Annotated in this window: 52 protein-coding genes and 1 pseudogene (1 of these 53 cut by a window edge); 23 read left to right on the plus strand and 30 right to left on the minus strand. The window is 56.0% G+C overall.

The window, feature by feature from the left end:
* Positions 1–486 precede the first annotated feature (486 nt).
* The 7 genes from tsaD to N0M98_RS24150 form a co-directional block, all read right to left on the minus strand.
* Entirely contained in the window at positions 487–1,551 is a 1,065-nt protein-coding gene (tsaD, locus tag N0M98_RS24120) for a tRNA (adenosine(37)-N6)-threonylcarbamoyltransferase complex transferase subunit TsaD (RefSeq protein ID WP_259619419.1), read from the minus strand.
* Positions 1,552–1,554: 3 nt separating this feature from the next.
* On the minus strand, positions 1,555–2,070 hold the full coding sequence (rimI, locus tag N0M98_RS24125; RefSeq protein WP_249860887.1) for a ribosomal protein S18-alanine N-acetyltransferase: 516 nt from the start codon (positions 2,068–2,070) through the stop codon (positions 1,555–1,557).
* 12 nt (positions 2,071–2,082) lie between these two features.
* On the minus strand, positions 2,083–2,922 hold the full coding sequence (tsaB, locus tag N0M98_RS24130) for a tRNA (adenosine(37)-N6)-threonylcarbamoyltransferase complex dimerization subunit type 1 TsaB (protein ID WP_249860886.1): 840 nt from the start codon (positions 2,920–2,922) through the stop codon (positions 2,083–2,085).
* Positions 2,919–3,413, minus strand: coding sequence for a tRNA (adenosine(37)-N6)-threonylcarbamoyltransferase complex ATPase subunit type 1 TsaE (tsaE, locus tag N0M98_RS24135; RefSeq protein WP_249860885.1), 495 nt, complete (start codon positions 3,411–3,413; stop codon positions 2,919–2,921). Before tsaE ends, tsaB begins: the two co-directional genes overlap by 4 nt.
* A gap of 20 nt (positions 3,414–3,433) precedes the next feature.
* Positions 3,434–4,456: a thiamine-phosphate kinase gene (gene thiL / locus N0M98_RS24140; protein ID WP_259619420.1), complete on the minus strand. Its 1,023-nt coding sequence runs from the start codon at positions 4,454–4,456 to the stop codon at positions 3,434–3,436.
* A 232-nt stretch (positions 4,457–4,688) separates the two neighbouring features.
* Entirely contained in the window at positions 4,689–4,871 is a 183-nt protein-coding gene (locus tag N0M98_RS24145; RefSeq protein WP_249860883.1) for an H-type small acid-soluble spore protein, read from the minus strand.
* Positions 4,872–4,908: 37 nt separating this feature from the next.
* Positions 4,909–5,166: a hypothetical protein gene (locus N0M98_RS24150; RefSeq protein ID WP_249866540.1), complete on the minus strand. Its 258-nt coding sequence runs from the start codon at positions 5,164–5,166 to the stop codon at positions 4,909–4,911.
* Between the two features lie 156 nt (positions 5,167–5,322).
* On the opposite strand from N0M98_RS24150, the gene ku reads away from it, so the two are divergent.
* Positions 5,323–6,171 (plus strand): non-homologous end joining protein Ku, encoded by an 849-nt coding sequence (gene ku / locus N0M98_RS24155; RefSeq protein ID WP_259619421.1) that lies wholly within the window; start codon positions 5,323–5,325, stop codon positions 6,169–6,171.
* A gap of 293 nt (positions 6,172–6,464) precedes the next feature.
* On the opposite strand, the gene N0M98_RS24160 is transcribed toward ku, so the two are convergent.
* Together N0M98_RS24160 and N0M98_RS24165 are read right to left on the minus strand one after the other, a co-directional pair.
* The gene (locus N0M98_RS24160; RefSeq protein WP_249860881.1) at positions 6,465–7,400 is read right to left on the minus strand and encodes an ATP-dependent DNA ligase; all 936 of its coding nucleotides are present in this window, start codon (positions 7,398–7,400) and stop codon (positions 6,465–6,467) included.
* Positions 7,401–7,484: 84 nt separating this feature from the next.
* Positions 7,485–8,030 (minus strand): chromate transporter, encoded by a 546-nt coding sequence (locus N0M98_RS24165; RefSeq protein ID WP_249860880.1) that lies wholly within the window; start codon positions 8,028–8,030, stop codon positions 7,485–7,487.
* Between the two features lie 226 nt (positions 8,031–8,256).
* Between N0M98_RS24165 and ligD the strand changes: the two genes are divergently transcribed.
* Positions 8,257–9,162 (plus strand): non-homologous end-joining DNA ligase, encoded by a 906-nt coding sequence (ligD, locus tag N0M98_RS24170; protein WP_249860879.1) that lies wholly within the window; start codon positions 8,257–8,259, stop codon positions 9,160–9,162.
* A gap of 22 nt (positions 9,163–9,184) precedes the next feature.
* On the opposite strand, the gene cls is transcribed toward ligD, so the two are convergent.
* Positions 9,185–10,618 (minus strand): cardiolipin synthase, encoded by a 1,434-nt coding sequence (gene cls / locus N0M98_RS24175; RefSeq protein WP_259619422.1) that lies wholly within the window; start codon positions 10,616–10,618, stop codon positions 9,185–9,187.
* A gap of 183 nt (positions 10,619–10,801) precedes the next feature.
* Here cls and N0M98_RS24180 point away from each other — a divergent pair, with 183 nt between their 5' ends.
* The 4 genes from N0M98_RS24180 to N0M98_RS24195 are packed head-to-tail and all read left to right on the plus strand — an operon-like array spanning position 10,802 to position 15,310.
* The gene (locus N0M98_RS24180) at positions 10,802–12,430 is read left to right on the plus strand and encodes a spore germination protein (RefSeq protein WP_259619423.1); all 1,629 of its coding nucleotides are present in this window, start codon (positions 10,802–10,804) and stop codon (positions 12,428–12,430) included.
* Positions 12,427–13,608, plus strand: a complete 1,182-nt coding sequence (locus tag N0M98_RS24185; protein ID WP_259619424.1) for a Ger(x)C family spore germination protein — start codon at positions 12,427–12,429, stop codon at positions 13,606–13,608. The genes N0M98_RS24180 and N0M98_RS24185 overlap by 4 nt, the downstream gene beginning before the upstream one ends.
* Entirely contained in the window at positions 13,605–13,838 is a 234-nt protein-coding gene (locus N0M98_RS24190; RefSeq protein ID WP_259619425.1) for a hypothetical protein, read from the plus strand. The genes N0M98_RS24185 and N0M98_RS24190 overlap by 4 nt, the downstream gene beginning before the upstream one ends.
* 32 nt (positions 13,839–13,870) lie before the next feature.
* Positions 13,871–15,310: a GerAB/ArcD/ProY family transporter gene (locus N0M98_RS24195; protein ID WP_259619426.1), complete on the plus strand. Its 1,440-nt coding sequence runs from the start codon at positions 13,871–13,873 to the stop codon at positions 15,308–15,310.
* A gap of 40 nt (positions 15,311–15,350) precedes the next feature.
* Here N0M98_RS24195 and N0M98_RS24200 read toward each other — a convergent pair whose 3' ends face one another.
* Positions 15,351–15,737 carry a hypothetical protein gene (locus N0M98_RS24200; protein WP_249860873.1) on the minus strand — a complete coding sequence of 129 codons (387 nt, stop codon included), beginning with the start codon at positions 15,735–15,737 and terminating at the stop codon, positions 15,351–15,353.
* An 84-nt stretch (positions 15,738–15,821) separates the two neighbouring features.
* Between N0M98_RS24200 and N0M98_RS33780 the strand changes: the two genes are divergently transcribed.
* The 3 genes from N0M98_RS33780 (at position 15,822) to N0M98_RS24215 (ending at position 18,077) form a co-directional block, all read left to right on the plus strand.
* The gene (locus N0M98_RS33780) at positions 15,822–16,814 is read left to right on the plus strand and encodes a peptidoglycan DD-metalloendopeptidase family protein (RefSeq protein ID WP_310944390.1); all 993 of its coding nucleotides are present in this window, start codon (positions 15,822–15,824) and stop codon (positions 16,812–16,814) included.
* A 98-nt stretch (positions 16,815–16,912) separates the two neighbouring features.
* Positions 16,913–17,305, plus strand: a complete 393-nt coding sequence (locus tag N0M98_RS24210; protein ID WP_259619427.1) for a bactofilin family protein — start codon at positions 16,913–16,915, stop codon at positions 17,303–17,305.
* 28 nt (positions 17,306–17,333) lie between these two features.
* Positions 17,334–18,077: an HAD family hydrolase gene (locus N0M98_RS24215; protein ID WP_249860871.1), complete on the plus strand. Its 744-nt coding sequence runs from the start codon at positions 17,334–17,336 to the stop codon at positions 18,075–18,077.
* A gap of 93 nt (positions 18,078–18,170) precedes the next feature.
* On the opposite strand, the gene N0M98_RS24220 is transcribed toward N0M98_RS24215, so the two are convergent.
* Together N0M98_RS24220 and N0M98_RS24225 are read right to left on the minus strand one after the other, a co-directional pair.
* The gene (locus N0M98_RS24220) at positions 18,171–19,712 is read right to left on the minus strand and encodes a DUF4153 domain-containing protein (protein ID WP_259619428.1); all 1,542 of its coding nucleotides are present in this window, start codon (positions 19,710–19,712) and stop codon (positions 18,171–18,173) included.
* A gap of 48 nt (positions 19,713–19,760) precedes the next feature.
* A complete protein-coding gene (locus tag N0M98_RS24225) occupies positions 19,761–20,174 on the minus strand; it encodes a hypothetical protein (protein ID WP_249860869.1) in 414 nt (137 codons plus the stop codon).
* Between the two features lie 166 nt (positions 20,175–20,340).
* Here N0M98_RS24225 and N0M98_RS24230 point away from each other — a divergent pair, with 166 nt between their 5' ends.
* The 3 genes from N0M98_RS24230 to N0M98_RS24240 all read left to right on the plus strand — a co-directional run bounded on the left by N0M98_RS24230 (position 20,341) and on the right by N0M98_RS24240 (position 24,051).
* The gene (locus N0M98_RS24230) at positions 20,341–22,140 is read left to right on the plus strand and encodes an ABC transporter substrate-binding protein (RefSeq protein WP_249860868.1); all 1,800 of its coding nucleotides are present in this window, start codon (positions 20,341–20,343) and stop codon (positions 22,138–22,140) included.
* Between the two features lie 67 nt (positions 22,141–22,207).
* Positions 22,208–22,708, plus strand: coding sequence for a hypothetical protein (locus N0M98_RS24235; RefSeq protein WP_249860867.1), 501 nt, complete (start codon positions 22,208–22,210; stop codon positions 22,706–22,708).
* 371 nt (positions 22,709–23,079) lie between these two features.
* On the plus strand, positions 23,080–24,051 hold the full coding sequence (locus tag N0M98_RS24240) for a hypothetical protein (protein ID WP_249860866.1): 972 nt from the start codon (positions 23,080–23,082) through the stop codon (positions 24,049–24,051).
* A 55-nt stretch (positions 24,052–24,106) separates the two neighbouring features.
* Here N0M98_RS24240 and N0M98_RS24245 read toward each other — a convergent pair whose 3' ends face one another.
* Genes N0M98_RS24245 through N0M98_RS24265 form a run of 5 tightly spaced genes read right to left on the minus strand, consistent with a single transcriptional unit; the run spans position 24,107 to position 29,836 of the window.
* Positions 24,107–26,329 carry a hypothetical protein gene (locus tag N0M98_RS24245; RefSeq protein ID WP_249860865.1) on the minus strand — a complete coding sequence of 741 codons (2,223 nt, stop codon included), beginning with the start codon at positions 26,327–26,329 and terminating at the stop codon, positions 24,107–24,109.
* Between the two features lie 37 nt (positions 26,330–26,366).
* Positions 26,367–28,022, minus strand: a complete 1,656-nt coding sequence (locus N0M98_RS24250) for a hypothetical protein (protein WP_259619429.1) — start codon at positions 28,020–28,022, stop codon at positions 26,367–26,369.
* 34 nt (positions 28,023–28,056) lie between these two features.
* Positions 28,057–28,488 (minus strand): divergent PAP2 family protein, encoded by a 432-nt coding sequence (locus N0M98_RS24255; protein WP_249860863.1) that lies wholly within the window; start codon positions 28,486–28,488, stop codon positions 28,057–28,059.
* Positions 28,489–28,514: 26 nt separating this feature from the next.
* A complete protein-coding gene (locus tag N0M98_RS24260) occupies positions 28,515–28,865 on the minus strand; it encodes an EamA family transporter (RefSeq protein WP_249860862.1) in 351 nt (116 codons plus the stop codon).
* Between the two features lie 56 nt (positions 28,866–28,921).
* Positions 28,922–29,836 carry a decaprenyl-phosphate phosphoribosyltransferase gene (locus N0M98_RS24265; RefSeq protein WP_249860861.1) on the minus strand — a complete coding sequence of 305 codons (915 nt, stop codon included), beginning with the start codon at positions 29,834–29,836 and terminating at the stop codon, positions 28,922–28,924.
* 470 nt (positions 29,837–30,306) lie between these two features.
* Between N0M98_RS24265 and glmS the strand changes: the two genes are divergently transcribed.
* The 5 genes from glmS to N0M98_RS24290 all read left to right on the plus strand — a co-directional run bounded on the left by glmS (position 30,307) and on the right by N0M98_RS24290 (position 38,008).
* Positions 30,307–32,133, plus strand: a complete 1,827-nt coding sequence (gene glmS / locus N0M98_RS24270) for a glutamine--fructose-6-phosphate transaminase (isomerizing) (protein WP_259619430.1) — start codon at positions 30,307–30,309, stop codon at positions 32,131–32,133.
* Between the two features lie 31 nt (positions 32,134–32,164).
* Positions 32,165–33,355, plus strand: a complete 1,191-nt coding sequence (locus tag N0M98_RS24275; RefSeq protein ID WP_259619431.1) for a HEAT repeat domain-containing protein — start codon at positions 32,165–32,167, stop codon at positions 33,353–33,355.
* A gap of 14 nt (positions 33,356–33,369) precedes the next feature.
* The gene (locus tag N0M98_RS24280) at positions 33,370–34,875 is read left to right on the plus strand and encodes a glycosyltransferase family 2 protein (RefSeq protein WP_259619432.1); all 1,506 of its coding nucleotides are present in this window, start codon (positions 33,370–33,372) and stop codon (positions 34,873–34,875) included.
* 75 nt (positions 34,876–34,950) lie between these two features.
* Positions 34,951–35,766, plus strand: a complete 816-nt coding sequence (locus N0M98_RS24285) for a response regulator transcription factor (protein ID WP_259619433.1) — start codon at positions 34,951–34,953, stop codon at positions 35,764–35,766.
* 31 nt (positions 35,767–35,797) lie between these two features.
* Entirely contained in the window at positions 35,798–38,008 is a 2,211-nt protein-coding gene (locus tag N0M98_RS24290) for a hypothetical protein (RefSeq protein ID WP_259619434.1), read from the plus strand.
* 149 nt (positions 38,009–38,157) lie between these two features.
* On the opposite strand, the gene N0M98_RS24295 is transcribed toward N0M98_RS24290, so the two are convergent.
* From N0M98_RS24295 to N0M98_RS24305, 3 genes are all read right to left on the minus strand, one after another.
* Positions 38,158–38,484 (minus strand): helix-turn-helix domain-containing protein, encoded by a 327-nt coding sequence (locus N0M98_RS24295; RefSeq protein WP_249860854.1) that lies wholly within the window; start codon positions 38,482–38,484, stop codon positions 38,158–38,160.
* A 136-nt stretch (positions 38,485–38,620) separates the two neighbouring features.
* Complete coding sequence (locus N0M98_RS24300; protein WP_249860853.1) at positions 38,621–38,797, minus strand: anti-repressor SinI family protein; 177 nt, start codon at positions 38,795–38,797, stop codon at positions 38,621–38,623.
* Between the two features lie 265 nt (positions 38,798–39,062).
* Entirely contained in the window at positions 39,063–39,386 is a 324-nt protein-coding gene (locus tag N0M98_RS24305; RefSeq protein WP_249860852.1) for a DUF4870 domain-containing protein, read from the minus strand.
* A 484-nt stretch (positions 39,387–39,870) separates the two neighbouring features.
* On the opposite strand from N0M98_RS24305, the gene N0M98_RS24310 reads away from it, so the two are divergent.
* The 3 genes from N0M98_RS24310 (at position 39,871) to N0M98_RS24320 (ending at position 43,103) form a co-directional block, all read left to right on the plus strand.
* Positions 39,871–41,706, plus strand: a complete 1,836-nt coding sequence (locus N0M98_RS24310) for a PAS domain S-box protein (protein ID WP_259619435.1) — start codon at positions 39,871–39,873, stop codon at positions 41,704–41,706.
* Positions 41,707–41,801: 95 nt separating this feature from the next.
* Entirely contained in the window at positions 41,802–42,383 is a 582-nt protein-coding gene (locus tag N0M98_RS24315; RefSeq protein WP_249860850.1) for a thymidine kinase, read from the plus strand.
* A 204-nt stretch (positions 42,384–42,587) separates the two neighbouring features.
* Entirely contained in the window at positions 42,588–43,103 is a 516-nt protein-coding gene (locus N0M98_RS24320) for a hypothetical protein (RefSeq protein ID WP_259619436.1), read from the plus strand.
* A 12-nt stretch (positions 43,104–43,115) separates the two neighbouring features.
* Here N0M98_RS24320 and N0M98_RS24325 read toward each other — a convergent pair whose 3' ends face one another.
* Positions 43,116–45,164, minus strand: a complete 2,049-nt coding sequence (locus tag N0M98_RS24325; RefSeq protein WP_259619437.1) for an ABC transporter substrate-binding protein — start codon at positions 45,162–45,164, stop codon at positions 43,116–43,118.
* A gap of 167 nt (positions 45,165–45,331) precedes the next feature.
* On the opposite strand from N0M98_RS24325, the gene N0M98_RS24330 reads away from it, so the two are divergent.
* Positions 45,332–46,645: an MFS transporter gene (locus tag N0M98_RS24330; protein ID WP_259619438.1), complete on the plus strand. Its 1,314-nt coding sequence runs from the start codon at positions 45,332–45,334 to the stop codon at positions 46,643–46,645.
* Between the two features lie 198 nt (positions 46,646–46,843).
* Here the strand turns inward: N0M98_RS24330 and N0M98_RS24335 are convergent, their stop codons facing one another.
* The 6 genes and pseudogenes from N0M98_RS24335 to N0M98_RS24360 all read right to left on the minus strand — a co-directional run bounded on the left by N0M98_RS24335 (position 46,844) and on the right by N0M98_RS24360 (position 51,157).
* On the minus strand, positions 46,844–48,385 hold the full coding sequence (locus N0M98_RS24335; protein WP_259619439.1) for a DUF4179 domain-containing protein: 1,542 nt from the start codon (positions 48,383–48,385) through the stop codon (positions 46,844–46,846).
* Positions 48,382–48,951, minus strand: coding sequence for an RNA polymerase sigma factor (locus tag N0M98_RS24340; protein ID WP_259619440.1), 570 nt, complete (start codon positions 48,949–48,951; stop codon positions 48,382–48,384). Before N0M98_RS24340 ends, N0M98_RS24335 begins: the two co-directional genes overlap by 4 nt.
* 57 nt (positions 48,952–49,008) lie before the next feature.
* Complete coding sequence (locus N0M98_RS24345; RefSeq protein WP_259619441.1) at positions 49,009–49,893, minus strand: polysaccharide deacetylase family protein; 885 nt, start codon at positions 49,891–49,893, stop codon at positions 49,009–49,011.
* Positions 49,894–50,227: 334 nt separating this feature from the next.
* A complete protein-coding gene (locus N0M98_RS24350) occupies positions 50,228–50,431 on the minus strand; it encodes a winged helix-turn-helix transcriptional regulator (protein ID WP_249860843.1) in 204 nt (67 codons plus the stop codon).
* Between the two features lie 107 nt (positions 50,432–50,538).
* Positions 50,539–50,754: pseudogene (locus N0M98_RS24355) on the minus strand (helix-turn-helix domain-containing protein); the annotation flags it as partial.
* A 13-nt stretch (positions 50,755–50,767) separates the two neighbouring features.
* Entirely contained in the window at positions 50,768–51,157 is a 390-nt protein-coding gene (locus tag N0M98_RS24360) for a metal-sensitive transcriptional regulator (RefSeq protein ID WP_259619442.1), read from the minus strand.
* Between the two features lie 276 nt (positions 51,158–51,433).
* Between N0M98_RS24360 and N0M98_RS24365 the strand changes: the two genes are divergently transcribed.
* Positions 51,434–53,455 carry a putative bifunctional diguanylate cyclase/phosphodiesterase gene (locus tag N0M98_RS24365; RefSeq protein ID WP_259619443.1) on the plus strand — a complete coding sequence of 674 codons (2,022 nt, stop codon included), beginning with the start codon at positions 51,434–51,436 and terminating at the stop codon, positions 53,453–53,455.
* A 173-nt stretch (positions 53,456–53,628) separates the two neighbouring features.
* On the opposite strand, the gene N0M98_RS24370 is transcribed toward N0M98_RS24365, so the two are convergent.
* Positions 53,629–54,651, minus strand: coding sequence for a Gfo/Idh/MocA family protein (locus N0M98_RS24370; protein ID WP_249860840.1), 1,023 nt, complete (start codon positions 54,649–54,651; stop codon positions 53,629–53,631).
* Between the two features lie 380 nt (positions 54,652–55,031).
* Between N0M98_RS24370 and N0M98_RS24375 the strand changes: the two genes are divergently transcribed.
* Positions 55,032–56,669 (plus strand): hydroxysqualene dehydroxylase, encoded by a 1,638-nt coding sequence (locus tag N0M98_RS24375; RefSeq protein ID WP_249860839.1) that lies wholly within the window; start codon positions 55,032–55,034, stop codon positions 56,667–56,669.
* A 198-nt stretch (positions 56,670–56,867) separates the two neighbouring features.
* Here N0M98_RS24375 and N0M98_RS24380 read toward each other — a convergent pair whose 3' ends face one another.
* Positions 56,868–56,953, minus strand: the 3' end of a protein-coding gene (locus N0M98_RS24380; protein WP_249860838.1) for a YfiT family bacillithiol transferase. 439 nt of this gene lie beyond the right edge of the window; 86 of the gene's 525 nt are visible here — the last part of the coding sequence; its start codon lies off the right edge, out of view; its stop codon occupies positions 56,868–56,870.

A 56,953-nucleotide genomic window follows, 5' to 3' on the forward strand; every position in this document is an offset into this window, starting at 1 on the left:
CACCTTTCGTTATAACAGAGCTTGTCTTAAGCTCAAAATTCAATGCTAGCGAGAATTTGCATTCTCTATTTAACACTCACTCGTTGTTCAGTTTTCAAAGGACAATCTTCGTTCGTTTTCGACATCCGTCGAAAGCGACCTGACTAATATATCATATTCGCCTATCTCTTTGCAAGCTTTTTTTTCGAAGATTTCATTTGCTTCTTCTTAAAACTTGCCCGCCGCCGAAGCGACAAGTAGTAATGTACCAAATTCGAGCAACGATTGCAAGCTTTATTTTAATATTTTTTTCAAACCAAGATTTCGCAGCGGCTGCAGCTTCTCTATTGAGCGTGGCGAAGGCTTCGCCGCGATGCCTATTTCGATTCTTCAATCGCTGGTGCAAACAGATTCTTAGACAGCGGCCTTGCAGCTAATTGCGCACCGTTCGACATGTCCCGGCGCAACGAAGCGGCCCGGCCGATTTCGGCCGGGCCGCTTCGTTGTTTACACAGACCATTCTTCCAGCTTGAGCGATGGCTCGGCCTTTATATCCAAGGCCGAGAACTGGCTGCGCCGCCATTTTAGAAAGGCTGCGGCGGCAATCATCGCGGCATTGTCGGTGCAGAGACTAAGAGGAGGCGCAAGCAGCGGCAAGCCGATTTCTGAGCAGCGCGCGGCAAGCCGCTCGCGCAATCCTTTATTGGCGGCGACCCCGCCCGCCAGCACAAGCTGCTTCGCGCCACAAGCAGCGACGGCGCGTAACGCCTTCTCCACCAGCACGTCGAGCACCGAGTCCTGGAAGCCCTTGGCTACAGCTTGCGCCGCAAGCTGCTGCCCTTTCATGTTCGCCTGGTTCAAGACGGAGAGCACCGCCGATTTCAGCCCGCTAAAGCTGAAATCGTATGATTCCGGCTCCAGCCATGCGCGCGGCAGAGGCACCCCTTCCTCCGCCTCATGAGCGAGCCGGTCGATATGCGGACCGCCGGGATAGGGCAGCTTGAGCGCACGGGCTACTTTGTCGTAGGCTTCGCCGACGGCATCGTCGCGCGTCTGCCCGATAATCCGGAATCGGCCTTCCGACTCCACGTATACCAGCTCGGTATGTCCGCCGGACACAACCAGCGATACGAATGGATACTGCAGCTCATGCACGAGCTGGTTGGAGTAAATATGCCCCGCGATATGATGCACTCCGATCAGCGGCAGATCCAGCGCACATGCCAGCGTTTTTGCCGCTACCAGCCCGACCAACAATGCGCCTACAAGCCCCGGTCCTTGCGTAACGGCAATGGCGGATAGCTCGGACGGCTGAATCCCCGCTTTGCCGATCGCCTCCTCGATAATCCAGGTGATCGTCTCCACATGCTGCCGCGAAGCGACTTCAGGCACGACGCCTCCGAAACGCCGGTGGGTTTCGATTTGGCTCGATACCACATTGGACAAAATCGTCGCGCCATCCGCTACAATCGCAACGGAAGTTTCGTCGCAGCTCGTTTCAATTGCCAGTATATACGTCGGTTTATCAGGATGAAGCCCGCTTGCCGTCTCCATCGAATCGGTTGTTTTCATAGATTAATCCCCTGTTAATTCGTTCAATGTATTATGTTGATATTTGGGCAGATCGGCCCACATAATAATAGCGTCTTCCCGGTTGTCGGTATAATAGCCGCGGCGGACGCCGACCGAATAGAACCCTAGCTTTTCGTACAGGTTTTTGGCCACCAAATTGGAAGGCCGCACCTCCAGCGTCATACGAACCGCGCCGAAAAAGCTCGCCGTCTTCTGCAGCTCGCGCATAAGGCGCTCGCCTAGCTTTTTGCCGCGATATTTTTCCTTAACCGCTACATTCGTCACATGGGCTTCCTCCATGATCAGCCACATGCCTCCGTATCCGGCCACTTCGCCGTCGCATTCCATAACCATATACCGCGCGAATTGGTTGTTCGTCAATTCATTTTGAAATGCCCCTGCCGTCCAAGGCGTCGTAAACGCCTCCTGCTCGATTTCGCAAATAGCCGGAATATCTTCCGTCGTCATGGAGCGAAATTCCAGAGGGCTTAGGGCTTCCATACTCTCGCCGAGTTCCATGAAGAAGCCTCCTTATGATTTATGCGCCAGCAGCTTAGCCTCCGCTTCCGGCAGCTGCGTGTAATTGGGCACTAGAGTATGAGGCTGCGCCAGCAGTCCTTGCTTCAGACGCAGCACCCCGAGCTCCGCCAAATGGCGGGCGCGAATCTCGTGAGGCACTTCGGACGCGCCGGCGCCCCATGCCGCAAAGAAACGTTGAAGCACCTCTCCGTGCAGCGCCGTCTCTCCGGTAAAAATAATCCGGTCCGGATGCTTGCCGTCCGGCTTTTCCGCCTCGGCAAGCAGTTGCTCCGTCCATGAAGACATCAGCCTAATGCCGTCCGGAACAAGACAGCTCCATTCGCGGCCGGCGGCCTGATACAGGGCGGTAAAAGCCTGTCCCCGGCGCGCCTCGATCATCGGTACGATCCAGGTCGTCGTCTCCGGCTGAGCACACACCGTATTCAGCGCAGACAGGCTGCGGGCATCGCCGGTTTCCGCACTGCGCACGCCTTGGTGCAGCAAGTAGGCTTCCAAGCCGCCCAGCGCCATCGTCTCCAAACTCGATACGGCCACCAAAGACATGCTGTGAGCCCATGCGAATGTCTTGGCTACGGTAACCCCAATGCGCACGCCGGTATAAGATCCGGGGCCTACGCCAACGGCAAATGCGTCCAATTCGCGGGGATGCAGGCCGTTCTCGTTTAACAGCTCCATAATTTGAGGAAGCAGGTGTATGGAATGATTTCGCTCGGCTTGGGAGCTCATTTCACCGATTAATGCTCCTCCCCTTGCCAATGCGATGGACATGGAGCTTGTTGAAGTATCGATAGCAAGCAGATGTCCGTCAAATGTTTTTATCTCAGTAGTCATTGTAAAATACCGTTCTCCTTCAGTTGTTCACACCATTCCTTATAAGGGTTGCCGTGTGGAGTCAATGTAAACATGCGTCCCTCCGGATTCCCGTCCTCCGTATGACGAATGGCGATAGCCAGCCGGTCTTCGGGCAGCAATTCGGTAATCAGAGAGGACCATTCTACCAGCGTAATGCCTTCTCCGAAAAAATATTCATCCAGGCCCAGCTCGTCCGCCTCATCCTGAGAAAGCCGATATACATCCATATGATAGAAGGGAAACCGCTCTCCTTCGTATTCTTTAATAATGGTGAACGTAGGACTGTTCACGACATCGCTCACCCCGATCGCCCGCGCTACCGCCTTCGAGAAGGCAGTCTTGCCCGCTCCCAGATCCCCGTCCAGAGTAATGACGGTTCCGGGGCGGAAATAGGGGGCGAGCCGCGCCGCCAGTGAAACGGTGTGCTCCGGATTCTCGGCTTTATACAAATAAGAGGTCGATTCGACCATTTCAGGTTCCACCTCTTCCGTTAAAAATGATTGTATCCTTTTTTCTCCAGGGACACGACTTTCCCGCCGCTTTGCACCAGTCTTACGCCGCGCGGCTGCGTTTGGACATATCCTATGATATGGAGCGCAAGGCCCGCTTCGCGAAATTTGGCTTGCATCGCTGCGGCGTGCTCCTCCCGCATAGTTCCGACCAGCTGATAATCTTCGCCGCCGTACAGAATAAAGTCGAGAGCGTCCAATTCTCGCTGCTGCGCATAGACCAGAAGCTCGCCCGCAACCGGAATGCGTTCCTCAATCAAATCGATCCCTACGCCGGAAGCTTCGGCGATTTCCCACGCTTCGCTCGCCAGGCCGTCGCTGACATCATTCAAAGCATGGCAAATGCCGGAACGCTGCAGCAATTGTCCGGCTTCGATCTGCGGATCGGGGCGGCAATGGGCGCGCACTAAAGCGGAATGCGCTTCGGTTACGGAATGCTCGTCCCATTCGCCGGATGGGATGCCGCGGTCCAGCAAATACTGCAGCCCGGCCGCTGACAGTCCCAGAAAGCCCGTAGCGAACAGCACGTCCCCCGGCTTCGCTACGGAACGAAGCAGCGCCTTCCCCCGTTCGACCTCGCCGATAATCGTTACGGCTACGGTGATCCCTTGAACGGCGGAAGTCGTATCCCCGCCGGCAATGACAACCCTAAAGCGATCGGCGCATTCGTACAGCCCCTTATAAATACTTTCGATCTTATCCAACGCCGTTCCTTTAGGAAAGCTGAGCGAGATCAGCGCGTATCTCGGAATCGCTCCCATCGCCGCAATATCGCTAACCGCCGCCGCCATCGCCTTGTATCCGATATCCGTGTCGCGCATCGTGATCTTCTTAAAGTGAATCTCTTCGGTCATCGTATCGCATGTCATGACCAACTGACAGCCAGAGGTCAGATTCGCTACCGCCGCGTCGTCGCCGATCCCGGTCACGATCCCGCGTTCCTTCTGGAAAGCAGGCGTTTGCCTTCCTTCCGTTAACCTGCGAATGATTGCAAATTCATCCATAGAACTTCAAAACCCGCCTCCGCATCCGTATTCTCCCTATTATAGCCCGCTCCACCTAGCGCCGCAATAACCTTCTCCGAGGGACGAATCTTCGAAAAGCTGCGTCTGCCCGAAAGCGGCGGCATCTTGTTTCAATCGCATGAACGAAAGACCGCACCGGAATCCGCAAGCCTTTCCGAACAAAAAAAGCCCCGCCCTTCAAGCATTTAAGCTGCATGGGGCAGGGCTTCGGTTATTGAACTTCCTGAAGCTGCTCGACCGCTACGATTCTTGCATCGGCCGGCCGGTCTTCTACGTGAATTTTGGCTGTCGCTTGATCCGCATCCACACTGTCGATCCATACGGCTACGCCGTTGAGCTCCACTTCGATTTTTGCATCAGACTGCAATATTTCCTGAGCTCGGTACACTTTCATTCGTATCCCTCCGCATAATGGCTCCCGCACCTTTTATTCAATCATGAGTGCTTTCATTCAGTACCGATTCCGGATGATCCATCGTATCGGTTGTCGATTCTCCGATATGACCGTTGTTCGCCGACACATATCCTCCGCCCAACCCTTCATTAACCATACGATCGATATCCATAAAATAATCTTCCCGGCCCTGGTGCGTAGTGTCGTTCGTCAAGCCGGCGGCTTCTGTCGTCTCATTTGCCGTTTCATTACGGGCACCGGCAGATTTGCCGTTTTGCGAATTGTTGTTGTCCATCGAAAGGGAAATCCTCCTTATATCGGCAGCTTAAAGGCCGTTAGGCCACGCCGGTCGTTAATTGTAGGATGTCCCTCTCCTCGGCCGATTCATTCATACACATTTACCTAAAAGGGGATACTGTATGTAATTCGCAACGATGAAGGAGGAACTCTCATGCATACGGTCTGGAAAGGCGCGATCAGCTTCGGGTTGGTACATGTCCCGGTCAAAATGTTCTCCGCAACCGAGGATAAGGATATATCGATGCGTTACATCCACAAGGAGTGCATTACCCCTTTGAACTTCGTTCGCAAATGCTTGACCTGCGAGCGGGAGGTCGAATGGGGAGAAATCGCCAGAGGCTATGAATATGAGCCGGGAGCTTTCGTTCTTTTCGAGAAGGAGGAGCTGGAGAAGCTGAGCGGCGAGGTAACGAAGGAAATCAAAATTTTGGATTTCGTTCAACTGACGGATATCGATCCGATTTATTTTCAAAAAACGTATTATCTGGCCCCTAACGAAACCGGAGCGAACGCTTATTCGCTGCTGCTGGAGGCTATGAAGCAAACGGGTAAAATCGGCATAGCCAAAGTATCGATCCGCTCCAAAAGCAGCTTGGCCGCCGTCCGCGTAATCGATAATTGCATCGCTATGGAGACGATCTTTTATCCCGATGAAATCCGCGCCGTCGATCAGGTTCCGAATCTGCCCGAGCAAAGCAAAGTAAACGACAAAGAGCTCGAAATGGCCAAAATGCTTATCGAGCAGCTGACGACTCCTTTCGAGCCGGAAAAGTACAAGGACGACTACCGGGAAGCCGTGCTTCACGCCATCGAGCAAAAAGTAAGCGGCCAGCAGGTGAGCGTCGCTCCCGAGCCGCATAAAACGAACATCATCGACCTGATGTCCGCGCTGCAAGCCAGCCTGGACTCCATGAAGCCGATACCGGAAACCGACGCTCCGAAAGCGGCCAAAGGCAAAAAAAGCAAAGCCAAGGAGAAAGTAAAGGAAACCGTGTCCTGACATGGTCCCCGACCCGAAGAACAAATCCCCCAAAAGTGACGTGATGCTCTGAAGCTTATTCCGTTCGCTTCCAGCCTAGGCTGGATCGGCGTCTAACCATTCCTCTGGGATCGTTCTATGGGTAGACATTCCTTTCGGGGGAGCCCACGGATATCCACAGGATATGGCTGCGCATCATTTCCTAAACAAAAATAAACAGCCGGCAGCTGTTCAAGCAGCTTGCCGGCTTATAACGTCTTGAGAGCTCGGTGAAAATACGACAACTGCGTAACTGCGTATTCGGGCAAATGCTTTCAGAAACGGCAGCTTGCGGGAAGAACGTCGACAAACGCTTGGATGCTCGGCTGGCGCAGCGTCCGGTTATGAGTCCAATTCATAAACTGAACTTTCACCGTCATGACAGGCTCGATCCATACCGCATCCTTGCTCCGCTCCGGCATATCGACGAACGGCTTGTCCGCACGCCGCAGGCTGCGCGTCTTGGCCGTCAACGCTTTCCAGTCGTCCTGGGTCAGCTTGCCTGTGCCGGCATGACCTATGTACCACAATCTTCCTTGATCGTCGTACAATCCAAGCAGCAGCGCATTGACCGTACCGTCGCGATGCGTAACCCCGCCAACTACGGCGATCAAATCCTGATACCATTTCTTCTTCATCCAGCGCCTGTCTTTGCCGTGCACTGCATATGTGCTGGTCGAGTCCTTGCAGACGATGCCTTCCAGCCGATGCTGCTTGGCGACTTCGAACAGACCCGCCAGCTCTTTGTAACTGGGTACGAGCTGAACGTAAGGTACCGGCTGAACGACTTGCTCCAGCACGATCTGCCGCTCGGACAAAGGCTTGTCCGTCAGCCACTCGCCATCGGCATACAAGATATCGAATACCATATAAACGATCGGTATTAGCTTTCGCACCGCCTCCACCCGCTGAACGCTGCGCAGCCCGTCGCGCTTCATTACCTGATGAAAAGACGGCTTCCCTTCTTCCAGCGCGATAATCTCCCCGTCGAGAATGACCGAATCGGCCTTACAGTAAACGCGCGGATCGGCAAGCTCGGGATACTGCATAGTCCGATCGTTCAGCTTGCGGTTCACCAGCCGAGCGGCGGCGCCGTCATAGTAAGTCAGCATGCGGACTCCGTCCCATTTCAGCTGAGCGATCCATTCGCTTCCTTCCGGAAGCTTGTCGGTTGACACCGGTTCAAACGGTACGATGGGCTCCAGATGCATGATCTTCCTCCGAAAAACAACAGGTTATTTCCCAAGTATGGTCAATCCGGGGCCGGATCATTCCGCGGGAGCCGGCGAATCTCTTTATCGGCTGAAGAAGATGGCTCCGATAATAAGTGACGCTACAATTCCCCATGCGGCGTTAATGTTCAAATACTGTACCATAATGAAGTAACCCGCTCCGAGCAAAAACGGCATAAAGCTAATAATGCCTTCGCTCGGCTTGAAGGCGTATTTGGCAAAATCGTAAGCGAGCATCGCCATCATGACGAAAATAACGGGCTGAACGCCCTTGATCATGCCGCGGATGACGGCATTGTTTTGCAGCTTCACCATAACTCCCACGAGGGCGATCATCAAGAGGGCGGTCGGCATGACGACCGCGGCGAGCGCGACGCAAGCCCCCGCCCATCCGGCGATTTTGAATCCGATATAAGCGGCCAGCTTGGTGGCGATCGGTCCCGGAAGCGCATTGCCGAAAGCTAACGCATTGCCGAATTCTTCCGGGCTCATCCAGCCCATCCGCACGACTTCGTTTTGATACAGCGGAATGATGGAGGGTCCCCCTCCATACCCAAGCATCGTAGCTCTTCCGAAAGCGATAAATAAATTCCATAATGTCATCCACATCGTTGACTTTTCCCCATTCCTCTATTGCTTCATACTCTTCCGGCTCTTGTATCGCTCGATCAGCGTTTGACAATTCCGCGCTGACGATTTCTTATTATATCTATCGCTATTCAAGACGTAAACCATAAGGTTTGGATTGGCCCGCTCAAGACCATAATGAGGATAATAAGCGCCGCACAGACGGGATTACCGCTACTACCGTTCTTAGAAGGAGATCATGCGACTTATGGCGACAGCATCCAAGCACAATAAAGGCACGGTCATTATAGAAGGACAGGAAATCGTAATTACGAATCCGAACAAGCTGCTTTGGCCCGAGCTCGGCATCAGCAAAATCACGTATTTGGAGAAACTGCTGCAGCTTGCTCCGTATTTGCTCGAATACTGCCGCAACCGTTATTTGACGACGATCCGCTTCCCTAACGGCTATGCGGGCAAATCGTTTTATCAAAAAAACGCCCCCGAGCCGACCCCCGATTTTGTAAAAACGGCGGTGCTCGAAGGCATCCAATATGTGCATCTCGATTCCGTGCCGACGCTGCTTTGGCTCGGCAATCTGGCCTGCCTGGAATTTCATCCGTCCTTTCACCGGATCGGCGAGCAGCTTCCCGAAGAATGGCTGATCGATATCGATCCGAGCCGGGACCCGGAGCCGCGCATTATGGAAGCGGCCGAAGCGATCGGCGAAGCTTTGGATAAAATGGGCATCCGTTCCGTACCCAAAACCTCGGGGGCGACCGGCGTGCAAATTTATGTTCCGATCGAACACGGCTATACGTTCGAGCAGCTGCGCTCAATCGGGTTGTTCGTAGCTCGGTACGCCGTGCAAAAGCATCCGAAGCTGTTTACGATCGAACGGCTGAAAAAAGACCGCGGCTCGCTCATCTATATCGATTACCTGCAGCATTGGTACGGCAAAACGCTGTCCGCCCCCTATACGCCGCGCGCCCGCAAGGACGCCACGGTTTCCACTCCGCTGCTTTGGGAGGAAGTCGCCCGCCGCTGCGATATCCGGGAGTTTTCGCTGCTGACGATCGAAAGCCGCCTTAGCGAGCAGGGCGATCTGATCAAGCGGGTTCCGCCGCAAAATTTGGACAAAGTGCTGGCCTTCGTTCAATCGGCTGCGCCCTGAACATGGTTCATCGGACAGACTCTTAGAATAGAGGGGAGAGAAGGCGGGCCACGACTTCCTTCCCTTTTTGCAGCCGCGACCTTTTCTCGAACGCTTCAAGCTTCAGCTCCTTGCAATCTTTCAAATCCTGAAGAAAGTCCGCCTCCAGCCGCTGGATCGTCTCCTTGTCGAACAGCACCGCGTTCAATTCGAAATTGCTGAAAAAGCTCCGCATATCCATGTTGGCCGTCCCGACGGAAGCCAGCACATCATCAATGATCAGCACCTTGGCATGCATGAAGCCTTTTTCATAGGAATAAAACCGGACCCCTACCTGCATCAGCTCCTCGAAATAAGACATAGAAGCGTAATTCACGACTTTGGAATCGGGTCTCGACGGATAGATTACCCTGACGTCCACCCCGCTGATTGCGGCGGTCTTCAGCCCCATGCTAATGCTCGGATCGGGCACAAAATAAGGCGTCGTGATGAAAATCCGCTTTTTTGCCGCCGTAATCGCCCCGAAGTACATCTCCAATATCGCGTCCCAGTGCGCATCGGGACCGCTGCTAATGATCTGCACCCGCTTCCTGCCGGCATTATCGTGCTCGGGAAACAATATTGAATCGGTCAGCCGCTGGTTGCTGACGAATTGCCAATCGGCCAGAAACGTGTACTGCAGCGAATATACCGAGTCGCCGATGAGCTCCAGATGCGTATCCCGCCAAAAACCGAGATTCGGATTTCCTCCCAAATACTCATCGCCGACGTTGATGCCGCCCAAATACCCTTTGACGCCGTCCACGACCACGATTTTGCGGTGGTTGCGGTAATTCATCCTTTTGTCGAAAAAGGCGATCAACGGAGGCAGAAACACATGCGCTTCGACTCCGGCGTCGCGCAGCTCGTTCAAGAAACGGTTATCGAGCTTATAGCTTCCGACCCCGTCGAAGATGCAGCGCACTCGCACGCCTTCGCGCGCCTTGCGAATAAGCAGCTGCTGAAAGACGGTGCCGATCCGGTCATGGCGAATCGTGTAAAACTCAAAATGAATATAGCATTTCGCTTGCTCAATCGCTTCCATCATCGCTTGATACGCTTTATCCGCGTTTGTGAGCACATTCACTTCGTTTTGCTGCGTTACCGATGAGCTCGGAATATTGTTCAACAGCGCATACAACCTCGGCTCCACCCGCGACCTGTCCGGCTCGGCATCCTCTCCGTCTCTCGGCTGCGATGCCGCGTATCTCCGGCCTTCATGCTTGGAATCAGGCACGTAGCGAAGCGCTCTGCGGCGCACCTTTTTGCGGTGCGTGTATTCTTTGGCCAAAAAATAATACATAATAAATCCAATAATTGGAAAAATAAACAAAATGACGAGCCATGCCACCGTTTTGGACGGATGTCGAAATTCGTGAAACAAGATCGTAATGATCTGAAAAATAAACAGCAGCAGCGCGCCTACAAGCCATATCACCGCCCAAATCCCCCCTATTCACAGGCTGCTGCCCAAAATGATCCAATACCGTATATTGTAGTCTTTTTGCAGCGGCAGTATTCAGGGGGACGAAGCGATGCCGGCAAACTTTCCTATAGCATAAATAAAAATTCCTTTTTTGAGAAAAATATACGGAACCGAACGCATTTCAAGGAGGCTGCCATGCAGCGATTGAGATTTCGCAAAGAAAAAGCCAAGGATACTAAAAATCAGGCGCTGCAAAATTTCGACTACCGCTTTATCGACGAATTAAAATCGGTGCCGATTCATTCATCATTGGAAGAAAATAAAAAATATTTGAATGCGTTATTCAAAGATTGCTCCGATTTCGTCATCCGCGAATTTAATATTGAAGACAGCGTCAAGGCGATCATGTTCTTCGTCGACGGCATGGTGAACACCGAATTCGCCAACGACGCCATGAAAGCCCTGATGATATTGGAAGGAGGCGAGCAGCTTCTCGACCGGATCATCGAAACGACGCTGCCGGTTACGCAAGTTCAGAAATCGGGCAACTATTCGGATCTGCTGCTGTCCGTGCTCGGAGGCGATGCCGGGCTGATCGTGGATGGAAACACCCAGGCGCTGATGATGGGCATACGCGGTATGGAGAAGCGTTCCATTCAAGAGCCGGAGACGGAATCCGTTATCCGCGGCCCGCGCGAAGGCTTCGTCGAAAACCTGCGGACGAACACCTCCATGATTCGCCGAAAGCTGAAGACGCCGCGGCTCAAAATGAAGCCGATGACAATAGGCCGGGAGAGCAACACAAGCATTGTCATTACTTATCTCGACGACATCGCAGACCCCGCCATCGTCGAAGAGGTAGAAAAGCGTCTGGGTAAAATCAATATCGACGCCGTGCTGGAAACCGGTTATTTGGAGGAATTCATTCAAGATTCCGCTTACTCTCCGTTCCCGCAAGTACAGTATACCGAGAGACCGGACACTGTCGCAGCCTCGCTGCTGCAGGGCCGTGTCGCCATTATTGTCGACGGCACGCCGTTCGTGCTGATCGTCCCCTTCGTCTTCGCCGAAGCCCTGCAGGCGTCGGAGGACTATTACGAGCGGTTCCAGATTTCCACTCTGATCCGCTGGCTGCGCTTCGTACTGCTTATTTTGTCCTTGCTGACGCCGGGACTGTACGTCGCATTCACGACGTTCCATCAAGATTTGCTGCCTACATCGCTGCTGCTTTCGGTAGCCGCCTCGCGCGAAGCGATTCCCTTCCCGGCCGTGGTGGAAGCGTTAATTATGGAGACGACATTCGAGGCGCTGCGGGAAGCCGGTATCCGCCTGCCCAAAACGATCGGGGCTGCGGTTTCCATCCTCGGCGCTTTGGTCATAGGCCAGGCCGCCGTACAAGCGGGAATCGTCTCCGCGCCGATGGTTATCGTCGTTTCCTTAACCGGGATTGCGTCCTTCACAATTCCGCGGTTTAACGAAGCGATCGCGATCCGGATTCTTCGCTTCCCTATCATGATTGTAGCCGCTATCTTCGGTCTGTACGGGGTTCTGATTTGCATTATGCTCCTGCTCGGCCATTTGGCCAACCTGCGCTCCTTCGGCATTCCCTATTTGTCGCCGTTCGGACCGCTGTCCTCTTCCGACTTGAAGGATGCGTTGTTCCGCTCTCCATGGTGGAGCATGCGCAATCGGCCAGCTTATATGCCTTTGAAGGATACGGTGCGCATGGGGGACGAAGCCAGCGATGAGATCAGGGAGCAGGGCGGCCAACGGGGAATGAACATCGAGCATAACCATGATGAAGAAAGAGGCGATGTCAAATGAATCGACGCTTCGCCCGTTTCGTACTTCTCGCCTGCTGTCTGCTGCCTCTCGCAGGATGCTGGGACAGGACGGAAATTAACGACGTCGCTTTCGTCGTCTCTTCGGGGGTCGATTTGGAAAAGGACGGACGTATCCGCATTACCGTCATGGTCCCGCTCCCCGGACAAATGGGCGGAGCTACCGGCGGCGGCGGCGGAACCAGCGGCAGCGGGAAGAGCTATTATCTCGACTCCGAAGTCGGCAAGACCTTTCGCGAAGCGCAGGCCAGACTGCAGGAGCGCATGTCCCGGCGAATGTTCTTCGGGCATCGCCGGACGATGGTCATCGGGGAAGATGTCGCCAAGGCGGGAATCAGCGACTTGTTCGATTCCTCTCCGCGCAACTCGGAGAACCGGATGTCCTCCTACATTATTGCGACAACAGGCAAAGCGTATGAGCTGCTGCAAGCGACGCCCAAATTCGAGCGCTTCCCGTCGGAGGTCATTCGAGAGCTTGCCAAAGCCCATTACGTCATCGATATGAACATGAAGGATATCGGAGTAGCTCTGAATGCGCCCGGGAGCGATCCGGTTATGGTTTATATGGACCCGGTCGATTCGCAGAAAAGCGAAAACAAATCAAAGGAAATCACCGTTAAGGGCTATATGCAGTTCAAAGGCGACAAGCTGGTGGATAAGCTGGAAAACGAGCAGGCCCAAGGCTATGCGTGGCTGCGCAACGAATCGATCAAAACGACCGTAACTCTGGACGATCTTTCCGGAAAACCGACCGGAATAGGCCTAAGAGTGCGGCGGATCAAAACGAGCATAAAGCCGGAGCTTCTCGATCAGCGGCTCAAGTTCCGCATTAGCGTGCAGGCTAAGGCCGTACTGCTCGAGGATGACCGCAACATGGATCTGAGCCAGCCGAAAAACGTCGAAAAAATCGAAAGAATGCTGAACGAATATATCAAAAAGGCGATAATCGAAGTTATAGAAAAATGCAAAAAAAACAACGCCGATTCCGTTCAATTCGGCACGTTCGTATGGCGCAGCTATCCCGATGAATGGAAAAAAAAATTTGCGGCTTCATGGCCTGAAGGATTAAAGGAAGCGGAGTATGATGTCGATGTCAGCAGCATGCTGATAGAAACCGGCTTGATCTATGAAAATGTGACGAAAGGACACCGGCTCAAATGAACAATATTTTCTTAACGTCCTTTTTCTTGCTGATGGTCGTCTCTCTGCTGTTCGATCTGCGTAAGCTGCGGAGTCAAAACACAATGCTGAAGGGCTTGTATTACACTATTTATACCGCATCGGCCTGCATATATATATGCTACTTGTTGGGATATCCCATTCCGATGCCTACCAGCCTCTTCATTCATAAAGTATCGCCATGGGTGTTCTCGCTCATTAGCCGCAATTAGCCACTACTCTTCTTAGCGAAGCAGGTGAAGCAATGGATTCGAAGCAAATTATCAATTACCGGCAGTTCGCCTGGCTGACCGCTTCCTTATTGACGGGAGGCGGATTGGTCAACATTCAGCACGATCTCGTCAGGGTCGCGCGCATGGACGCATGGTTCACCTATATTATTCCGTCGATATACGGGATCGCCATAGGTTTCATGTTCTATAAGCTATCGCAGCGCTTCCCCGGCAAAAATCTGTTCGATATTACCAAAATTACTCTAGGCAAAGGATTCGGCACTTTGTGCAATCTGCTGCTTATCTTCCATCTGTGGCTGCTGCTCATCCGGGACGTAAGGTCGTTTACCAAGTTCATGGGGACAATTCTGCTTCCCAACACGCCCGAAGAGATCGCCTTGATGATGCTGATTCTCTTGATTATGTATTTCGGACGGACCAGTATCGAGGTCATCGCCAGGGTGAACGATATTTTCTTTCCTTTCTTCGCCTTGACGATCATCTTCCTGCCGCTCATGCTGTCCAACGAGTTGGACAAGTCGCTGGTGGAGCCGGTTCTGGCGGGCGATATGATCTCCGTCTGGTACGGGAATTTACTCACCCTCGGGTGGTATGGCGACGTTCTGATCATGGGCGCCTTCCTGCATACGCTGGGGCAGCTCCGTCTGGTCCGTTCGGCCATCCGGCACGGCGTCATATTGTCCTCGCTGTTCCTCGGCATTTTTCTGCTGATGGAGGTTCTCGTGTTCGGACCGGTCATTACGGACAACCTGATCTACCCGAACTACAATCTGGTGCAGCAGATTCATATCACCGACTTTCTGGACCGGATGGATTTGCTCATTCTCAGCATTTGGGCGCCGATCTTGTTCTGTAAAGACATTCTGATCTATATGGCCCTGCTGACAGGTATCGCCAGTCTGGTAAAGCAGCGCGATTACAGCACGATTAACACGCCGGTCGGTCTTTTCGTTCTGATGACGAGCTTGCTGGCTTTTAAAAATACGACCGAGGTATTCAGCTTCAGCAACTATAGCTCTACCGTCATCGTGCTCTGCTACCAGCCCCTGCTTCTCATTCTACTGGTGTTGTTTGCCCGCAGATTCCCTAAGCTTCAGCAGGCCGCAGGGGAACAGCAAAAAGCAGGCCCGGCAAACGGAGGCGCCGATCCGCCCGAAGGCGGGCAAAGCAAAGGCAAGGCCGCGGAAGATTCGGGCGGCTCGGGAGCGGCTAACCAGACTAAACATAGCAGCGGAGGCAGCGGAAGTCGCGGCAGCCAGCGGTCCTATCACGGCTGGTCGCGGACGAGCAATCTTCTGCTGCTAATCGGCCTGATTGCCGTAGGCACAGGCTTATGGGGAAGCGAGTACCATTCCATGATTGGCGTCGGCTGCAGTTTCGTCTACGGAGCGTGCATGATTTTGGCCGTCATCAGCTCTTACATGGAACTGGTGCAGGCAAGACAGCAGTAGCATTTGTACCGGTACCGGGAAGGGCACGCGGCGATCCGGCTTATTCCCTGCTCTCGATACCGATGACCTTGTTGAGCGGAATCAGAATGTTCAGTTCCTCCTCCTCGTCTTCCCTGGCGACGATAACTTCGATGAAATCCGTCCCGTTGCGAACAAGCGCTGCGGGAAAAACGCCCCAGTAAACGGTGCGAATATTGACGAGCTCGCTCCGGTCCGATTGAGCTTTGCCGTTCGGTTGGAGCAGCACGATTTCTTGAAGAACGGAAGGAACGTAATAATGGCCGTTCACCCGAATGAAACGCTTGCCGACTTTTTGCAGCTCTCCCGGACCGCTGGTAAATCCTTCCGCCTGCAGGGCCACATCTTGCTTCAAATGCTTGGCTAGGCGCTCCATGAGATTGATCCGGCTCGTTTTTAACAAGGACAAGGCAAATTCCTCCTCGCGGCATTCTTCGAGTTTTTTTACCCATTGTATGCCCGGGACGTTTGTAACATACCGAAAGGAGTTATCATGAGGTTCAAATGGTTTCAAAACAAGCTGACATTCGTCATTATTCCCGAGGCGAATGAAAGCGTCATGCGTCTAAAGCTATCCCGCGCCTCCGTTTGCGCAGCCGCTCTGTCCTTCCTGATTTTGCTGGGAACGGCAGTTTGCATTTATGTCACCCATGTCCGTGCCGTGGTGACGACTCAAATGACGGAATCCAGGCAGCAAGCGCATACCAGCCGTCTGGAGCAGGATTTGAACAACAAAAATAAGGCCATCGAGCAGCTCCAGAAGGAGATTTTCCAGCTCTCAAGGCAAGCGGTGGAGGTGCGGAGCAAAGTCGAAGAAATGAAAAAGCTGGAGCGCGAACTGAAAAAGCTTTCTTCCATGAATGACGGGCCGTCATCCGAAGCCGCCGCCGTCTCTGCCGACTGGCCGGCGATGGACCTTGTTCAAGGCGGCATGGGCGGTCCTGCCCATCCGGTCACGGCTCAGCAGGTAAGAGCGCTGGCCCGTGAAACTCATGCCAGCTACGACAGCCTGCGGCAGGAGATCACCGAGCTTAAGGACCGCTGGGTGCAATCTAAGCAGACCATATTGGAGCAGCGGGAACAAGCCCAAAGACGTCCCGGATTATGGCCTACCGGCTCCCGCACCGTAACCTCGCCGTTCGGCTACCGTAAAGATCCGTTCACCGACAAGCTGAGCTTTCACCGCGGCATCGATATAGCCGGCAAACTGAATGAGCCTGTGCTGGCCGCCGCAAAAGGAACCGCCGTGACCGTCGGCTACGATAAGTTTCACGGCCACAACGTGGTGGTCGAGCATGGCAACGGCCTGCGGACGTGGTATATGCATCTGAACGAAGCTCTCGTCAAACAGGGCGACGGCGTCGAACGCGGTCAGGAGATCGGCAAGATCGGCTCTACCGGCCGCAGCACCGGTCCTCATCTGCATTACGAAATATTGCATAACGGCAAAAGCATTGATCCCAAGCCTTACTTGCCCGGCTCCTAGCTCTTCAGTCCCGGTGAAAAGAAGGCAAGCGAGGAACAATCTGCAGCAATGGCAGCGTTCGCGCGAAAATCATACCGAAAAGGTGGAATCACTAAACAATGGTAATGTTGAATAAGGCGAAATTGCAGCGCCGGACGGCCGGCACCGATACTTTGATCGGCGAAGGGACTTTATGGGAAGGCAGCTGCTCGTCCGAAGCGGATATCCGGATCGAAGGCGAAGTGATTGGCGATTTGCGTACCTCGGGAGAGGTCGTCATCGGCGAGAAAGGCGTCGTCCGTTCGGAGATCACCGCGAAGGATGTGACCATCGCCGGCCGGATGGAAGGTACCGTGAAGGCCGACGGCATCGTCCGTATTACGGCTACGGGGCGGCTGATCGGAACCGTGCAGGCCCCCTCCCTCATTATCGAGAAAGGCGCCGTCTTTCAAGGCACGAGCCAAATGGCGGACAGCCAGGAAGATAGGATTTTCCCCTGTGCCGTGGTATAATGGTTGGAAAAAAATACGGAGACCGCCTATGCACAAACAAACGATTCTTTTCGATATGGACGATACCTTACTCTATTGCAACAAATTTTTCGATATGGTGGTCGACCAGTTTGCCGATTTGATGGAAATGTGGTTCCATTCGTACCACATTCCCGTTGCCGAGATCAAGAAAAAGCAGATGGAGATCGACCTGCAGCGGGTTGAGCGTTCCGGTTTCGCTCCGGATCATTTCCCGCAGTCGTTCCTGGATGCTTACGAATACTTCACGTTTCTGACGGGAAGGCCGAACAACGAAGATGAAACGCGGCGGCTGCAGGAGCTCGGACGCTCCGTGTACGGTCATGATATCGAGCCTTATCCGCATATGTACGAAACGCTGCAGCAGTTGACCGAAGAAGGACATGAACTGCATCTGTATACGGGCGGCGAGCTGCAGGTACAAATGCGCAAAGTAACCGAAGCCGGTCTGGAGCGTTTTTTTGACAAGCGCATCCATGTGACCCGTCATAAAACGGCGGAGTTTTTGGAGTCGTTGATCCAAAAATACGAGCTTGACCGCAAGTCCACCTGGATGATCGGCAATTCGCTGCGCACCGACGTCATTCCCGCCCTCAAGACGGGGATTCACGCTATTTTTATGCCTGCCGAAAAGGAGTGGGCCTTCAATAATGTCAAGGTTGACGTTGAACCGCAAGGCGCTTTTCTCACGTTATCCTCTCTCTCCCTTATTCCGGAAGCGATCCGCACGTATACGGAGGCTCAAGCCGGATAGAAATAAGGCTCCCGTTCCGTAAACGCGAGCCTTATTTTCGCTATTCCCCGACCCGGGGCCGCCCGGCCGATTGTATCCGCCGAGATACTGCAGTCAACGGGAGCCGAGCGCCCGGGACGCTTTCCATTTGGACCAGTTGAATTCCGTCCATGAGGGGGACGATTCCCGAGTCAACCGTTCCTCGACCCTATCCAACGCTTCCGCTGCCTCCCGCATATTCGGATCGCGCCGTTCCAATTCGACTAAATAAGGTACGGCTTCATAGCTGAGCGTTCCCAAATAAGCCGCATCGATCGAGCCCGTCTTCTCGTAACGTTCCAAATTGCTTGAGGCCACGACGGCATCCACCTGAATATAATTGATTAGCACGTAAGCCGCTATCGATACGATCGCATACGGGCGAAACAAGCGGAACCTCTCGTTCCACACCTTGTATAACGCCAGCGCGAACAATACGACCAGAAACAGCATGAAGGCGTGCACGAGAATCCTCGTAATCGAATAACCATAGGCCATCTCGTACAGAGACAGGCGGAAGTAAGCCGAGCACAGCATCACCCCGGTGCAGCCGATCAGCATGGCCGCAAGCACTCGCAGAGATCGGTTCATCATGCGGCTCGTACGCTCGACGCCGTGCAAAGTCAACATCAGCAGAGCGAAGTTGATAAGCGTCACAATAACCAGCTCGGCAAACCCGCGCCGGGCATATTCCGCGTAGGTTACGCCCTCCGGAAGCGCCGCCGCACCGCCGCCGAAAAAGTAGGAAAATTGCAGCACCGCAAACAGCATATACACTGCATTCAGCACCAGCAGCAGCGTAGCGGTGATCGTCGGGTCCATGCGGACCGGCTCGGCAGGCCCGGATACCGCTGCCCCAGGCTCCCAGCCTCCCTCCTCATGACGGAGCGCAAGCGCCGTCCGTCCCTCTTCAGCCGGCGGCTTCTCCTTCGGATACAGCAGCCCCCATACGTAAACGAACATGGCGCCGCCTGCGACGACGACCCACCCCGTTCGTATGACGGCCTCGCCGACCGGGATGCCGCTGAGCAGCCTAGGCAGCCCCGAAATCGTGCGGTCGAACATCGTATCCGCAGAAGCGAGCAGCGCCCCGACCAATAGCAAAATCGGCAGCGAGATAACAAGTCCGGCCAATACTTTCCACAGCTGCCGGTAACGTTCCGCTCTCAACCTGCCGGCGATAAGACGACTTGCCAGCTTTCCCGGAAGCGGCGCATACCGCAGACTATGTACGAACAGCTGCTCCAGCAAGGATAGGATGACCGCACCCGCATTCATTGTGCTCATCTCGCGCCCGCGCACCGTCCATGTCGTATGCACGATGAGAAGGCAGGGTATCGCCAGCGCATTCAAAATCATAAACAGCAAGTTGGTAAACAGCGCGTAAGTAAGCGACAGCAATACGACCGGCGCCAAGAGCAGCAGCGAGCTATTCAACCGAAACCGCTCCCGCTCCCGGATCGCCCAATAATAGAATAAATAGAAGCAAAGCGTAAACAGTGGATAGGACAAGCCCCAATCCCTGCCGTAGAACAGGCCCTGATGGATGACGCCCAGCAGTATAGCGGCCCCGAGCACCGTCGTTTCCCGCCGGTATGATGGTTTGTCCGATGCCATAAGTTTATATCCAGCCTCCGTTCGATCGGGTTCGTCTTCCTACATTATTTAATGAAACCATTCGGCAAAATGGTATTCCGCCAATTTTCGCACGTAGACGACGAACGACACGGCCTGAGCCCGCAATGCCTTCACTTCCTCCGCCTCCAGCTCCAGGTCGACCGGCAAGGTCGAAATCAGTAAACATAACTGCAGCATGCTATGATAGGTTTGCGGGAGCGTGCGAACGGCCCGGGTTACGACCTCTTCCTCGGACAAAAGCCAAGGCCCTTTCTCCCCGGCGGGAAGCGGCGCGTACAGCTGCGTCTCCAGATCGAGATACAAACCCGCGTAGAAAAGCACTGTCTGCGCCGCTTCGGCAATGCTCTCCCGTTCGATCGTCCATTCCGATTCCCGGATGAATTGCTCGGTCCATGGCGTCTGCAGCGGTCCGTATGCGGCAATCGATATGTAAGTGTTCATATAATCGATATCCTCCTTATCAAACGCTTTTGAGCTTTTGCTTTCTTTTTTTATTGTAGACGGTAAAATAGGAATAAAAAGCGCAAGTTTACATTTGGAAATTTCCTATTTTTCATTCCAAAAAACGGATATGCTTGGACTATGAAAGAGGATGAGGTGAATCACGATGAAGCTGGCCAGCCATTATATCCGGCTCCGCGAAAAGCTGCCGCATGTCGGCGAACAGCAGGAGCAAGATATTTTGCTCGACGATATTGCCGCGATTCTCGACTGCAGCCATCGCAATGCGGCGATGATTCTCAAGAAGATGGACGGCGAAGGCTGGCTGCGGTGGATGCCGAAGCGCGGCCGGGGCAACCGTTCGACGCTGCTGTTTGTAACTCCGTCCGAGGATGTGATCCTGCTCCTGGCCAAAGAGCTCGTGGAGCGCAAAGATTTGCGCGGAGCGCTGGAGCAAATGAACGTCTCCACCATTCCCGATTCGCTGAAGGATCATTTTCACAGCTGGCTGAACGGCCATTTCGGCTACAGCAGCGAGCTGCAGGGCAGCAAGCGGTTCGATACGCTCCGCTTCCCGCTGACGCAAGCGGTACAGACGCTCGATCCGGCGTTCACGAATTTTGCCGCCGAAGGCCATTTGGTCAACCAGGTGTTCGACAGTCTGGTCCGCTACAACCGTTTGACGCAGACGATCGAACCGCATCTGGCCCACGCATGGGAGCCGAGCGCCAAACGGACGGCCTGGACCTTCTATTTGCGCAAAGGCGTTCTGTTCCACCACGGGAAGGAGCTGTCCGCCGAAGATATCCGCTTTACGCTGGAGCGGCTGAAACATTCGGAGGCGCGCTCCCTGTACCGCTGGGTGTACCGGCAGATCGAACGCATCGATATCGTCGATCCGCTGACGTTAACCGTTCATTTGACCGAGCCGAACGAGCTGTTTCTTCAATTCATGAGCACGAACCGCTCCGCCATTATCCCGAGCGACGCTTACGATCGGCATGAAACCGAAGCGGCCGGCAAAGAAGCGTTCTCCAAGGCCCCGCTGGGAACCGGGCCGTTCAAGCTGACTTATCTCGACGATGCGATGTGCGTGCTGGATGCCTTTCCCGCCTATTTCCAAGGACGGGCTCATCTCGACCGGGTGGAGCTGTGGCATGTTCCGGATATGCAGCAGCAGGAGCAAAACCGGGCGCTGGAGAGCTTCCAGATTATTCATAATTATCGGGTGCCGGACGAAGCCGAGAGCGCCTGGCAGCAAATTCAGCAGCAGGGGACAACCTGCCGCTTCGTCACGTTCAATCTGCTGAAACAGGGTCCGCTGAAGGACCCCGTCATCCGCGAAGCGGTCTATGAGGCGCTTGACCAGCGCCGCATGCTGGAGCGGCTGAACGGCGACGCGCTCTATGCGGCGGAGAGCTTCATCCGCCCGGCGGCGATCGAGCCGCCGCTCTCCGTCGATCCCGCGCTGCTTAAGCGGCGCATCAAGCAGGCCGGCTACGAAGGCGAGCGCATCGTGCTGTGCACGATTACGCATTATGAGCGGGACGCGCTGCTCGTCCAGGCGCTGCTGCGCGAAGCCGGTCTCGCCGTCGAGCTGTCGCTGCTGCCCGTCGAGGAGTTCAAGGGAGAGCGGCGGCTGCAGGCCGACATGCTGCTCTTCTCGATCATGCTGGACAACGACGCGGAGCTGAGGCTGATCGACCTGTACAAAAGCATGCAGCATCATTTGGAACCGGCCTGCAAAGCGGCCGTGGAGCTATTTCTGTCCGCTGCGCTGCGCGAGCCTCATCGCGAAGGGCGGGCAGGACTGCTGCAAAGCATCGAACGGCGGCTGCGCGACGACCATGTGCTGCAATGGCTCTACTTCAAACGGCTCAAAACGATGTATCGCTCCTCCGTCAAAGGCATCTCGCTCGACTCGCTGGATTGGGTGCAGTTCAAAAACATTTGGTATAAGCCATAATTGCGCGCAGCCGTGAATACAGTGAAAGGAGGAGAAACGCACTCGCGAGAAAGGAGACTGAGCCCAAGTGAAGAAGCAAAGCCGCATCCTGTACCGGGACAGCCGCTACGGCTTTACGCTGTCGATCCCCCGATGGTGGAGCAGCTATATCGTCGTCCGAAGGGATAAAGGAGAGCTGAATTCGGAATACGGCGTGCATTTCAGATTCAAATATAAAGGCAAGCTGTACGAGGATGTCATGACCGTCGTCGTCCTGCCCCTCACGTATAAGCAGTGGGTCGAGCAGGGCTACGAGGACTCCCCGCTCGTTTTCATAGCCGAGCATTGCGGGAAGGTATTCGCCTACTATACCCCGGAGGAGCTGCCGGATGCGTTCATCGATCCGAAGACGCAGGAATACGACTTCAAGAAGTATGCGATACCCATCAAACTGCTAAAACGAATGGTCAACGAAGATGCGCCCCGAATCGCTCGATCGATACGGTTCCGGGCACCCGTGCGCACCTTCCGCTCCGTACCGCTCCGCTCCAAGAAAGTGTGGCCGTGCAGGTGCAAGCGCAGGAAATGAGCCGCGAGGCGGGATGCGATTTCATATCGAAAAACGAACAAATCCCCTAAAAGTGACGTGATGCTCTGAAGCTTATTCCGTCCGCATCCAGCCTAAGCTGGATCGGCGTCTAACCATTCCTCTGGGATCGTTCTATGGGTAATGGGTAGACATTCCTTTCGGGGGAGCCCACGGATATCCACAGGAAATTGATGCGCATCATTTCCTAAACAACAAAAAAGACGCTTCCATCCCGCTGATCTGGCGGATTTGGAGGCGTCTTCTCTTGGATAAGCGGAATTTGGCGGTCCGAAGCAGCTGCGGTTCGCGTTCAGCCCGTCCCGAAGCTATAATAAACATAGCAGCTTGAAGGAAAGGCGGGTGCTTACGCTATGCCATCGAATAACCGCATACACCGCGCCGGCGGCCGGATGAGAGTCGTCAATCCGCTGCTGGTCGTCGTTTTGCTGTTCAGTCTCCTGGGGCCGAAGAGCGGTTCCGCCGGAGCTCCGCTTGCATCGGGCAAGCTGAAAGCAACCTGGCTGTGGGATACGGCGCTGATCGCAACGCAAGAAGGAAGAAATACGATTCTCGGTTTTGCCCGCGAGCAAGCGGTCGGCCGCATTTATTTGCAGGTCGACCGCGGCGTCGCCGCCGAAACCTACGGTCTTTTTATAGAAGCCGCTTCTCAATCGGGAATCCAGGTGCATGCCTTGGACGGCGCGCCGGATTGGGTGCTGCCCGCGCAAAGCGATCGCGTCGCCGGCCTGGTGCGTTGGGTTGCGGACTACAACCGGCTCGCCGAGCCGTCCCGCCGCTTCGGAGGTGTCCAGATCGATGTCGAGCCTTACTTGCTGCCGCAGTGGAATACCGATCGCGAGCGGATTGCCGCCGAATGGCTCGATACCGTCACGCGGTTCGCCGAAGAGGCGAGGCGGCAGAGCGAGCCTTTGACGATCGGCGCTGCGCTGCCGTTCTGGCTCGATGAAATCGAGCTGCCCGAGCTGCCGCACGGCGAAGAAGGGGGCGAGAGCAAAAGTCATGGCGAAGGGCGCGGTACTCTGCTGGAGCCGATGATGAAGCAGCTCGACGAAATGACGCTGATGTCCTACCGCGATCAAGCCGAAGCGATCATCGACATGACCGCCGCCGAGCTGCTGCTTGGAGACCTGCTCGGCAAGAAGGTATTCGTCGGCGTCGAAACGAATCCGGACGCGGCGGCTCCTTATATTACGTTTCACGGCAAAGGCCGCAAAGAGATGGAGCGCCAGCTTCTGATCCTCGACGCCATGCTGAGCGCCCATTCCTCGTACGCGGGCATTGCCGTTCACGATTATTCCGGCTGGAGCAAGCTGACGGAGTAGACGGCTGCCGCCCGCAAGTTCCGGCGGCAGGCGGTACCATGCTTAGGACGGCCGCTCACGGCTTCAGCGGCTTAGGCTCCTCGAAGACCCGCTTCAGGATGTCGTAGCTCTGCTTCAGCCGCTCGTGATACTGCGGCTCCTCCCATTTGCTCCACTTGTAATTCAGCGGTACGGCCGCTCCCTGCTGCTCCCCTTCCCGCGTCTGCAGATGCGGCTCGATCCGAATGCCCTTCGCTTCGGTCGGTTTGATGGCGCCTGCCGCATACGGATACTGCCACACCTTGGAAGTGCTCGGGTCCATAAAGCCGAGCAGCATCCACGGAATGCGGATTTCCATGACGGAGCCAGCCGCATACCAATCCGCCAAACTGTTGAACTCGCTGCTGTCGGGATCGGTGACGCCCTTCCTGAGCAGTCCTACCTCTACGTCCTCGAACGGTATCTGCTTCTTGCTTTGCGGCAAATACAGCACCTTGCTCGTCGGCAGCTTCCAGGGCAGGAATAAGCCGCTGCCGTCCTGCGCCAGCTTCTCCTCCCACGGCATCATCTTCTGGACGGAGCCGTACAGCCACGAATGCTGATCATAAGCGCTGTTGACGTAGATGGCCGAATCCTGCTCTCCCTTCATTCGCAGCACGAACTCCTGCCCCTTGCTGAAGGCGATGCCGGGGGCTTTATCCGCCGTCGCGCTTCCGCCCTCAATCGTATCAAAGCCGATGCTGAGCGTCTCCTGCCCCGGCTGCCAGACGCCGTCCTTTTTCTTCAATAATAAATACATATACGCTTCGTCATGGCTCGTCGTCAGACTGAAGCCGTCATAATCGCGGCTTACCGTATCCTTGCGCCGGTCCCAATCATCGGTCTTGCCGTCGAGCTTGATCGTATCGTCCTTCGACTTGCCCGCCTCCAGCGCGACGACGCCGAAATGCTCCTCGTTCGTCAGCATATTGCGCCAGAACGGACGACGGTCCGCAGGAGCATCGAGATCCATCGTGTTCCACGTAATTTTGAACCATTCGTCCTGCCAGGAGAACAGCACGGCACCGTCATAGTTCTCATCATAGATGCTGTTATACAGCTCCGCGTCGATTTTGCCTTGTTCCTCCTCCGTATGCATCCCTTGGTTGCGGCCTTCGGGCCCGTAATGGGCCATCCCCCGGGAGCTCGGCACGCCGTACTCGGCGACGATGAGCGGAATGCCTTGATGGTGCTCTCTCAGCTCGTGCAAGTAGCCCGCGTACGGATTGACCTGTCCCCGGCTGTCCTTGTAGGTTTGGTACTTCTCCTCGAAACGCAGAAAATCGGGGTAATAAGGATATACGTGATAAGAGGCGAAATAGCCGCCCGTCCAGCTCTCCGTCGGCATCACATGCATCGGATCGACCGATACCAGATCCTCGTTATCTGCCGGCTCGTTCGGGTGCTGCAGCGGATCGGTGGTCACCCAGTTGGCGAACGAGACGGGATGCTGCCAACCGTATTTCATCTCTTCCTGCGCTGCGGTTTCCAGCATTTGCGCAAGCCAGCTTTCGAACGGCGTCGCTCCGTCGGAAGCCCGGAAATACGTTCCCGCAAAAGGCTCCATGCCGGGATGGGCGTCATCCGCCGTTTGCACCACATAAGGGTCCCATTCGGTGCCGACAATCCAGCCGAGCAAATACGGGGACACATCGGCGGTAAATTTGCCGGAGGCATGACCGGGAACCGCCTTGAGGTTAAGACGGCCGTGAACCGCCTGCACCGCATGGCGGATTTCTTCCTGAAACTGCTCCGTAATATCCGCCGCCAAGGCGTCCTGAGGCTTGCCTCCCTCCCCCGTCAAAGCTTCCTCGGGCGACCAAATGCCGTGGAGCAAGTATAGCGGATCTGTCCTGCCCGCATTGAATTCGGCCAGCGCCTCGTAGAAGTACGGCGGCAAAATCGTATAAATGCGCAGCACGTTGACATTCATCTCTTTCATCTGGGCGAACCAGCGCAAATACTGCTCCTTGCTCGGGCTGAGCTCCCCGGGAGCGTGTCCGGGCGTCGTGGCCCCCAGGTTGACGCCCGTCCAAAACTGCGGCTTCCATTCCGTGCCGTCGAAGACGGCCAAGCGGCCGTCCTGCACTGAAGCGATGCGTTTGACGCCGTGCTCCTCCTGAATCGGCTGAGCCGTCTTCGGCGCGGAGGCCGGAGCGCCGAGAGGACTATGCGGGACGCCGAATTGCCATGCGGCAATGCAAAGTACAATCAGGACGGCAAGGCCGATCCCGATGGGCATCGTTTTATTCTTTTTCATCCGGGTAAGGTCTCCTCCTCTATCTCTATCTATATCGTTACCTCGGCATGCATACCGACGTTCCGGATTTGGTTAATGTCAGCTTGTCGTCGCAAGACAGCTCCTGCTGTTCCTGAAAAGCGATGCCCCATTCCTCAAACCGTTCCCGGTTCGACCAGCTGTAGGTGAATTCCGCCGGAACGGGCTTCTCTTCCGAAGCGCCCTTCACCTCGGCCAGCTGCGCGCGCAGCTTCTGATTCCAATCCCATTGGTGGTATGCGTAGGTCCCCGTCACCATTGCGGTATTGACCAGCATGACGGTGGCAAGCAGCCAGCTGGCCGCAGGCAGCAGACGGCGGCCCTGAAGACTGAAGCCGAGCCAGAGGCAAATGACCGGCACCAGCCACAGCTGCGGCACATAACGCGCCCACCAAGCGGCAGGATTAACGAGCACCGAAACGGCGAGCACGGCCATCACCCCGATGGCGGCCATTGCCGCACCCGGCGATTTGCGGAACGCCAGCGCCAGAACGACCAGCGAGAGCAGCAGCATACCGCTGAACCACGGGCCGAAGCCGGAGACGGCGACGTCCGGGTCGCCCAGCGCGGTCAATTCGCCCGGCTGCACCGTGAACGGGAGCTTGGTTTGCGTCGGCAGCTTCTCCGAGCTGTTGCCCGTCGTCACGGCGAAATAAGAAGCGGCGATCGTCTCCAGCCGGTTCATTCTCTCCAAATTGCGCGGAGTGAAGTTTTTGACGACGTCGATCGCATCTTGGCCGGCCAGCGGATAGAACGGATGCCCCTTCGTAATCGTATTGGTCACATACGGGTTATAGCCAACGAGCAGTACGGCGGCAAGCCCCCCTGCCGCCGCGATCTTAAACAGCTGCTTGAGCCGTCCGAACTGCTCGCTCATATAGAGCGCGACGAGCAGGCCGATCGTGATCACGCCTGCGTAAGCAAGCGCCGTGAACTTAATATTGACGGCGAAGACCATCGCCGACGTGTAGGCCGTAAGCAGCAGCCAGCCGGGCCTGGCGAATATAAGGCAGCCGAGGGCGATCATGCAGACGAGCATCGACGAAAGCAGACCGTCCACATAATAGCTGAACGCCTGATAGACGCTGACCGGGTTCATAGCGAGCAGCAAGGCGGCTACGCCCGCCTTGACCGCGTGTCCCGGCTTCAAGGTGAGCAGCGCCGCCAAGCTCAGCAGGAACGAAGCGGCAATCGCCAGTAAATTGATCGCCTTGCTGTGCTCGATCAAGCCGGTTGCCTTGAACAAAACGGCCGCCGCCAACTCCGAAGCGCGCGCGTAATGATTCATCCAGATGGAATGCCCCGTCGGCACGTTCAACGGCTCGTCATAGACGGGGTTCCAGCCGTCCGCCAAATGCAGAATCGTTTCTTGATGATACGCCTGCCCGTCGTAGGACAGATCGTAGAAGACGCCGCTTAAGAAGAAGCAGGCCGCGAAGAAGACGCACGAGGCGCCGACCGCCCAGGCGAACAACCGGGCAGGCCGCTCGACCTGTACGGTTCGAGCCGCGAGCCCGGCTGTCCAGACCGCTGCGGCGGCGGCCAGCCACACATGGAGCGGCAGAAGCGGAATATTTAGCAAAAAAAGCAGCGACGGTATGATCATCGCCCCTGTAGTAAACATCAGCAAGGTTAGACCGGTAACAATACTGAAAGCAGCCAGTCGGTTTCTCATAAGCCTCTCCCCTATGCAAATTATCTGTGCCTTGCTACATCACGGCGGATGCCGCCCAAGCGAGCAGTGTGCCGACGGCCAGACCGCCGAGCACCTCCAGGCGGGTGTGGCCTTGCTTCTCCCGCAGCCCGGATCGGCGTTCCTCCCCCTTCTCTTCGGTAAGCGAGTTGATCCACCGGGCATGATTGCCGACCGCCCGGCGAATCCCTGTCGCATCGATCATTACGATATACGTGCAGGCGCAAGCAAGGCCGAACAAAGGGGTGCCGAAGCCGTGTTCGAAACCGGTCAGCATCGTAATGGACGACATCACGGACGTATGCGTGCTCGGAAATCCCCCGTTGCCGATATGCCGGCTGGCATCGGCGCCGAACCGGAGCCGGTTGATTGCATATTTCATCGTACCGGAGCAGAGCCACGCAGCGAACGGAATCGCAGGGTACAACAACTGCGCGCTTAACATCATATTCCCTCCTTTCTGACGCGCCGGGACTATGCCCGGGCAATGATCAGAACGCCGGCCGTAATGAAGGCGGCGCCGAACCACTTTTGCATCGAGAGCGTTTCCTGGAACAAGACATAACCCATGATCATAACGAGAATATAGCTTAAGCTGACCATCGGATAAGCCGTACTGAGCGGAAATCGTCTCAGCGCCAGCAGCCAGAACAGCGAACTGATGCCGTAGCTGGCCAACCCGGCGATAATCGGCCCTATACCGGTCCACGAGAACCCGGCCGCAGCGGCGTTTCCCGCCGACTTAAGCGATTCGATTCCCCACTTCATCAGCACCTGCCCCAATGCGCCGAGAAGAATTGAAGCTATTAGCCATATGTATTTCATACTCTCCGCTCACTCCGCCCTCCTATTTTAGTTATCGCTTCGGTTTATACTCCATTTCATTTGTCCAAATACAGCAAAATAAAGGCGACGGAGAACGCGTACAGCACCACCGTCATCAAAATATGCTTGTCCTCCAGCAGCAGCTTCTCCGGCCGGCCTCCCTTACCCTCGATATGAATCAGATAAAGGTAACGGAATATGCCGTACAGCACCAGAATCAGCGTCCACATCAATTGCGGGGTGTGGCCGGATGTAAAAGTAAACAACGCATAGCTCATAATCGTCGCCGTCGTGACAATGGCATTCATCTGATTGAGCAGCTCGAGCGAATAATGCTCCAGCACCTTCCTGTGCGCTCCCTTGTCCGCCTGCAGCAAATACAGCTCATGCCTGCGTTTGCCTATGGCCAAAAACAAGGCGAGCAGCAGCGTGCAGATCAGAAACCACGGTGTAAGGGGGACGCCGATGACCAGGCCGCCGCCGATTGCCCGCAGCACAAAGCCGGAAGCGACGATCAGAAGATCGATGATCACGACATGCTTAAGCCGCAGCGAATACATGACATTGAGGCAAAAATAAAGCAGCAGCACAAAACCGAATACAAGCTGCAGCCGAAACGCCAGCAGCAGACATACCGCCAATAGAACGATGCCGAACGCCAAGGCGATAGGTGCCGAAATGGCGCCTGAAGCGAGGGGACGCCGCTTTTTCTCGGGGTGCATGCGGTCCCTCTCCCGGTCGACATAATCGTTCAAAATGTACACGCAGCTAGAGACGAGGCAAAACAGCGCGAAGCCGGCCGCCGCTGACAGCAGCATGCCCATGGTCGCCGATCGGATCGAAAAAATCAGCGCAGCGAACACAAGCAAATTTTTGGTCCATTGTCTCGGACGCATCAGGATGAAGAACATGATTGGGGCCGACCCTCCGGCTCCTTCCTTAAGCTCGACATCCGTTTTGGTTGGTACCATAGCCGACTCTCCTTCGTTGTGGGATAAGCAGATGGGTGCCTTCCATTGCACGGTTCATTATAACGAATGATTTTTCTTCTATAAAGAACGAGGAAAGGGTGTTTCATGGAGTATTTTGGAGGATAATCAAGGATTTTGTTCGTTAAAACGAAATAACTCCGTTTTAAACATTTTTATTTTGTTGAAAAATGCGGTATACTTCAAAATGTCATTCGCTATAACGAATATTCCGTATTCTACAAAAAACATTATCCGTTTATGGGCTTAAAGAGTGGTGAACAAGTGGCCGGAAAGTCGATAGAAAGTTGGAACAGCGTGAGCGTTCGCCTTTGTAGACGGATTTCCTCCGCTTCAGCGGTTCAAAATGGAAAAGTCGTGCTGCAACAGCGAGTGGAAGCTTCTATCGGCCGCAGGACATGACTCATTCGCCACCTTTGTAAGCCATGACGGGAAAGAGGAGGAGTACACCGATGTGCGGTATTGTCGGGTATATCGGCAGCCGGGATTCGCAGCCGATTTTATTGGAAGGATTAAAGAAATTGGAGTACCGGGGCTATGATTCCGCCGGGGTGGCAGTACATACTACGCAAGGCCTCCATATACGCAAAACGAAAGGACGCATCCGCGAGCTGGAAGCGCGTCTTGAGCATCAGCCTCTGCAGGGCTTCGCCGGCATCGGCCACACCCGCTGGGCGACTCACGGGAAACCGTCGGACGAGAATTCGCATCCCCATGCCGATACGACGATGAAAATATCGGTGGTGCATAACGGCATTATCGAAAATCATCAGCAATTGAAGGAAGAGCTGGAGCAGCTCGGTCACCGCTTCCTCTCCGAAACCGATACCGAAGTGATCAGCCATCTGATCGCTCAGTATTATGAGAACGATCTGGTGAAAGCCGTTCAACAGGCCGTCGGCCGTATCCGGGGCGCCTACGCGATTGTCGTGTTGTCCGAGCATGAGCCCGACAAGCTGATTGCCGTCCGCTGGGCGAGCCCTTTAATTATCGGCGTCGGCGAGGGAGAGAATTTCATCGGCTCCGACATTCCCGCGATTTTGGAATATACCCGGGACGTCTACATCTTAAGCGACGGAGAGATGGCGGTCATCTCCCGCGACAGCGTGGAGCTGATGACCCTGGAGGGCAACTTCATCGCCAAGCAGCTGCTCCATATCGATTGGGATATTATAATGGCCGAAAAAGGCGGCTACGAGCATTTCATGCTCAAGGAAATTCATGAACAGCCCCGCGCCTACAGAGATACGATGCTAAGCCGAATCGGCGAAGGAAGCGAGACGACGCTGTCGGAAATTCAGCTGACTCCCGAGCAGATCAAGAGCATCGGCAGCATCCACATGGTCGCCTGCGGCACCGCGTATCACGCCGCTCTGGTCGGCAAGGCGGTTATCGAACGGCTGACCCGTATTCCGGTCGAGGTCGACGTCGCTTCCGAGTACCGGTACCGCCAGCCCGTCATTAAGGAGAATACGCTCGTCATCGCCGTCAGCCAGTCGGGCGAAACCGCCGATACGTTGGCCGCGATGCGCGAAGCCAAGCTGAACGGCGCGCAGGTGCTGGCCATTACCAATGTCGTCGGCAGCTCGGTCGCCCGCGAAGCCGATCACGTTCTGTTCACTTGGGCCGGCCCGGAGATTGCGGTCGCCTCCACCAAGGCGTATACGTCCCAGCTGATCGCCATTTACCTATTGGCGCTGCATTTGTCGCAAACCTTGAACACGACGGATGCGCTCGCCCGAGCGGAGCTGATTCAAGGACTGAAAAAGCTGCCGGAGCAGGTGGAGAGCATGCTGGAGGACACCCGGCAGGTGCAAAGAATCGCTCAGGAGCTGTCCGGCGTTAGCGATCTGTTCTTTATCGGCCGCGGCCTGGATCAGATGGTTGCGCTGGAAGCGTCGCTGAAGCTGAAGGAAATTTCCTATATTCATTCGGAAGCCTATGCCGCCGGGGAGTTAAAGCACGGTTCCCTCGCTTTGATCGAGGACGGGACGCCTGTTATCGCCTTGGCTACCCAAGAGCATCTGCTGGAGAAAACGATCAGCAACGTCAAGGAAGTGAAAGCCCGCGGAGGCCATGTCATCGCGGTCGCCTTATCCGGCAATATGCCGATCGCGGGAACGGCGGACGACGTCCTGTACGTTCCCCGGACGCCCGCCCTGCTGACGCCTGCGTTATCGGTCGTCCCTCTTCAGCTGCTGGCCTATTATACCGCCCTGGCCAAAGGCAACGACGTGGACAAGCCGCGAAATTTAGCCAAAAGCGTAACTGTCGAATAACGGGCAGCTGCAGCACAGGAGGACAAACCGTATGTGGACCGAGCCGTTACAACCGGCTTTCTCCGTCGCGGCCGCGCTTGGCGTCCTCATTGCGGGAGGCTTCGCCGCCCTGTTCGGGCTGCGCGCCAAGCACCGGCTGCAGCAGGAGAAAACGGCGTTTTATTTGGATAAACATCTCAGCTATTTCAGCTATCTCAGCATGCACATCGACGGAAAGGAGCCGCTGCTCCCTCCCCCCGGCCAGTTGGAGGCAGCCGAACTCAAGGCGATTCAGAGGAAGCTGATCGAGTGGATCGAGACTTTGGACGGCGCGCCCCGCGACAAGCTGTCCGACTTATGCTCGCAGATGGGCCTTGTCCGTCTGGAGCGCGAGCGGCTCGGCAGCTCCCGCCACTCGGAGCGCATCGATGCCGCCTATCATCTCGGCATTATGAGAGCGGGCGACTGCGCCGAGGAGCTGATCGCGATGCTCGAAGGCGAAGGCCGCGAATCGACCGCCTTCGTCGTCGGTCGGGCCGCCGCCAAATGCGCGACCGAGCCGCAGCAGCTGCGGCGCATCGCAGAGCAGCTCGTGAAAACCCATCCGCACAGCCACCGGCTCATCGCCGATATTGTCGCCTCTTCCTCGATGGACCCGGCGCCGATGTACTCGGAGCTGCTCACATCCCGAGAAGATGCGCTGGTCGTCACGGCGTTGGTCGGCTTATCCGGCTGCAAGTCGCAAGGGCCGCTCGCTGTGCTGGACAAGCTCTCCTCAGCCGCTGACAAAGAGGTGCGGATCAAGGCGGTCAAGCTGCTGCTGCAATCGCCCGCCTTCCCTGCGCAACGCATTCGCGCTTTCCTCCGTCATCCGGATTGGGAAATTCGCGCGGCGGCGGCCAAAGCGGCGGGAGAGCAGCGGCTGTTGATTTGCCTGGACGACTTGCAGCATGCCTTGTCGGACGACAACTGGTGGGTGCGCCGTCACAGCGCGCACAGCCTGGTCCGGCTCGGGATGGCCGGCTTCCATGCGCTATGCGAGACGGCCTGCGCCGCCGAAGACAGCCCATGCCGCGAAAGCGCTTTGGAGGCCGTCAAGGCCGAGCTGGAGCATGCCGCTCTAGCTGCCGCCCAGGATATGAAGCAGCAGCTTTACTATAATGAGCTGACTTACCAGTACCAAAAAACGTTTAATGATCGGTACGCGAGCCATCCCGCCTACGCCCCTCGTATCAGCTCGTAGAAAGGGGAAACACGATGAGAGAGTTTTTGCTGAACTACGGGTTAATTGCCTCGTGCCTGATCGTCGGGTCCAGCCTGGTTTACTTCATGATTTTGGCGATATCTTCGCAAAGCATGCTGTCCCAGATCAAAAGCACGATGTATTCGAGATTCCGGGGACTGTCCGGCTCGGAATTCGTTCCGCCGGTATCGATCTTGGTTCCCTCTTATAATGAAGAATTAACCATCATCGAAAGCGTCCGTTCGCTGATGGCGCTGGAATTTCCGGTATACGAGGTCATCGTCGTCAACGACGGCTCCAATGACGGGACGCTGCAGGCGCTGATCGACGAATTTGCTCTGCAGCGGGGCCCTGCGGCCCCATCCCGCCATTTGGTCCCATCTCAGCCCGTAAAGGATGTGTATTATAATCCGCAATACCCGAAGCTGATCGTGATCGACAAGGAGAACGGAGGCAAGGCCGACGCGCTGAACGCCGGAATCAACGTATCCCGCTATCCTCTGGTCGCTACGATCGACGCCGACTCCATGCTGGAGAAGGATGCGCTGATCCGCATGGTGCAGGTGTATATGGAAAATCCCGAGGAGCATATCGCCATCGGCGGCAACGTTCGCATCGCCAACGGCAGCCGCATCCGCGACGGACGCGTGACCTCGGCGCGGTTGTCGTCCAAATGGCTTCCCGCTATTCAATATGTCGAATATATGCGGGCGTTCCTCGGCGGGCGGATCGGCTGGAGCGCCATGAACGGATTATTGATCGTCTCGGGAGCCTTCGGCCTATTCCGTAAGGAGGATTTGATCCGGGTCGGAGGATATGAAGCGGACTGCCCGGGCGAAGATATGAATATCGTGATGAAGCTGCATCGTTACATGCTCCAGAGCGGGCAGCCTTACCGGATTCTGTTCTGCCCCGACGCCGTCTGCTGGACGCAGGCACCCGATACGCTCGGCGTGCTTGCCTCCCAGCGCCGCAGGTGGATTCGCGGCAATCTGTGGAACGTCATCCGGTTCCGCTCGATGCTGTTTATTCCGAAATATAAAATCATCGGCTGGCTTGCCCTGCCGTATACGATTATTTACGAAACGCTCAGCCCTTACGTTAAGTTGTCCGGCTTTGCCGCTCTGGTCGCCTATGTGCTGATGGATATGACGCAGCTGCCGATCCTGCTGGCGTTTCTGCTGCTCAACGCGCTTATCGGGCTTGTCTTTACCGCAGGCTCGCTGCTGATCGAGGAGCTCGCTTTCCAGCGAAGCTTCCAAACCCGCGACATTATCAAAATGATCGGCTACTCCATACTGATGGCCTTCGGCTACGATCAGTTGAACGCGCTGTGGAAGCTGCAGGGTCATGCCGACTATTTGCGCGGCAAGCACAGCTGGGGCCATATGGTGCGCCGCAGCTGGAAGGAAGATTCGCCGCCCGACGGGGAAGAAGAGCTGGGGCGCAGCCGAGAGCCGGGACAAACCGCATCCGGCAAAGCCGGCCAATCGTCCAAAGCTCAGGCCATTCAGGGCTAGTCCGCCCGGAGGCTGCGGCCGGCAGCCTTTTTTCGCCGCATCATCACTTTCATAATAAAAGGAGTGTTTTTAACGATGAAGACGCCTGTTTTGAACCATACGCAATTGTCGCACCACCTCGCCATCCAGATTACGAACATCCTGCAGGGGGCAGCCTGGGAGCAATGCGGGCTGATCATCGCACAAGTGTCGGAACTCGGTTCCATGGAGCTTCAAGATTTGGAAACACGCCTCGGATTGGAAAAAGCCGCGCCGGCCGTCATGCCGAGCTACGATCCGGTAGAAAAGCTGCTCATCGTGCTGCTCCCCGGACAGCCCCTCGCCTCCGCGCACTTCCTCTCGCTCCCGGTTCACGATTTCCTGCAGCGCGCTTCCTTGCTGGAAGGGAACGTGACGGTCGCCAGCTTCCCCGAATGCGCTTCGCCCGACCCGGAAGCTTTCGCGGAGATGATTGCGATGACCCAGAGCCAAGAGACTGCGGAGCAGGAGCTTCAGGTCTACTGCCCGCTGGGCGGCCTGAACGGCGCGCCGTCCATCGTCATGATCGATCAAAACGCCGACCTGCTGGATTTCATGCAGGCCCGCCTCGGCATGCAGGGCTACGATGTGCTGCCTGCCCAGGACGGTCTCGAAGGGCTCCACCTCATCCGTGAAGCTTCCCCCGATCTGGTTATCACGGAATTGACGCTGCCCGCGCTGGACGGATACCAGCTCATTCACCGCATCCGCCAATCGCGGGAATTAAACCGCAGCTGCAAAATTATGGTATTAACCGACCTCGGATTGGATCGGGAAGTGAGCAAATGCTTCGATCTCGGCGTCTCCGACGTCATCCGCAAGCCGTTCTCGCCGGTGGAGCTGGAGGCGCGCATCCGCAGACTGCTAGCCTAATACTTTCTTTACGACAAAGGAGCTTACCGCCATGAGAGGGACAACTACAGCCGGTAAATGGCTGCTCCGAATCATCTTAGCTTTGGCCGTCATTTTTCTCGTTTGGCACTACCTGCCTTTACACCAAATGGAAACCGTCCGTTCCGCGGGCGGAGCGCAGATCAAATTCCGTACGAATAACGACCGCATTGAAGTGTATACGAATAAAACATGGACCCCTTTCTTCGCGAAAGGGGTCAATATAGGCGCGGCTCTTCCGGGCACTGATCCCGGCGAGCTGCCGATTACCAAAGAGCATTATTTGCAGTGGTTTAAGATGATTCAGGATATGGGCGCCAACACGATTCGCGTTTACACGATTTTGCAGCCCGCATTTTATGAAGCCGTGGTCGAATATAACCAGCGTCATGCCGGGCAGCCGCTTTATTTTATCCAGGGCGTCTGGGCTCCGGAAGAAGAGCTGATCGAGCAGAAGGATGCTTACATAGATGAAATTTATCAGCATTTCCAGCGCGATATTTCCCTTGCGGTCGGAGCCGTCTACGGGGACGCCGATATTCCCGCGGAATTCGGCAGAGCAAGCGGGAGCTACCGCGCCAATGCCGGACCTTATTTGCTCGGCTGGCAGATCGGCACCGAATGGGACCCGACCATGGTGAAAAACACCAACGAGAAGCATAAAGACAAAGCCGGTTTCACCGGCGCTCACTTCTCGGCCAAGCCGGAAGCGTCGCCGTTCGAAAACTGGCTGGCCGAAATGCTCGACCATCTGTCGTCGCAGGAAGCCCAGTTCGGCTGGAGCCATCCCATCTCGTTCACGAACTGGGTGACCACCGATCCGCTAAGCCATCCGGGCGAAGTTCTTATCGCCGAGGATATGGTCAGCGTCGACGCCACGCACATCCGGGTGGACGATTGGGCGGCCGGCTATTTTGCCGCTTTTCACGCTTATCCGTATTATCCCGATTTCTTCCATCTGGACGATACGCTTAAGGATTTGCCTGAACCTGACGGGACGCCGAATACTTACAAGAGCTACTTACGCAAACTGAAAGCGTACCATCCCGGAATGCCCGTCATGATCACCGAATTCGGCGTGCCCTCCTCGCTCGGCGTCGCCCACCTCGGCACGATGGGCCGCAATCAGGGCGGGCATGACGAGCAGGAGCAGGGCCGCATCGACGCCTCGCTGCTGCACGATATATACAGCGAAGGCATGGCGGGGGCCATCGTCTTCTCCTGGCAGGACGAATGGTTCAAGCGAACGTGGAATACGATGAACTTCGAAATGCCGCCGGAACGCCGCAAGCTGTGGCATAACGTACTGACGAACGAACAGCATTTCGGTCTGCTCGCCATGCTGTCGTCCAAGGACGGACCGATTCGCATCGACGGCGATTCGAGCGACTGGGACGCTTTGAAGCCGGGCGACAAGCGCAAGCTCGAAGGCTCCTACCCCGGCTGGAAGGAGCTGTGGATGACCCATGACGAAGCCTATGTGTACATTACCGGCAAGCTGGAGAAGCCCTTCGATCCGCAGCAGGAGATGCTGTACATCGGAGCCGATACGATTCCCGGCGGCAACAAGCATGCCGAGGAACTCGGCGGCCGCACGCTCGACGAAGGGCTTGAGACGCTGATCGTACTGGGCAAGGATGAGGAGAGCGAGGTTCGAATCGCCTCCAATTACGATTTCCACCGCCGTCTCTACGGTCTCGGCTACGGGATGATCGATGTGAAGCCCGAGGAATTCCGAGACGATTCCGGCCTGTTCCAGCCGTGGAAGCTGGCGGTCTCCCTCGAGCTCATTACGCCCGATTCCAAGAAGCATAATCCGTTCGAGGAAGTGGACGCAGGCAAGCTGAAGCGCGGCACCACCGACACCGCTTCCCAGGACTTTCAATCCCTTGCCATGTGGCAGGCGAAGGGCGATACAGTGGAGATGCGCATTCCATGGATGCTGCTCGGCTTCAGCGACCCAAGCTCGCTGCAGGTGATCGGCTACGGCGGCGAAGACGGCAAGCTCGCCTCGGTAACGACGCAGGGCATCCGGCTCGTTCCCTGGATCGTCAGCCGATCGGGCGGTCAAGTGACCGGATTAGGCGACGGCAAGAGCCCTTATCCGGTATCTGCGCTTCCGGTCTACCAATGGAAGCCTTGGGATAAGGTCCAGTACGTAGAACGGGTCAAACAAAGCTATGATCTGATGAAGCAAGCTTTCGGAAGCATTAACGGAGGCTGACCTTTAGCGCATTGAAATACGACGAACGCCTGCATGCTCAGCATCTGGGTAGCAGCAGCATTTCCGGCCGTTTCAGACAAGTTTTCTCTGAAGCGGCAGCAAAAAACCGGGCCGCCTCCTAACGGAAGGCGGTCCGGTTTTTTACATTGTTATTTGTGGTTGTTTTTACGCCACTTGTTATATTCGAGAAACTCCAGAAACTGCTCTTTGCTGATTCCCGAGTCCATAGCTTCGCGGACAAGCCCCAGCCAATCTTCATCCAGCTCCTGCTGAAGGGCGGTTTTATTTTGCAAAAATGATTCTATAGGAACCTCAAGAACCGCGCATATTTTCTCCAAAAACTGGATGGACGGATTGGACTGAATATCCCTTTCGATCGAGCTTAAATAGGATTTAGCTACTCCGGCCTTTTCTGCGAGCTCCGTGAGGGTGAGTCCTTTTTCCATTCGCAATTGCTTCACGCGTCTGCCGATCATGGTAGCCACCCCTAGTCCTCTGTCAATTCAAATCTCCAATATATTGTATCAAAAAAAAGCGGAGTGTGAATGGCAAAATTTCAAAAAAGGAATTGAAAACGCTAACAATATGATCGAAAAAAATTTGTATGCGCCCTTAAGCTCTGTTTCTATAGGCTTCTTCAAAAGTATTTCTACGCTCTTCTTTTTGCGTGTGACGAATAAACTGCAGCACTTCTTTCTTGGATATCCCCATCTCACGGGCTGCAATGATCAAGTTGAGCCAGTTCTCGTCAAGGTTCTTGTTGGGTACAAGCGTGCGATAAACGGACATGCTCCGATCCCTCCAGATTTCCGGAAAACTTGGTTTCCTAACTTGGTTTTCTCAATACGTTTCGCAGCCAAGCCCCCTTAAAAGAGGGTTCGGAACGTATATTACGCTATATTACATGGAACAGAACAAAAGATTAACAAAGTAAGAACGGACTGTGAGCAATGTTTTATCGGCGCGTGTCCTTAGTCCCGAAAGACGACGCGGCCCGCTTGTACATAACGGCAAATCGGCCGCCTCCGGTAACGGGAAGCAGCCGATTGCGGACCTATTTGATAAGACGAATCGTCAAAGGATAGTCATACCATTCGCCCTTCGAAGCGCGAATGGTCGCAATGACGATGCACACCAGCGCAAAGATGCCGAGAATCGGAAGCAGCACGAAGCCGATGATGGCAAAGCAGAGAATGCCCGCCACGAACGAATAAATGATCAGGGAGATTTGGAAATTGAGCGATTCTTTGGCATGCCGTTCGACATAGGCGGACTCGTCTTTCTTCAACAACCAGACGATCAGCGGCGCGATCACACCAAGAATAATGCATAAAACATGAGAGAGCAGCGCCAAATTCCTTTCTTCGCTGGAAACCATACAGCCCCTCCTTCAAACTGCCATAGCAGCAAGGTTATTGGAATATGTATGCGCAACATGTACGGAAGTTGCCGATATGCCGGGGAAAAAATCACCGTCGCCTCCTCTAAAGGCGCAAGCGGTCGAATTTGTCGACGGATTCCCCCGCTCGAGGGAATTTTCAGGCAGCCGAAAAAGACGCCCTTCTGCCGTTCATCCGCACTCCCATTACGAAGCAAACAACCTGATGAATACACGGATAAAGGCATCTTTTCACGCTTTGAAATGTGACAATTGTATGAACTTCTGATAAGATATGTTTTATATTACCATTTAAGAACTTGACAAGAAATTTTATAACCACAATATCCGGCAATGTCATCATGATTCCTGCGGTAAACTCTTTTCCAACCTGCGTTTCTTTTTCAAAAGGGAACGTCTGCCGGTTATAGAAGTTATGATAACAAATCATATGATCCCAGCTTCGCTCGGAGGACATACGAAGATGAATCCAATCGATAGCCCGGCCCCCAAAAGCTTGCCGCCCGATTCCAATCTGGCGCAAAAAACGGCTTTGCATGAGTATGCAAGCCATTGGTTCGATCTGTTTCCCTTCGGCGCCGCGCTGCTGGACCCGGAAACCGGCTCGATGCGAATTAACCCCGTTTTACGCCGCTTGCTAGGCTACGAGGAGGCGCCCGAGCCTAAAGACATCCGGTCTCTGCTTCACCCGGACGAGCCGCTGCGATCCGCAGCCTGGCTCCGCCGGCTAACGACCGGAGTTTTTCCGTGCCCGCCGGCGGAGTTAAGGTTGATCCGCTCCTCCGGCGAGCCTATTAGGTGCTGCGTACATGCGATGCGGCCGCTGACCGAGACGGGCCTCTTCCCATATGTATTGCTGCAAATTCAAATTATGCCCGACAAGACGCGGCTGCAGGCAAGAACTACGGTCTCCTTTGCGCAGCTGGATGCCATGCTGGAATCATTCCCTTATCCTCTCGTTATGGTGAATCAAGAATGGATCTGCACGTATATGAATAAAGCGGCGGAACTCTTCCTCGAAGCGACCCGGGAGGAGCTGCTCGGACGCAGCCTATGGGACAGCCTCCCTCAAGTCGACACCTGCTTGTACCGGGAATGTATGCGATCGGCGGCGGAGATGATTCCGATACGCATTCAGGAAACAATGCCGTCCGGACGCACGTTCGAAATTAACGGCTACCCGACCGAAGACGGGATGTGTCTGTTCGCCCGGGATGCGTCGGCCGCGCAAGAGCAGGAAACGGCTTACGTTCATACGAAGCTGATGCTGAACCCCATGATCCGGCATATGCCTGACGCCGTCGCCATCATGGACTGCGAATATCGCATCGTTCAGGTGAATCCCGCTTATGTCGCCGCATTCGGCTATAAGGAGGACGAACTGCTCGGCAACTTTCCCCTGCCCATACCCGCGGCGTTGAAGGAGGAAACCTGCATTTTGCTGCGGCAAGCGCTCCAGTTCAAGCAGCTCCATACGATTGAGACGAAGCGCAGGCACAAGGACGGGCGAATGTTCGACGTCTCCCTCTCGCTCTGGCCGATTATCGCCGAGGACCAGAACGTTATCGCCCTCACCCTTATTCTGCGGGACATTACCGGGCGCAAGCAGGGCGAAGAGCTGCTGCGGTTTGCCGACAAGCTGTCGGTTGCCGGCCGTCTTGCCGCAGGTGTCGCTCATGAAATCCGCAACCCGCTGACCGCGCTCAAAGGCTTTACCCAGTTTATGAAGCAGAACGCCCAGTACAAAGAGCATTATTTCTCCATCATGCTTGCGGAGATGACGAGAATCGAGCAGACGCTAAACGAGCTGCTGCTGCTCACAAGCCCGCAGACGCTGCCGCTGCTGCGGCGAAGGGTAGAGCCGATTCTCCGCGAAGCGCTCGGCCAACTGGAGAAGGAAGCGGAGCTGCAGGGCGTCGAGCTGAAACCGCTGTTTCCGATTCATCTGGCCGAGGTTCGCTGCGACGAAAATCACTTGAAGCAAGTATTCGTCAGTCTCATTAGAAACGGAATCGAGGCGATGCCTCAAGGGGGCGCTATAACCGTCGATTGCTGTCAAACCGATGAACGAACGCTCTCCGTCACCTTTGCGGACCAAGGCGTCGGCATTCCGGAAGAGCTGCTGCAGCGGGTAGGCGAGCCGTTCTTCACGACCAAAGAAAAAGGCACGGGTCTCGGTCTTGTGATCAGCAAAAAATGGCTGCACGATCTCGGCGGATCGCTGCATATCGCCAGCACGGAAGGGCGCGGCACGAAGGTCACCGTCCTGCTGCCCGTCGGAGAAGCCGCGGAGAAATAAGCCATGCGGCCCAATCCGGGCGGGACCTATACTTTTCGCGAGCGACCTGTGTTAAGATATAATGACATCTTTCGACGAGAGGACTGTCTTTCTACGTGGCTAAATTATATTTTCGATACGGCACCATGAACAGCGGCAAATCGATAGAAGTGCTGCGGACCGCTCACAACTACGAGGAGCAGGGCAAAAAAGTGCTTCTATTCACCCCTTCCGTCGACGACCGCTACGGCGTAGGCACAGTGGCTTCGAGAATCGGCATGCAAAAGAAAGCGATCATCATCGACGACCAAATCGATATGATCAAGCTGGCCGAAACGGAAAAACCGAATTGCATCATTATCGACGAAGCGCAGTTTCTAAACAAAGGCCAGGTCGCGCAGCTGACCGAAATCGTCGATACGCTGGGCATACCGGTCATCGCTTACGGGCTGCGGGCCGACTTCATGGGCCAGCTGTTCGAGGGCAGCTATCACCTGCTTTCCTTGGCCGACAAAATCGAGGAGATCAAGACCGTTTGCTGGTATTGCGATAAAAAAGCAATTATGAATATGCGCTGTAAAGACGGGCGTCCGGTTTTTGAAGGGGAGCAAATTCAAATCGGGGGCAACGAGAGCTATTTGCCGGTTTGCCGCAAATGCTATTCGCTCAAACGCAAGGAAAGCCAGGCCCGCTCCTAGAAGCGTCTGGCCATAATTATGGATGAAAAAGAGGAAAGAGCGGCATCGGCGCATGCCCCGCTCCCTTCCTCTTTTTTTGCTGTCCGGGTCATCCGGCCGGCAGCAGCTTGCCCTGACAGGCGACCCGCTTGCATGTCCGCCCGCACGGTCGTCCTTTCTTCCGCATACAATGGAACAAGCGCAAGGAAAGGACGGTGAAACCGGATGTTCAAAAAAGATCTGTTGTACAAGCTCGGCATCGCCGTATATTTGATCGTCTGGTATGTGGGCTCCTTCTGGATGATGGCGGCGCTGCAAAGCGGGTTGTTCGTCCATCTCTTCGGCGTCGACTGGAGTGTCGTTCATGAATATGCGTACTACGCGCTGGCCGGCGGCATCGGCGGGACGCTGTATGCGCTGCGGCTGTTTCATGAATATTACGACCAACTGTCCGAACGCTGGCTGTTCTGGTATTTGCTGCGCCCTATCAAATGCGCCGGAGCCGCCGTAATGACGATCATTCTGTTTCAAAGCGGTATTCTGCTGCTGCAAACGGGAGACTCGGTACTGGCAAAAATCGGGATCGCCTTCCTCGTCGGTTTCGGGTACGGCAAAGTGATGGATAAGCTCAAATCGCTGGCCGAAACGCTGTTTAACGGAAAAAGCGGTGGGTCATCCGATACGAAGGGTCCCCAGGCCCCGGGAAAAACCGTTTGGGATGAGGACGAGACGCCAAAATAAAATAATAAATATTTAACCCGGATCGGATCGCTCGGCATCGGTTAGACGGTGTTCCGCGCTCCAGCCGGAGCCGCTTTCGCGGAACCACAGCTGCCTGTAATCGACCCAGCCGAAAGCATTGATCTTCACCCCCTCCAGCTCGGAGGGATAAGATGCCGTCTGGCGCCAGCGGTACCAGACGATAACCGACCGGTCCGCGAGCAGCTCCCGCTCCAGCCGGACGAGCTGCAGCAGCCGCTCGCTGCGCAGCGGCTCCGCGGCAAGCCTGCCCAGCGCCGAGTCCAGCCGCCGCAGCGTCTTCTCCGGCAGGCAGGATCGCAGCGGGCTTTGTCTGCAGCCGAGTATCGAGCCCAGCGCCCACTCGTCGTCCGCGTCGGCCGGCTGCTCCAGCAGCAGCAAGTCCGCTTCGGCGAGCACCTCTCCGGATGCAAGCCGCTCATAAGGAACGAGCCGGATGCTGACCGCCACGCCGTGCGGAGCCAGCGCTTGCTTCAGCCATTCGGCATCGCGCTCATTGCCTGCTCCGGCATAAGTGACGAGCTGCAGCTTGCATTCCGGCCGCGGCCAGCCTGCCCGGTCGCAGCTCGGCGCTTCGCTTGCGGAACCGCCGCCTCCCGCGCGGCAGTCCGCTTCAGCCGCCGTATATTCAGCCAGCAGCGGGCTTCTTACAAAACGGTCTGCCAGCTCCCCGCGGTTGCCGCCAAGAAGCCGTATCCCCGTCTCCTGCCGGACTGCGTCGTACAGCAGGCTTCTAAGCGCCGGCGAATCGGTCAGCGGCCCGCTTCTCCGCTGCTGGATGGCAAGATATTTGCAGCCGCGATCCGCCTGCTCCACCTGGCTCCACGTCTCCGTAAGCTCCGCGCTTTCTCCGGTCTCCCGGTAATGCAAGAAATTCATGCCTCCCATCTCGCTTTCCGCCTCATAGAGCGGATACAGACGGGAGGCATCTCTATTTGCCCCGGAAATATCGGCTATTCCGTGATGCTCTTGGGGCAGCGGGAAGCCGCCTTGCGTCCGAAGCCCCGGCGCATGTCCGAAAAAGCTTAGGCTCAGCAGCGTTGTCATCGGCACCTTCTCGTACATTTCCGGGAGAAACCACATTTCCACCCGATCAAGGTTCGTTCCGCGCATGAAGTAATCGGGGTTCGCCGCAAGCTCCAATACGCGATCATCCCGCCGCGCAATCAGGAAGGGACCCGTACCTTCGGGCCGGAACGCCCAGTTCACCGGCAGCTGCCGCGGCACGACGGATGCCGCCGTTGAAGCAAGCAAAGACAACAGCCCGTAACAGCTGTCCCGGCAGCGAATTTCCACAAGGTGCTCATGAACCGGCTCTACCCGTTCGAGCAGCCCATACAGCCTGCCGTAAGGCGAGCCGCCGGGACGTTCAGGCGGCATCAACCGCTCCAGCGTCGCCCGGACATCCTCCGATTCGCACGGGGCTCCGTTGTGGAACCGGACATGCTTCTGCAAATAAAATCGCCAGCGGCGAGCTGCGGCGTCTCGTTCCCAATGATGCGCCAATCCCGGGCGGAATTGCCCGCTCTGCGCATCGTAGGCGACGAGCGTATCGAACAGCTGACGGATCAGATGCAGCTCCGTCCGGCGGGTCGCATAGGCCGGGTCCAGCATGCCGGGCCGGCGGTAGGACGGAAACCGCAGCAAGTGGCGCCGTCCGCTGTCTCCCGTATGAATGTGATAGCCGAAGAAGCGGCTGACCGCATAGCGCAGCCGTTCCCTCCCCCGCTCCGTAAGCAGCGGGGACTGCAGCAGCGCCGCGGCCTCCTCGATGCTCCCGGCGGCAAGAAGAGCTTCGGCTTGCTCCAAGAGAAGCCCGTCGAGCTCCGCTATGAAGCGAAGACGCGAGCTGCGGCCCCGGCCTCCACCGGGATGCCAGGCAATCCAGCCGTTAAGCCGCATCGCCCGGATCAGCAGCTTGGCGTTGCGCTCGGTGCAATGAAGACATTCCGCTATCGCGGGGACGGTGACTTGCACCTCCTCCCGCTCTTTCTCCGGCTTCCACCTGCGATACAGCTCGGCATAATGCTCGATCAGTTGCACCCGAAGCGCCTCCTTCTATGTCTAGGGGTCTCTTTCGATACGTTAAAGGGGGAAATCCCATTACTATGAGATTACCCTTTTTATTCCCCTTTTTCCACGTACAATGAACACCATACCTTTACAAATCCGGAGAATCGTGATTAAAGCCGAAAAAAGGAGGTTTGCCCATGCTGAATTCGCATATCCCAAACGACCGGACCACCGCTCCCGCAAACCGCAGCCGCGAAGCGGAAGGCCGTCTCCGCGTTCGCATCATCGCCTGGATCACCGCCATTAGCCTGCTGGGAGACTCCATGCTGTATATCGTACTGCCCGTCTATTGGCAGTCCTTCGGTCTGGACGCCTTATGGCAGGTCGGCGTGCTGCTCTCCGTCAACCGGTTCGTGCGCCTGCCGCTCAATCCGCTTGTCGGGTGGCTGTACGGCAGGATGAGCAAGCGCAGCGGCGTGCTGGCCGCCGCTGTCCTTGCCTTTCTCACGACGGCGGCCTACGGCGCGCTGTCGGGCTTCGCGGCGCTGCTCGCCGCCCGCGCCTTATGGGGCGCGGCGTGGTCGCTGCTGCGCATCGGCGGCTACCTGACCGTGCTGGAGGCCGCGGACGACAGCAACCGCGGCCGTCTGCTCGGCAGCTACAACGGCATCATCGGCGTCGGCAGCCTCGTCGGCATGCTCGCCGGCGGCGTACTCGCCGATACGCTCGGCGCCGGCGCGGTATCGCTTCTGCTCGCCGCGGTTATGCTGGCGGGCGTCCCGCTGGCGTGGCGGTACGTTCCGGCCACCGCCGATTCCCGCGCGGGGGCGGCTGCAGCGGCGGAATCGGCGGGGTCGCCTTCGGCCGCGAAGCCCGCTTTGCCCAGGCGTCCGGCGGCTCTTGCGCCGACCCCGCAGGCAGCGCTCGTACTCGCCTCCGGCCTGCTGACGGCCGTCGTTTTCTTCGGCATCTATCTCGGCACGATGAGCCGGATGATCGAGGCCCATATGCCTGCGCCCGGGACGCTGCTTGTGCTCGGCGCGACGCTCGGAGCCGCTTCGCTCACCGGCATCGTGCAAGCGGTGCGCTGGGCCTGGTCGCCGCTGCTCTCGCCGCGGATCGGGGCCTGGTCCGACGGCCCCCGCGGACGGCTGCCGGTCTATCTCGGCAGCCTCGCCTTGGCCGCGGCGGCGCTCGCCCTGCTGCCGCTGCCGCTCCCGTTCGCGGCGTGGCTCGCCGTGCTGATGGCGGCGCAGCTCGCGAGCACCGCCATCACCACGCTCGGCGACGCGCTGGCGGCCGATGCCGCCGCCGGCGCTGCGCGCGTCGCCTTCATGACGACCTTTACAACGGTCGTCGATGTCGGAGCGGCGCTCGGGCCGCTCGTCGGCTTCGCCCTGATCGGTTCGCTCGGCCTGGACGGCCTGTACTACGCATGCGCGGGCTTGTTGCTGCTGCTTATAGCCGCCTGGGCGGTCCATCGCTCGCTGCGATCCCGGTCCCCTGCTTGACCGGGCGGCGCCGCTGTGCGGCAATCGCTTCCGCCATTCGCTATGGAAGCGGCCTGCTCGCGCCAACCCGGCATTCTTCCCTTGCCCGCCGGCAGAGCCCCGCACCGTGCGAAAGCGCACGCGAAAGAACCTTCAGCTCCGCCGTCATTGCCGACAGACCGCGGATTTGAAGGTTCTTTTTTCGGCTTTCAACAAGCTTTAAGGCTTTAACGATACGGTGTAATCCCGGTTCACTGCAATTGTATCGCGGGCGCGCGAGAGCGTCAGCGTATACCGGTCCAGCTGGCGCGCCGGTATATAGACATCCAGATAATCCTGCCCGCGGTAATCCTCGGCGATCCCGAAGCCGCTGACGTTGAAGGCCTCCCGGTCTTCAACCTGCTTCCGAGTGTAAGCTTCATAAGCTTCGGGACCTTCTTTGTCGAACCGCTCCTTCAGATTCTCCTTTTCCGCAATGCCGAAGAATACGCCTTCCAGCTTCGTTTGTCCGGGGCTGTCTTTTTTAATCTTCAAGTGAAGATAGCCTTGAGGCGCGTAATCGGCTCCCTCGATAACGATCTCTTGCTTCTTAAACTGTACCGTGCGCGGAAATTCGTCGTTCATTGAGAGCTCCAGCTTCTCGCTCGGCTCCCCTTCTCCTACCGTAAGCTCCCCGATATGCAGCGTCAGCGTCCGGACGTCCGGTTCGAAGTAAACCGACGAGGAGAACGGCAGCTGCAATCTCCCTTCCTCATAATATAACAATCCGGGCCCCGACGGATCATACCGGTACTCGTGTCCTTGATCGTCCTTCAAATACGGGGCCACCGCATTGTCCCGCGGGAAATCGTAATACCAGCCCTCCGGCCCTTTCAAAATCAGGTTCATCGTCGTCGGCTGAATCGTCAGCTTCTCCAGGCTCAGCTCCTTCAGATCGGGATCCCCGACCGGCAGCGCCAGCTTCGGTTCCAGCACCTTATTGTGCAGCAGCTTGTCTGATTGGATCGGCACTTTGATTCTTCCGATCTCCCGAATATCCGTCTGGCGCTTCTCCTCGTTAAACGTGCTCTGGGTCACATCCAGCTCCAGCTCGGTCCCCTTCGCCAAAAACTGCTGAACCGCTCCTTCCGACAGCTGGTATTTATAGGTTTCCTGCAGCACTGGCTTCCCGCTGCCGTCCGCTGCCGTAATGACGGACGAGGCGGTCGTCGAGCCCCCTCCAGGCAAGCTCTCAAGAGGCGAAATCGAGAGATGCTCCGAACTGCGCCCGTCGGTGACATCGAACAAGTCGGTTTGGATGAAGCTTTTGAACAACAGCTCCTCTTCCGTCAAATAGATGTCGCCGATCGTGATGACGGTTCCGCCGAAGGTCGCCGTCACCGGCTCAATCGGGATATAATCGTGATTGATCGCCGTCTGGACGCCGTCCTGCTCCCGGATATGCTGCAGCCAATCGACCGTAACGGCGATGCCGGGAATTCCTTTGACCAGCGCCGCAAAAGCGGGAGACATCGTCATTCCCGCGGTTAGCGATACCGCCAGTACGGCCGCCGCCGCGGAGCCTCTGAACAGTACGGGCAGCCTTCTGCGCTCGACATGCGCCGGCCGCTTCTTACGGCCCGTCCGTTCGCCGTCCGGTTCGCCGCGATCCCATGTGTCCGGCAGCGCCTCCGCGAATTGAAACAGCGATTCAGGCACCGGAATGTCTTGGAGCGCTTGCTCCAGCCCTTCTGCCAAATCCTTCTCTCGTTCCCGCTTCATATCATCAGCTCCTTCGCCCGTCCTTGCGCCCGATGAAGCACGGCGCTAAGCTTTACTCTGGCATGGTACAGCCGGGATTTGACCGTACCCTCCTTAATATCCAGGAGAGAAGCGATCTCCTCAATCTTCAGCTCCTGAAAGTAGTACAACCCCAATACGATCCTCTGCTGCAGTTCCAGAGCCATGATCGATTCGAGCAGCCGCTCCGACTGCTCTTTCTTCAGCAAGCTTTCCAGCGGTGTAGAGGCCGCATCCTGAATATCTACGCCGTCGATATCGACGGTTTGCTTGTAGCCTTGCTCTTTCCTCGCTATATCGACCGCCCGGTGAGCCAGCAGCCGGCTGAACCAGCCTTGCAGACGAACGATTTCTTTGCCGTTCATAATGGCCGAATATAATTCGATAAGCGAGTTCTGCACCGCTTCCTCCGCCAGAGGTCTGGACTGCAGCATCATATACGCGCTCCGGTAAGCCTTCGGAATCAGCGGATTCACCAGCGCCCGGAACGCTTCTTTATTCCCCCGTCTAATGTCATTCATTAACCGTTGTTCGGTTTCCCGTTCCATGCCGTCACTCCTCTTACAGGGTTACTATATTTAAGGCGTAAGATGGCGGCTTTCGGTTCATTGTTTTTTCGCAAAAAAAGATTGTAAATGTTCCCATAAGGCATCCGCCGTCATATAAGGCTCCCCGGCATTGATTCTCTTGACGATCCGGGTTCCCGCCGTGTTCAATCCTTCCTCTATGGTGAAAAACAGCTCGATCCCGGCCCGTCCGCCTTCTTCAAGAACAGCATCGTCGTAAGCTCCGTATGGAAATGCCAGCAGACGCCGCTGGGAGCCAAGTTCTTGTCTCAGCCGTTTCTCCATAAAGGCGATATCGCTGTATATTCTTAGCCTATGCTGATCTTCAGACTCGTTCCTTCCGGCCTGCGTCATCAGGATTCGGGCTGTTAACGCCGGCTGCAAAGCGCCGCTTCGTCCGGACGGCAGCATGCGGTGCAAATTGTACGTATGGCTGTAGAAGCCTATTCCTTGCGCCTTCAGACGGTTCATCTGTTCCCAGCTCAAATGGGGCTCCGCCTCGGGTTGAAATACATCGGACGACGCACCCACGATAAAATTCGAAGCCGTTGCATGGAACTCTTGCAATATCGGCGCCGCTTCCCTGTAAAAGGTCTCGTAGCCGTCGTCGAACGTCAAAACGACCGCGTTGGCCGGAAGCTTCTTGCCTTGCAGCATAAACCCGGCAAACTCGTCCATCGTCACAATACGGAAGCCCCGGTCGCCCAGCATCTTCAAATGCTCCCTAAGCTGCGCGGTGCTGATCGTGGACGAACCGGCCGCACCCGGCGGCACTTCGGTTCGAATATCATGGTACAACAGCACCGCCGCCTGGTCTTGATAATATATGTTCCCGGGCGGTTCCGGCTTCAACTGAAGCCCCGTTATAACCGCCGCCAATCCCGCTGCAATCATCCAAAAAAACGCATACCGTATCATTCTCATCCCGTTGTTCCCTTTCCGTCGTTGTTGCGCGCGCTCACTTTCTAGGCGTAACAAAAACGAAAAAGGTTCAACACATAGCTTCCGCAAAGCAGAATTCTTGGCTCCGGTCAACGAACAAATCCCCCAAAAGTGACGTAATGCTCTGAAGCTTATTCCGTCCGCATCCAGCCTAAGCTGGATCGGTGTCTAACCCTTCCTCTGGGATCGTTCTATGGGTAGACTTTACTTTCGGGGGAGAACCCGGATATCCACTGGATATGGCTGCGCATCATTTCCTTAACAATAAAAAAAGGCCAACAAGCGCCTTCCCCGATGCATAACTGCTTCGAGAAGACTACCTTTTGACCCATTCGCTTACTTTTTTCAGGGATAATCCCGTTTCCCGAGCCAAATCCATGACCGTTGCCCCGGGATTCGCTTGAAGATAAGCTTTAATCTTGTGACCGTCCGCCACGTGCAGCTTGAAGCAGTCGGCGCACAGCACGTTCGCGGGCTGCAAGTGGAGCTTGCCGCAGCCGCTGCAATTGGACATATTCATCCGTCGTCACCCGCCTGTATCCGATAAAGAACTTTGCTAGAGTGCTTCGGTCCGGCGCCGATTTTTGAGGGGGTACGACTTTGGGGATCAAGCGTCAAGATGACAGCTTAACTGTGATGAAACTGCTTGCGGAACGTGCGGGGCGAGATTCCTTCCGCCCTTGCAAAGCAGGATGCGAAATAAGCCGCCTGGTTAAACCCGACCTCCTCCGCGATTCTCGCGACGGACAGATCGGTCTACAGCAGCAGCAGCAGCTTGGCCTGCTCGATCCGGTAACGAAGCAAATATTCGAACGGCGGAACGCCGTACTCCTTCTGCATGCACCAGCGGCGTTCATCACTTCATCAATTTGCCCATCGTCTTGAGCAATTCATCGATAACGTCCTTGTCGCCCTGTTCCAGACGTTCCACTACACAGCTTTTCATATGGCCTTCGAGCAGTATTTTTCCGACGCTGTTCAGCGCAGACTGTATAGCCGCAATCTGATTCAGAACGTCATCGCAATACGTATCCTTTTCGATCATGCCTTTGACGCCGCGAATTTGCCCCTCTATCCGATTCAGCCGGGAGACGAGATTATCCTTCACTTTATCGGAATGATGACTTTTACGCTCGCCGTCCACGGCACAGCAAGCGTCTCCTTCGCCCGCATCATGCAGACCGGCTTGCGCCGGCAAAGCTTCCGCCTGTCCGGCTGCGGATTTCCCCGATACTTTGGCGTTCATCGTCAGTCACTTCGCTTTCTGCGGCGGCAGCGCCTGCCGCCTCTCATTTGTTATCATTATACAATACCCCTCCCGGGTTTCAAACCGAAAGAAAGCCACCGACCAAATGAATCACATTATAAAGCCGCTCTATCTCAGGAAAAGGCTGCGGAAACGCAGCTGCCGGAAACGGCCTCCCCTTTAACGGAATATGAAAATTTGCGCTTTTATATGCCCCACATATACACTATACTGAATTTAGCTCGTTAGCAGAAATTAGAAAAGTAGGTCTAGATCATGGAGCATCTTCACATACAATATAACGGTTGGATCGTTCTCCTCTCCTTTATTATTGCCGTGCTGTCCTCATACTCCGCTCTTAATCTGGCCGGGAAAATATCCCGTGCCCGGGGCAAGAGCCGCATCGCCTGGCTGCTTGCCGGTTCCTGCGTCATGGGATGCGGCATATGGTCGATGCATTTTGTCGGCATGCTGGCGTTTCATCTTAACCTCTCCATCGATTACGATATTCCGGTCACCGTCCTGTCGGCTACAGCCGCCATCTTCGCTTCTTTCATCGCGCTGAGGGTAACGACCGATGCCCAGGCGAAAAAATGGCAGTTGGCCGCAGGCGGTTTGTTTATGGGCGGCGGCATCGTTGCCATGCATTATACCGGCATGGCCGCCATGCGGACATCCGCAGAAATCCGCTACGATCCGTACCTATGGTGGCTGTCCGCGGTCATTGCGCTGGCGGCCTCCTATGCGGCCCTGTATTTGTTCCGCAGGTTCCGGCTTTCGCCCGATCATAGCCGCTGGAAGCTGTTATCCTCCATCGTTATGGCGATAGCCATATGCGGCATGCACTACACCGGAATGGCCGCTGCCCGCTTCGTCCATCCGTCGCCGCCGCCTGCGGGGGCCGCGGGAGCGGAATCGACGCTGTTTCTGATCATCGGCGTCTCTCTAGCCACATTGTTCATATTAGCCGTCTCTTGGGGCGCCATTTTTTTCGACCGCCACGTATTGGAGAAAATGGCATACAGCGACCCGCTGACCGGTTTGGCCAATCGGCATGATCTCACGCGTTTTTTTGAAGAGCAATTCAAAGCGGAAAACGGAGGCGCCGTCTTTTTCATCGATCTGGACCGGTTCAAATCGATTAACGATACGCTCGGGCACGATATCGGCGACCTGCTGATCCGCGAAGTGTCCCGGCGGCTGCTGGAATGCTTGAGCGACCGGCAAACCGTGTTCCGGCTCGGAGGAGACGAGTTTCTGATCGCCTCGAAAGACGGATCGCCCGAAGCCGCGCACGCGTTGGCCGAACGGGTACTGCACAACATTAAGCGGCCTTACTTTATTGAAGAAAACGAGCTGTACGTAACCTGCAGCATCGGCATCAGCCTTGCGCCGGAGCACGGAACGGACCGCTCGTCTTTGCTGAAAGCCGCCGACACCGCCATGTATACCGCCAAATCGGCGGGCAAAAACCGCTTTCGCGTATTTGACGAGGAAATGGACCGGCATATGATCCGTAAGATGGAGCTGGAGAAAGATCTTCGCAAAGCTCTCGTGCACGGGGAATTTTTCGCCGTCTACCAGCCGAAGTGCGACGCCGCGAGCAACCGTACGGTCGGCATGGAAGCCCTGCTGCGCTGGAACCATCCGACGCTGGGAGTCATCTCGCCGCTGGAATTTATTCCGATTGCCGAGGATACGGGGATGATCATCCCGATTACCCATTGGCTGCTTAAAGAAGTGTGCAGGCAAAACCGCCTCTGGCAGGACCGACAATGGATGCAAGTATGCATTTCCGTCAACATGTCCGTTCGGATGTTCGAGAGCCAATCGTTATACGATATGGTCGAAGAAGCGTTAACCTTGGCCGGGTTGGAAGGACATTATTTGGAGCTTGAGATTACGGAGTCGATCGCCATGCACGATACCGAAGATACCGTAGAACAGCTGCGGCGTTTGCGCCTGCTCGGCGTTCGCGTCTCACTGGACGACTTCGGCACCGGATACTCTTCGCTCGGTTCGCTCGACGAAATGCCGGTCGATACGTTGAAAATCGATCAGGCCTTTGTCCGCAAAAGTCAAATATCGTCCAAGCAGGCGATTATCAGCAACATTATCGCCATCGCCAAAAACTTGAACATGGAAGTCGTGGCGGAAGGCGTTGAAACGGAAGAGCAAATCCGGTTTCTCCAGTCGCAGGGCTGCCATGTCATGCAGGGCTATTATTACGGCAAGCCGATGACCGCCGACGAAATCGGCACGCGTTATCACAAAGCTCCGGCGGGATCGCGTTTTTGAAAAAAATATCTCTTTACCCCCGGCAATCCGCTGCCGGGGTATTTCGGCTGCCAACGCCGCACAAAACGCGCCAACAGCCTTGATAACGCAGTCCCGCTTCGCGCATTATCAAGGCTGTTGTTGCTTCGTGCACATGTCTCAGGCCCTGCGCTCGGCGAAAGACGGCGCCGGCGTTACAGCTTCACCTTGCGTCCTTCCTTGGCGCTCTCCAGCGCCCCGTACACCATCGCCATACTCTTGATATTGTCGGTGCAGTACGTCTCCGGTCTGCGCCCCTCGACCAGCGCGGCGAACATCTCATCCAGGCAGCCGGCATGGCCGCTGCGGCCGTTCCAGCTAAGCTCCGCCTCCACTCGGCGGAAGCGGCTGCCGCCTGCACCGGCCTGCTCTTCCGCCGTCAGCAGCACTTCCGCAATCGGTGCCGTCGCCCCGTCCCAGATCGCCGTACCGCGACTCCCGTTCACGCGCCACTGCGCCTCCCAGGAAGTCGGGCTGCCTTCCGCGCACCAAGAGCCGCGGTAGCAGAATACGCCTCCGTCGGCATACTCGAAAATGCATATCGCCGCGGCATTGCCCGCGTACCAGGAGCCGGCCGGGTTAAATTCATGGCAGTAGACCGACACCGGGTCTTTGCCGGTAATGAAGCGGGCCTGATCGAACGTATGGATGGCCATATCGAGCAGCAGCGGACTGTCCATCGCATCGCGGAAGCCGCCGAAATGCGGTCCGAGGAAAAAGTCCGCATTCACAAACCCGATCTCGCCGATGCCGGAATGAGCGATCACATCACGAAATGCGCGAATTTGCGGCAAATAGCGTCGGTTTTGCATCACCGCATACGTGCGGCCCTCCCGTTCCGCCAGAGCGACAAGACGGCGTGCCTGCTCCATGGACGTCGTCATCGGCTTCTCTCCGAACACGTCGCAGCCGAGTTCCAGCGCAGCGCTCGTCACCGCGAAATGGCTCTCCGGGATCGTCACGTCGAAGACGAGATTCGCCCCGGTTTCGGTAATCGCCTGACGAACATCGTCATAAATACCGCAGCGGATACCGTATCGCTCTGCCATTGCGGCAGCGCTTTCTTTTCGAATGTCGACCATAGCTACGATTTGCGAATCTTCCCGCTGAAGCGAATGCTCGATCCAAGCTTTGGACATGCTGCCGCAGCCGATCACGGCAATTCGGAATGTGGACATGTGGGTTCCTCCTGCATTCAGTCCTTCCGAGGACGTAATAATAGTTTAAGTATACTGCAATCATACTGGAACAAGCCGCTCCTGTCTGTATTCCATTTGGCTTTATTTATATATCTTTATGGCATCATTGTCCCCGCAGCCATGTACATGGCGCAAGCCGCCGATCGGGAAGGTGCCTCCTAGCGGCCACAGACGGTAGGTCCGTTGACACGCGGACGGCTCCCGAAGCGGGATTCCCCATCCCTTTTTCACCGCCATTCGGCTTTCGACGTGGTTCTTCTCTATCATTTTGTCGAAAAATAAGAGTTTTCGTAGGATAAAAGTCGTGGTATAAATAGATTAAGTCAGTTAACAGAATATGACAGGGGTGGAAATAAGGAATGAAGAAGAAAGTGGCCGTTCTCGGGGGAGGCGTAGCCGGGATGAGTGCGGCCCATGAGCTGGTAGAGCGCGGTTTTGATGTAGCGGTGTACGAAATGAAGCGGATTCCCGGAGGAAAGGCGCGTTCCATGGCGGTTCCGGGCAGTGGAACGGATGGACGCAAAGACTTGCCGGGCGAACATGGCTTTCGGTTTTTCCCAAGGTTTTATAAGCATATCGTAGACACGATGGAGCGAATCCCGTACGGCAGCAATAAAAAGGGCGTAGCCGACAACCTGGTGGAAGGGACCCGTCTTGGCCTGGCCCGAATCGATGATGCGCCCGTCGAATTCGTCACGGAATTTCCGACCTCGATATCGGATATAAGAGCGTTATTTCAATCGCTGTTCGATAATCATCTCGGCTTGTCGGAGGAGGAAGTCGATCATTATTTGGCGCGAGTTTGGCAAGTAATGACCAGCTGCAATGCGCGCAGAAGCGAAGAATACCAGAATATCCCCTGGTGGACGTTCATCGAGGCCGATCAGCAATCCGCCAACTTCCGGCGCGTCTTCACCGGAATGACGCGCATTCTCGTGGCCGCCAAAGCCAGGGAAGCGAATACGGCCACCGTCGGCACTATCGGAGCGCAAATTATGCTCGACATGGTGCTGCCCGGAGGCAGTGCCGACAGGCTGCTGAACGGGCCTACGAATGAAGTGTGGATTCAGCCTTGGCTTGAATATTTGCGCCAATCCGGCGTCGATTACCATCTGAACGCCAAGGTGGAGCGGATCGATTGCCGCGACGGCGTCATTACCGGGGCAACGGTCACCGAGTCCGGACAAACCTACGAGGTGCAAGCCGATTACTACATAGCGGCCTTCCCGGTCGAGGTTATGGCCCAGTTCATTACCGGCGAGATGCTGACAGCCGATCCGACCTTGGGACGGATTAAGGAGTTGGCCGAGGATGTCGATTGGATGAACGGAATTCAATTTTATTTGAAGGAAGATGTGCCGGTTATTCACGGCCATATGATCTATATGGATTCGCAGTGGGCGCTCACATCGGTTTCGCAGAAGCAGTTCTGGCCGCATGTCGATCTTAGCGAATACGGCGACGGCGACGTGCACGGCATTTTATCGGTCGATATCTCCGACTGGGAGGCGCCCGGAGCTCTGTTCGGCAAAAGCGCCCGGCACTGCACGCGCGAAGAAATTATGCAAGAGGTATGGCATCAGCTGGGGTCCAGCTTGAATGTGAGCGGACGCGTCTTGCTGGAGGACGACAATCTTCATTCATGGTTCCTTGACGAAGATATCCACCTGCCGAATCCGGACGGCGTAGCGGTCAATCTCGAACCGCTGCTCATTAACAAAGTATATACGTGGGAAAAGCGCCCCAACGCCTACACCGGCATCGCGAATCTGTTTCTGGCTTCCGATTATGTCAGAACGAACACCGATCTTGCCACCATGGAGGGAGCCAACGAAGCGGCGCGCAGAGCGGTTAACGCCATATTGGAAGCGTCCGGCTCCAAGGAGCCTCACTGTGAAATATGGGACATGTATCAATTCAGCCTGCTGACGCTTCAGCGCTTGCATGACGAATCCCGCTTCCGCAAAGGGTTGCCTTGGGACGGAGAAATGTTCTAAGCCGTTTGCGCTTGCGTTACGGTCGAAAGGCAACCCCCCTGCCGGTCAGACTCCCGTCTGCAGGCAGGGTGCTGTTAGTACACAACGGTTCGTTGCCGCCGCATAATCGGCTTGGAGCAGCGAAGCCGCCGAAGGCGAGCCCGGCGCCCGCAAGGCTTGCATAGCGTCCTACGCTTCCGGACCGCCGCAAGCTTCCGTCTACCAGCCCATTCGTTCGCGAAGCCGGGTAATATGCGCGGTATGATGCTTGCCGTGCCAGGCATAAGTGCCCAAATTCACATCAA

Source organism: Paenibacillus doosanensis (assembly GCF_025060755.1).
Lineage (GTDB): Bacteria > Bacillota > Bacilli > Paenibacillales > NBRC-103111 > Paenibacillus_S > Paenibacillus_S doosanensis.

Excerpts from the sequence above, each read along its gene's own strand:
- tsaD (WP_259619419.1), bottom strand. The coding sequence starts at position 1,551 with ATGAAAACAACCGATTCGATGGAGACGGCAAGCGGGCTTCATCCTGAT.
- rimI (WP_249860887.1), bottom strand. The coding sequence starts at position 2,070 with ATGGAACTCGGCGAGAGTATGGAAGCCCTAAGCCCTCTGGAATTTCGC.
- tsaB (WP_249860886.1), bottom strand. The coding sequence starts at position 2,922 with ATGACTACTGAGATAAAAACATTTGACGGACATCTGCTTGCTATCGAT.
- tsaE (WP_249860885.1), bottom strand. The coding sequence starts at position 3,413 with ATGGTCGAATCGACCTCTTATTTGTATAAAGCCGAGAATCCGGAGCAC.
- thiL (WP_259619420.1), bottom strand. The coding sequence starts at position 4,456 with ATGGATGAATTTGCAATCATTCGCAGGTTAACGGAAGGAAGGCAAACG.
- N0M98_RS24145 (WP_249860883.1), bottom strand. The coding sequence starts at position 4,871 with ATGAAAGTGTACCGAGCTCAGGAAATATTGCAGTCTGATGCAAAAATC.
- N0M98_RS24150 (WP_249866540.1), bottom strand. The coding sequence starts at position 5,166 with ATGGACAACAACAATTCGCAAAACGGCAAATCTGCCGGTGCCCGTAAT.
- ku (WP_259619421.1), top strand. The coding sequence starts at position 5,323 with ATGCATACGGTCTGGAAAGGCGCGATCAGCTTCGGGTTGGTACATGTC.
- N0M98_RS24160 (WP_249860881.1), bottom strand. The coding sequence starts at position 7,400 with ATGCATCTGGAGCCCATCGTACCGTTTGAACCGGTGTCAACCGACAAG.
- N0M98_RS24165 (WP_249860880.1), bottom strand. The coding sequence starts at position 8,030 with ATGTGGATGACATTATGGAATTTATTTATCGCTTTCGGAAGAGCTACG.
- ligD (WP_249860879.1), top strand. The coding sequence starts at position 8,257 with ATGGCGACAGCATCCAAGCACAATAAAGGCACGGTCATTATAGAAGGA.
- N0M98_RS24180 (WP_259619423.1), top strand. The coding sequence starts at position 10,802 with ATGCAGCGATTGAGATTTCGCAAAGAAAAAGCCAAGGATACTAAAAAT.
- N0M98_RS24185 (WP_259619424.1), top strand. The coding sequence starts at position 12,427 with ATGAATCGACGCTTCGCCCGTTTCGTACTTCTCGCCTGCTGTCTGCTG.
- N0M98_RS24190 (WP_259619425.1), top strand. The coding sequence starts at position 13,605 with ATGAACAATATTTTCTTAACGTCCTTTTTCTTGCTGATGGTCGTCTCT.
- N0M98_RS24195 (WP_259619426.1), top strand. The coding sequence starts at position 13,871 with ATGGATTCGAAGCAAATTATCAATTACCGGCAGTTCGCCTGGCTGACC.
- N0M98_RS33780 (WP_310944390.1), top strand. The coding sequence starts at position 15,822 with ATGAGGTTCAAATGGTTTCAAAACAAGCTGACATTCGTCATTATTCCC.
- N0M98_RS24210 (WP_259619427.1), top strand. The coding sequence starts at position 16,913 with ATGGTAATGTTGAATAAGGCGAAATTGCAGCGCCGGACGGCCGGCACC.
- N0M98_RS24215 (WP_249860871.1), top strand. The coding sequence starts at position 17,334 with ATGCACAAACAAACGATTCTTTTCGATATGGACGATACCTTACTCTAT.
- N0M98_RS24220 (WP_259619428.1), bottom strand. The coding sequence starts at position 19,712 with ATGGCATCGGACAAACCATCATACCGGCGGGAAACGACGGTGCTCGGG.
- N0M98_RS24225 (WP_249860869.1), bottom strand. The coding sequence starts at position 20,174 with ATGAACACTTACATATCGATTGCCGCATACGGACCGCTGCAGACGCCA.
- N0M98_RS24230 (WP_249860868.1), top strand. The coding sequence starts at position 20,341 with ATGAAGCTGGCCAGCCATTATATCCGGCTCCGCGAAAAGCTGCCGCAT.
- N0M98_RS24240 (WP_249860866.1), top strand. The coding sequence starts at position 23,080 with ATGCCATCGAATAACCGCATACACCGCGCCGGCGGCCGGATGAGAGTC.
- N0M98_RS24245 (WP_249860865.1), bottom strand. The coding sequence starts at position 26,329 with ATGAAAAAGAATAAAACGATGCCCATCGGGATCGGCCTTGCCGTCCTG.
- N0M98_RS24250 (WP_259619429.1), bottom strand. The coding sequence starts at position 28,022 with ATGAGAAACCGACTGGCTGCTTTCAGTATTGTTACCGGTCTAACCTTG.
- N0M98_RS24255 (WP_249860863.1), bottom strand. The coding sequence starts at position 28,488 with ATGATGTTAAGCGCGCAGTTGTTGTACCCTGCGATTCCGTTCGCTGCG.
- N0M98_RS24260 (WP_249860862.1), bottom strand. The coding sequence starts at position 28,865 with ATGAAATACATATGGCTAATAGCTTCAATTCTTCTCGGCGCATTGGGG.
- N0M98_RS24265 (WP_249860861.1), bottom strand. The coding sequence starts at position 29,836 with ATGGTACCAACCAAAACGGATGTCGAGCTTAAGGAAGGAGCCGGAGGG.
- glmS (WP_259619430.1), top strand. The coding sequence starts at position 30,307 with ATGTGCGGTATTGTCGGGTATATCGGCAGCCGGGATTCGCAGCCGATT.
- N0M98_RS24275 (WP_259619431.1), top strand. The coding sequence starts at position 32,165 with ATGTGGACCGAGCCGTTACAACCGGCTTTCTCCGTCGCGGCCGCGCTT.
- N0M98_RS24280 (WP_259619432.1), top strand. The coding sequence starts at position 33,370 with ATGAGAGAGTTTTTGCTGAACTACGGGTTAATTGCCTCGTGCCTGATC.
- N0M98_RS24285 (WP_259619433.1), top strand. The coding sequence starts at position 34,951 with ATGAAGACGCCTGTTTTGAACCATACGCAATTGTCGCACCACCTCGCC.
- N0M98_RS24290 (WP_259619434.1), top strand. The coding sequence starts at position 35,798 with ATGAGAGGGACAACTACAGCCGGTAAATGGCTGCTCCGAATCATCTTA.
- N0M98_RS24295 (WP_249860854.1), bottom strand. The coding sequence starts at position 38,484 with ATGATCGGCAGACGCGTGAAGCAATTGCGAATGGAAAAAGGACTCACC.
- N0M98_RS24300 (WP_249860853.1), bottom strand. The coding sequence starts at position 38,797 with ATGTCCGTTTATCGCACGCTTGTACCCAACAAGAACCTTGACGAGAAC.
- N0M98_RS24305 (WP_249860852.1), bottom strand. The coding sequence starts at position 39,386 with ATGGTTTCCAGCGAAGAAAGGAATTTGGCGCTGCTCTCTCATGTTTTA.
- N0M98_RS24310 (WP_259619435.1), top strand. The coding sequence starts at position 39,871 with ATGAATCCAATCGATAGCCCGGCCCCCAAAAGCTTGCCGCCCGATTCC.
- N0M98_RS24320 (WP_259619436.1), top strand. The coding sequence starts at position 42,588 with ATGTTCAAAAAAGATCTGTTGTACAAGCTCGGCATCGCCGTATATTTG.
- N0M98_RS24330 (WP_259619438.1), top strand. The coding sequence starts at position 45,332 with ATGCTGAATTCGCATATCCCAAACGACCGGACCACCGCTCCCGCAAAC.
- N0M98_RS24335 (WP_259619439.1), bottom strand. The coding sequence starts at position 48,385 with ATGAAGCGGGAACGAGAGAAGGATTTGGCAGAAGGGCTGGAGCAAGCG.
- N0M98_RS24340 (WP_259619440.1), bottom strand. The coding sequence starts at position 48,951 with ATGGAACGGGAAACCGAACAACGGTTAATGAATGACATTAGACGGGGG.
- N0M98_RS24345 (WP_259619441.1), bottom strand. The coding sequence starts at position 49,893 with ATGAGAATGATACGGTATGCGTTTTTTTGGATGATTGCAGCGGGATTG.
- N0M98_RS24350 (WP_249860843.1), bottom strand. The coding sequence starts at position 50,431 with ATGAATATGTCCAATTGCAGCGGCTGCGGCAAGCTCCACTTGCAGCCC.
- N0M98_RS24360 (WP_259619442.1), bottom strand. The coding sequence starts at position 51,157 with ATGAACGCCAAAGTATCGGGGAAATCCGCAGCCGGACAGGCGGAAGCT.
- N0M98_RS24365 (WP_259619443.1), top strand. The coding sequence starts at position 51,434 with ATGGAGCATCTTCACATACAATATAACGGTTGGATCGTTCTCCTCTCC.
- N0M98_RS24370 (WP_249860840.1), bottom strand. The coding sequence starts at position 54,651 with ATGTCCACATTCCGAATTGCCGTGATCGGCTGCGGCAGCATGTCCAAA.
- N0M98_RS24375 (WP_249860839.1), top strand. The coding sequence starts at position 55,032 with ATGAAGAAGAAAGTGGCCGTTCTCGGGGGAGGCGTAGCCGGGATGAGT.